This window comes from Vibrio viridaestus (genome assembly GCF_003856525.1).
Lineage (GTDB): Bacteria > Pseudomonadota > Gammaproteobacteria > Enterobacterales > Vibrionaceae > Vibrio > Vibrio viridaestus.
In genome coordinates this window covers 1-57,671 of the sequence record NZ_RJVQ01000011.1, presented here as the reverse complement: position 1 = coordinate 57,671, position 57,671 = coordinate 1, and the positions used below count along the sequence as shown (strand labels likewise).

At 42.3% G+C, this 57,671-nt stretch carries 55 protein-coding genes, 1 tRNA gene and 1 riboswitch (1 of these 57 running past the window's edge); of the genes, 26 read left to right on the top strand and 30 right to left on the bottom strand.

Going from position 1 to position 57,671, the window contains the following annotated elements:
• A protein-coding gene (gene cysC, locus EES38_RS18415) for an adenylyl-sulfate kinase (RefSeq protein ID WP_124938690.1) crosses the window boundary here: on the top strand, positions 1 to 586 show its 3' portion. 26 nt of this gene lie to the left of the window's left edge; the window shows 586 of its 612 coding nt (coding positions 27–612); its start codon lies off the left edge, out of view; it ends in the stop codon at positions 584 to 586.
• Here cysC and EES38_RS18410 read toward each other — a convergent pair.
• The 7 genes from EES38_RS18410 to msrA all read right to left on the bottom strand — a co-directional run bounded on the left by EES38_RS18410 (position 583) and on the right by msrA (position 5,916).
• Entirely contained in the window at positions 583 to 1,470 is an 888-nt protein-coding gene (locus tag EES38_RS18410; protein ID WP_124938689.1) for a TIGR03899 family protein, read from the bottom strand. The two genes, cysC and EES38_RS18410, sit on opposite strands and share 4 nt — an antisense overlap.
• Positions 1,471 to 1,736: 266 nt before the next feature.
• Positions 1,737 to 2,231, bottom strand: coding sequence for a DUF3299 domain-containing protein (locus EES38_RS18405; protein WP_124938688.1), 495 nt, complete (start codon positions 2,229 to 2,231; stop codon positions 1,737 to 1,739).
• Positions 2,232 to 2,239: 8 nt separating this feature from the next.
• Positions 2,240 to 3,499 (bottom strand): ABC transporter permease, encoded by a 1,260-nt coding sequence (locus EES38_RS18400; protein ID WP_124938687.1) that lies wholly within the window; start codon positions 3,497 to 3,499, stop codon positions 2,240 to 2,242.
• Positions 3,496 to 4,212, bottom strand: coding sequence for an ABC transporter ATP-binding protein (locus EES38_RS18395; protein WP_124938686.1), 717 nt, complete (start codon positions 4,210 to 4,212; stop codon positions 3,496 to 3,498). The genes EES38_RS18400 and EES38_RS18395 overlap by 4 nt, the downstream gene beginning before the upstream one ends.
• A gap of 44 nt (positions 4,213 to 4,256) precedes the next feature.
• Entirely contained in the window at positions 4,257 to 4,877 is a 621-nt protein-coding gene (gene zrgA / locus EES38_RS18390) for a zinc uptake protein ZrgA (RefSeq protein WP_124938685.1), read from the bottom strand.
• A 42-nt stretch (positions 4,878 to 4,919) separates the two neighbouring features.
• Complete coding sequence (locus EES38_RS22725) at positions 4,920 to 5,222, bottom strand: DUF2607 family protein (RefSeq protein ID WP_124938684.1); 303 nt, start codon at positions 5,220 to 5,222, stop codon at positions 4,920 to 4,922.
• A gap of 61 nt (positions 5,223 to 5,283) precedes the next feature.
• On the bottom strand, positions 5,284 to 5,916 hold the full coding sequence (gene msrA, locus EES38_RS18380; RefSeq protein ID WP_124938683.1) for a peptide-methionine (S)-S-oxide reductase MsrA: 633 nt from the start codon (positions 5,914 to 5,916) through the stop codon (positions 5,284 to 5,286).
• Positions 5,917 to 6,108: 192 nt separating this feature from the next.
• Between msrA and tamA the strand changes: the two genes are divergently transcribed.
• The 4 genes from tamA (at position 6,109) to EES38_RS18360 (ending at position 12,735) form a co-directional block, all read left to right on the top strand.
• Positions 6,109 to 7,821 (top strand): autotransporter assembly complex protein TamA, encoded by a 1,713-nt coding sequence (gene tamA / locus EES38_RS18375; RefSeq protein WP_124938682.1) that lies wholly within the window; start codon positions 6,109 to 6,111, stop codon positions 7,819 to 7,821.
• On the top strand, positions 7,818 to 11,582 hold the full coding sequence (gene tamB / locus EES38_RS18370) for an autotransporter assembly complex protein TamB (RefSeq protein ID WP_124938681.1): 3,765 nt from the start codon (positions 7,818 to 7,820) through the stop codon (positions 11,580 to 11,582). The genes tamA and tamB overlap by 4 nt, the downstream gene beginning before the upstream one ends.
• Before the next feature lie 10 nt (positions 11,583 to 11,592).
• Complete coding sequence (locus tag EES38_RS18365; protein ID WP_124938680.1) at positions 11,593 to 11,946, top strand: gamma-glutamylcyclotransferase family protein; 354 nt, start codon at positions 11,593 to 11,595, stop codon at positions 11,944 to 11,946.
• 258 nt (positions 11,947 to 12,204) lie between these two features.
• On the top strand, positions 12,205 to 12,735 hold the full coding sequence (locus EES38_RS18360) for an inorganic diphosphatase (RefSeq protein WP_124938679.1): 531 nt from the start codon (positions 12,205 to 12,207) through the stop codon (positions 12,733 to 12,735).
• Between the two features lie 216 nt (positions 12,736 to 12,951).
• Here the strand turns inward: EES38_RS18360 and fbp are convergent, their stop codons facing one another.
• The gene (gene fbp, locus EES38_RS18355; protein WP_124938678.1) at positions 12,952 to 13,971 is read right to left on the bottom strand and encodes a class 1 fructose-bisphosphatase; all 1,020 of its coding nucleotides are present in this window, start codon (positions 13,969 to 13,971) and stop codon (positions 12,952 to 12,954) included.
• 270 nt (positions 13,972 to 14,241) lie between these two features.
• Here fbp and mpl point away from each other — a divergent pair, with 270 nt between their 5' ends.
• The 5 genes from mpl to thiQ all read left to right on the top strand — a co-directional run bounded on the left by mpl (position 14,242) and on the right by thiQ (position 19,727).
• A complete protein-coding gene (gene mpl / locus EES38_RS18350; RefSeq protein ID WP_124938677.1) occupies positions 14,242 to 15,594 on the top strand; it encodes a UDP-N-acetylmuramate:L-alanyl-gamma-D-glutamyl-meso-diaminopimelate ligase in 1,353 nt (450 codons plus the stop codon).
• Complete coding sequence (locus EES38_RS18345) at positions 15,594 to 16,223, top strand: flavin prenyltransferase UbiX (protein WP_124938676.1); 630 nt, start codon at positions 15,594 to 15,596, stop codon at positions 16,221 to 16,223. Before mpl ends, EES38_RS18345 begins: the two co-directional genes overlap by 1 nt.
• Before the next feature lie 34 nt (positions 16,224 to 16,257).
• Positions 16,258 to 16,375, top strand: a riboswitch (TPP riboswitch).
• Between the two features lie 51 nt (positions 16,376 to 16,426).
• The gene (thiB, locus tag EES38_RS18340) at positions 16,427 to 17,422 is read left to right on the top strand and encodes a thiamine ABC transporter substrate binding subunit (protein WP_124938675.1); all 996 of its coding nucleotides are present in this window, start codon (positions 16,427 to 16,429) and stop codon (positions 17,420 to 17,422) included.
• Between the two features lie 9 nt (positions 17,423 to 17,431).
• Entirely contained in the window at positions 17,432 to 19,018 is a 1,587-nt protein-coding gene (gene thiP, locus EES38_RS18335; protein ID WP_124938674.1) for a thiamine/thiamine pyrophosphate ABC transporter permease, read from the top strand.
• A 4-nt stretch (positions 19,019 to 19,022) separates the two neighbouring features.
• The gene (gene thiQ / locus EES38_RS18330) at positions 19,023 to 19,727 is read left to right on the top strand and encodes a thiamine ABC transporter ATP-binding protein (protein ID WP_124938673.1); all 705 of its coding nucleotides are present in this window, start codon (positions 19,023 to 19,025) and stop codon (positions 19,725 to 19,727) included.
• A 44-nt stretch (positions 19,728 to 19,771) separates the two neighbouring features.
• On the opposite strand, the gene yjgA is transcribed toward thiQ, so the two are convergent.
• Positions 19,772 to 20,299, bottom strand: a complete 528-nt coding sequence (gene yjgA, locus EES38_RS18325) for a ribosome biogenesis factor YjgA (RefSeq protein ID WP_166434304.1) — start codon at positions 20,297 to 20,299, stop codon at positions 19,772 to 19,774.
• Between the two features lie 109 nt (positions 20,300 to 20,408).
• On the opposite strand from yjgA, the gene pmbA reads away from it, so the two are divergent.
• Positions 20,409 to 21,752 carry a metalloprotease PmbA gene (gene pmbA / locus EES38_RS18320; RefSeq protein ID WP_124938671.1) on the top strand — a complete coding sequence of 448 codons (1,344 nt, stop codon included), beginning with the start codon at positions 20,409 to 20,411 and terminating at the stop codon, positions 21,750 to 21,752.
• A gap of 50 nt (positions 21,753 to 21,802) precedes the next feature.
• On the opposite strand, the gene mgtE is transcribed toward pmbA, so the two are convergent.
• The 12 genes from mgtE to EES38_RS18260 form a co-directional block, all read right to left on the bottom strand.
• Positions 21,803 to 23,161, bottom strand: a complete 1,359-nt coding sequence (gene mgtE, locus EES38_RS18315; protein ID WP_124938670.1) for a magnesium transporter — start codon at positions 23,159 to 23,161, stop codon at positions 21,803 to 21,805.
• Positions 23,162 to 23,279: 118 nt separating this feature from the next.
• Positions 23,280 to 23,558, bottom strand: a complete 279-nt coding sequence (locus tag EES38_RS18310) for an HPr family phosphocarrier protein (protein WP_124938669.1) — start codon at positions 23,556 to 23,558, stop codon at positions 23,280 to 23,282.
• A gap of 8 nt (positions 23,559 to 23,566) precedes the next feature.
• Positions 23,567 to 24,424 (bottom strand): RNase adapter RapZ, encoded by an 858-nt coding sequence (gene rapZ, locus EES38_RS18305; RefSeq protein WP_124938668.1) that lies wholly within the window; start codon positions 24,422 to 24,424, stop codon positions 23,567 to 23,569.
• A 26-nt stretch (positions 24,425 to 24,450) separates the two neighbouring features.
• A complete protein-coding gene (gene ptsN / locus EES38_RS18300; RefSeq protein ID WP_124938667.1) occupies positions 24,451 to 24,903 on the bottom strand; it encodes a PTS IIA-like nitrogen regulatory protein PtsN in 453 nt (150 codons plus the stop codon).
• A 2-nt stretch (positions 24,904 to 24,905) separates the two neighbouring features.
• Positions 24,906 to 25,193 (bottom strand): ribosome hibernation promoting factor, encoded by a 288-nt coding sequence (gene hpf / locus EES38_RS18295; RefSeq protein WP_124938666.1) that lies wholly within the window; start codon positions 25,191 to 25,193, stop codon positions 24,906 to 24,908.
• A gap of 23 nt (positions 25,194 to 25,216) precedes the next feature.
• Complete coding sequence (locus EES38_RS18290) at positions 25,217 to 26,701, bottom strand: RNA polymerase factor sigma-54 (RefSeq protein WP_124938665.1); 1,485 nt, start codon at positions 26,699 to 26,701, stop codon at positions 25,217 to 25,219.
• Between the two features lie 51 nt (positions 26,702 to 26,752).
• A complete protein-coding gene (gene lptB / locus EES38_RS18285) occupies positions 26,753 to 27,478 on the bottom strand; it encodes an LPS export ABC transporter ATP-binding protein (RefSeq protein WP_124938664.1) in 726 nt (241 codons plus the stop codon).
• A gap of 8 nt (positions 27,479 to 27,486) precedes the next feature.
• Positions 27,487 to 27,984 (bottom strand): lipopolysaccharide transport periplasmic protein LptA, encoded by a 498-nt coding sequence (lptA, locus tag EES38_RS18280; protein ID WP_124938663.1) that lies wholly within the window; start codon positions 27,982 to 27,984, stop codon positions 27,487 to 27,489.
• On the bottom strand, positions 27,965 to 28,528 hold the full coding sequence (gene lptC, locus EES38_RS18275) for an LPS export ABC transporter periplasmic protein LptC (protein WP_124938662.1): 564 nt from the start codon (positions 28,526 to 28,528) through the stop codon (positions 27,965 to 27,967). The genes lptA and lptC overlap by 20 nt, the downstream gene beginning before the upstream one ends.
• On the bottom strand, positions 28,525 to 29,082 hold the full coding sequence (gene kdsC, locus EES38_RS18270) for a 3-deoxy-manno-octulosonate-8-phosphatase KdsC (protein ID WP_124938661.1): 558 nt from the start codon (positions 29,080 to 29,082) through the stop codon (positions 28,525 to 28,527). Before kdsC ends, lptC begins: the two co-directional genes overlap by 4 nt.
• Before the next feature lie 3 nt (positions 29,083 to 29,085).
• Positions 29,086 to 30,063, bottom strand: coding sequence for a KpsF/GutQ family sugar-phosphate isomerase (locus tag EES38_RS18265; protein WP_124938660.1), 978 nt, complete (start codon positions 30,061 to 30,063; stop codon positions 29,086 to 29,088).
• Between the two features lie 15 nt (positions 30,064 to 30,078).
• Positions 30,079 to 31,044, bottom strand: coding sequence for a calcium/sodium antiporter (locus tag EES38_RS18260; protein WP_124938659.1), 966 nt, complete (start codon positions 31,042 to 31,044; stop codon positions 30,079 to 30,081).
• 341 nt (positions 31,045 to 31,385) lie between these two features.
• Here EES38_RS18260 and mlaF point away from each other — a divergent pair, with 341 nt between their 5' ends.
• The 8 genes from mlaF (at position 31,386) to EES38_RS18220 (ending at position 36,786) form a co-directional block, all read left to right on the top strand.
• Positions 31,386 to 32,189, top strand: coding sequence for a phospholipid ABC transporter ATP-binding protein MlaF (mlaF, locus tag EES38_RS18255; RefSeq protein ID WP_124938658.1), 804 nt, complete (start codon positions 31,386 to 31,388; stop codon positions 32,187 to 32,189).
• A complete protein-coding gene (mlaE, locus tag EES38_RS18250) occupies positions 32,179 to 32,970 on the top strand; it encodes a lipid asymmetry maintenance ABC transporter permease subunit MlaE (RefSeq protein WP_124938657.1) in 792 nt (263 codons plus the stop codon). Before mlaF ends, mlaE begins: the two co-directional genes overlap by 11 nt.
• A gap of 2 nt (positions 32,971 to 32,972) precedes the next feature.
• Positions 32,973 to 33,485 (top strand): outer membrane lipid asymmetry maintenance protein MlaD, encoded by a 513-nt coding sequence (mlaD, locus tag EES38_RS18245; RefSeq protein WP_124938656.1) that lies wholly within the window; start codon positions 32,973 to 32,975, stop codon positions 33,483 to 33,485.
• Positions 33,486 to 33,488: 3 nt separating this feature from the next.
• On the top strand, positions 33,489 to 34,124 hold the full coding sequence (mlaC, locus tag EES38_RS18240; protein ID WP_124938655.1) for a phospholipid-binding protein MlaC: 636 nt from the start codon (positions 33,489 to 33,491) through the stop codon (positions 34,122 to 34,124).
• On the top strand, positions 34,124 to 34,438 hold the full coding sequence (locus EES38_RS18235) for an STAS domain-containing protein (protein WP_124938654.1): 315 nt from the start codon (positions 34,124 to 34,126) through the stop codon (positions 34,436 to 34,438). The genes mlaC and EES38_RS18235 overlap by 1 nt, the downstream gene beginning before the upstream one ends.
• 3 nt (positions 34,439 to 34,441) lie before the next feature.
• Positions 34,442 to 34,696, top strand: a complete 255-nt coding sequence (gene ibaG, locus EES38_RS18230; protein ID WP_124938653.1) for a BolA family iron metabolism protein IbaG — start codon at positions 34,442 to 34,444, stop codon at positions 34,694 to 34,696.
• An 11-nt stretch (positions 34,697 to 34,707) separates the two neighbouring features.
• Positions 34,708 to 35,973, top strand: coding sequence for a UDP-N-acetylglucosamine 1-carboxyvinyltransferase (gene murA / locus EES38_RS18225; RefSeq protein WP_124938652.1), 1,266 nt, complete (start codon positions 34,708 to 34,710; stop codon positions 35,971 to 35,973).
• An 87-nt stretch (positions 35,974 to 36,060) separates the two neighbouring features.
• Positions 36,061 to 36,786 carry a 1-acylglycerol-3-phosphate O-acyltransferase gene (locus tag EES38_RS18220; protein WP_124938651.1) on the top strand — a complete coding sequence of 242 codons (726 nt, stop codon included), beginning with the start codon at positions 36,061 to 36,063 and terminating at the stop codon, positions 36,784 to 36,786.
• 57 nt (positions 36,787 to 36,843) lie between these two features.
• Here EES38_RS18220 and EES38_RS18215 read toward each other — a convergent pair whose 3' ends face one another.
• From EES38_RS18215 to EES38_RS18195, 5 genes are all read right to left on the bottom strand, one after another.
• A complete protein-coding gene (locus tag EES38_RS18215) occupies positions 36,844 to 37,233 on the bottom strand; it encodes a RidA family protein (protein WP_124938650.1) in 390 nt (129 codons plus the stop codon).
• Between the two features lie 124 nt (positions 37,234 to 37,357).
• On the bottom strand, positions 37,358 to 37,819 hold the full coding sequence (gene pyrI / locus EES38_RS18210; protein ID WP_124938649.1) for an aspartate carbamoyltransferase regulatory subunit: 462 nt from the start codon (positions 37,817 to 37,819) through the stop codon (positions 37,358 to 37,360).
• A 12-nt stretch (positions 37,820 to 37,831) separates the two neighbouring features.
• Complete coding sequence (gene pyrB, locus EES38_RS18205; protein ID WP_124938648.1) at positions 37,832 to 38,761, bottom strand: aspartate carbamoyltransferase; 930 nt, start codon at positions 38,759 to 38,761, stop codon at positions 37,832 to 37,834.
• Between the two features lie 244 nt (positions 38,762 to 39,005).
• A complete protein-coding gene (locus EES38_RS18200; protein ID WP_124938647.1) occupies positions 39,006 to 40,010 on the bottom strand; it encodes an ornithine carbamoyltransferase in 1,005 nt (334 codons plus the stop codon).
• A 102-nt stretch (positions 40,011 to 40,112) separates the two neighbouring features.
• Entirely contained in the window at positions 40,113 to 41,489 is a 1,377-nt protein-coding gene (locus EES38_RS18195) for a PhoH family protein (RefSeq protein ID WP_124938646.1), read from the bottom strand.
• Between the two features lie 421 nt (positions 41,490 to 41,910).
• Here EES38_RS18195 and rapA point away from each other — a divergent pair, with 421 nt between their 5' ends.
• Positions 41,911 to 44,820 carry an RNA polymerase-associated protein RapA gene (gene rapA / locus EES38_RS18190; protein WP_124938645.1) on the top strand — a complete coding sequence of 970 codons (2,910 nt, stop codon included), beginning with the start codon at positions 41,911 to 41,913 and terminating at the stop codon, positions 44,818 to 44,820.
• 50 nt (positions 44,821 to 44,870) lie between these two features.
• Here rapA and EES38_RS18185 read toward each other — a convergent pair whose 3' ends face one another.
• Positions 44,871 to 46,142, bottom strand: a complete 1,272-nt coding sequence (locus tag EES38_RS18185; protein ID WP_124938644.1) for an Nramp family divalent metal transporter — start codon at positions 46,140 to 46,142, stop codon at positions 44,871 to 44,873.
• A 307-nt stretch (positions 46,143 to 46,449) separates the two neighbouring features.
• On the opposite strand from EES38_RS18185, the gene EES38_RS18180 reads away from it, so the two are divergent.
• Positions 46,450 to 47,187: a pseudouridine synthase gene (locus tag EES38_RS18180; protein ID WP_124938643.1), complete on the top strand. Its 738-nt coding sequence runs from the start codon at positions 46,450 to 46,452 to the stop codon at positions 47,185 to 47,187.
• Between the two features lie 42 nt (positions 47,188 to 47,229).
• Positions 47,230 to 48,192 (top strand): D-2-hydroxyacid dehydrogenase, encoded by a 963-nt coding sequence (locus tag EES38_RS18175; protein WP_124938642.1) that lies wholly within the window; start codon positions 47,230 to 47,232, stop codon positions 48,190 to 48,192.
• 51 nt (positions 48,193 to 48,243) lie between these two features.
• Here EES38_RS18175 and EES38_RS18170 read toward each other — a convergent pair whose 3' ends face one another.
• The 3 genes from EES38_RS18170 to pepA form a co-directional block, all read right to left on the bottom strand.
• Positions 48,244 to 51,105, bottom strand: a complete 2,862-nt coding sequence (locus tag EES38_RS18170) for a valine--tRNA ligase (protein ID WP_124938641.1) — start codon at positions 51,103 to 51,105, stop codon at positions 48,244 to 48,246.
• 86 nt (positions 51,106 to 51,191) lie between these two features.
• Positions 51,192 to 51,644 carry a DNA polymerase III subunit chi gene (locus EES38_RS18165; RefSeq protein WP_124938640.1) on the bottom strand — a complete coding sequence of 151 codons (453 nt, stop codon included), beginning with the start codon at positions 51,642 to 51,644 and terminating at the stop codon, positions 51,192 to 51,194.
• Positions 51,645 to 51,712: 68 nt separating this feature from the next.
• Positions 51,713 to 53,221 (bottom strand): leucyl aminopeptidase, encoded by a 1,509-nt coding sequence (pepA, locus tag EES38_RS18160; RefSeq protein ID WP_124938639.1) that lies wholly within the window; start codon positions 53,219 to 53,221, stop codon positions 51,713 to 51,715.
• A 191-nt stretch (positions 53,222 to 53,412) separates the two neighbouring features.
• On the opposite strand from pepA, the gene lptF reads away from it, so the two are divergent.
• From lptF to EES38_RS18140, 4 genes are all read left to right on the top strand, one after another.
• A complete protein-coding gene (lptF, locus tag EES38_RS18155) occupies positions 53,413 to 54,513 on the top strand; it encodes an LPS export ABC transporter permease LptF (RefSeq protein ID WP_124938638.1) in 1,101 nt (366 codons plus the stop codon).
• Positions 54,514 to 54,516: 3 nt separating this feature from the next.
• Complete coding sequence (gene lptG, locus EES38_RS18150) at positions 54,517 to 55,587, top strand: LPS export ABC transporter permease LptG (protein WP_124938637.1); 1,071 nt, start codon at positions 54,517 to 54,519, stop codon at positions 55,585 to 55,587.
• A 136-nt stretch (positions 55,588 to 55,723) separates the two neighbouring features.
• A tRNA-Leu gene (locus tag EES38_RS18145) sits at positions 55,724 to 55,808 on the top strand.
• Positions 55,809 to 55,998: 190 nt separating this feature from the next.
• Entirely contained in the window at positions 55,999 to 57,264 is a 1,266-nt protein-coding gene (locus EES38_RS18140; protein WP_124938636.1) for an HD-GYP domain-containing protein, read from the top strand.
• Positions 57,265 to 57,671: the final 407 nt, after the last annotated feature.

Here is a 57,671-nt window from a genome sequence, read left to right as displayed (position 1 = left end):
TATCTGGCATCATCATGCGATTGATAAGAACTTTCGTGCTCAGTTGAAACAGCAAAAGCCAGCGGTATTATGGTTTACCGGACTGTCAGGAGCGGGTAAGTCAACGATTGCTGGAGCTTTAGAAACACGACTTGCTCAAATGGGATATCATACCTATCTCCTAGATGGTGATAATGTGCGTCATGGTTTATGTCGTGATCTGGGGTTTTCTGCTCAGGATCGGCGTGAGAATATCCGCCGTGTTGGAGAGTTGGCTAAGCTAATGTCCGATGCGGGTCTGATTGTACTGTCAGCATTCATTTCACCTCACCGTGCTGAGAGACAACTTATTCGTGATTTATTGCCTGAAAAAGAGTTTATGGAAGTGTTTGTGAATACGCCACTGGATATATGTGAACAGCGTGACCCGAAGGGACTTTATCAAAAAACTCGAGCAGGGCAACTGAATAACTTTACCGGAATAGACTCAGAGTATGAGACCCCCCTTAATCCTGAAATTGATTTACCCTCTGGCTCCAAAACAATAGAAGAGCAGGTTGATATTTGTTTAGACGCTCTCATTCAACGAGGCGTTATATCGGCTTAAACCACATGATGGAAGTTATCTGAGCTATCTGAATGTAACGAGAACTTTTGATTCAATAGAGCAATTAGCTGGTCATAATAATCCTGGCTTAACTTATTTCCGAGTAGGCGGCAAAGTTCATTACCAGTCGGTGTGAAACGATAATAAAGAATACGCACGCCTTTGCTACTTGCACTCAGAGATAAATTTTTTCCCTGGTACTGTAAATGTAAAGGAGTCGAGATCTCAATTTCTCCCGATTCCAGCTCAGTAGCATGAAGAAGACCCAGTTCGATAAGTACCATGATGCTTGAATATGGCAATTGAAATGAGCCCAAGTTTAAAGCCATCGTTGTTTCTCTCTTACCTAAGCTAAAAAAGCCGTTCTGACTTCTTAGTCCGATAAACAGTTTCCGTTGAGTGTCTTGACCAAATGAACACGCTAAAGATGCTGCACGTTGTAAAATCTGAGCTTCTCTTGGTGTCATATCTTTTAGAACTTTAAGTGCTTTTAACGAAGTAGAGCCAGGGTTCGTCACTTCTCGCTTGAGCACTTGCGCCCAGAGTTTTTGCATTGAAGAGTTATGTATATCCTGAGCTAACTCAAAAAAACGAAATAGCCAATCTTGATCGGGATCGCCAGCCGTTTCTTCATGGCAAGCGTTAAAACCAAATTGAATGATTCGCTCTAAATTTCGTTGCCGTTGCTCTTTTTGTTTATGTTCGCGTTTGATAGCCCGATCGATAAGATTAATTTTCTTTGTTTCTGAGTTGAGTTGCGCGTCTAGTCCGTGGGATTCAGCAATGGCTTTAATACGGCTACCACTATCTTTTACGTAGGTATTTTTTGATTTCCGATTGGGAGTCTCTTGCTCTACGACAATGGTGGTACTTTTCTCCGACATTACCCGCCCCTTTACTTAAACCTATCAACTACTTACCAATGTAACCTGAAATTAGTAAATCGACCATCATTAAGATCTCGATGTAGTTATCATTTTAAATGAATTAATGTAACTAATATGTTAATATGATGTTTAAATTTAATGCGCAATTAGGAATGGTTGTGAATATTGGAATCAAAAATAAGAAGAAGTACACATTGGGTGTGATACTTCTTCTTTATGTTGTATTACTTGGAGTGCTTTTTCAGCATTCTTTCTAAGTTATCTTATTGATCATCATATGGTTCAATTTTGTCTCCATCAATAATGTAGTCAGATTGAGCAATGTCATTGTTGGTCGTTTCTGTCTTTAATGTACCAACCACATAAATTACATCCCAAAGTTGTTGAATTGGAGCCCCTTGAGGCATCTTGACGTACACAATCTGATTGGGTGGTGGTGGCGGCACATGAATACAAGCACCGAAATAAGGGACTAAGAAAAATTCCGTGACACTTTTGTCATCCCCTTCTAAGGGAATAACGAATCCGGGGATTTTTACTTTAGAACCGTTTAGCTCCCGACGAACCGATCCTATTTTTTGTTGTTTTGCTGCCCCACCGTCATGATTGACTGATGGCATACCTTGGCTATCAAATAATGCTCTCTCTTCCTTAGGGATGAGATCTAGCCAATCTAACGTTAGCGGGGCCTCATTTGCGTTTGTAACACCAGAGAACGCAAACAATATAATTGCAAAAAAGGGTATTTTTATCTTCATACGTCAATTTAAATCCGAATTGTCATACCATCACTAAGTGACTGACGATAAGCGCGAATAGAGGGAATAATACCCACGACCATGCCGGCAAGTTGTACCGCGCCAATTAAAAACCATTCATGTGTAGTCAATGTGGTTAGGGAAATGACAATCCCATAATGACTATGAATAATAGGGGAGATAATGGCTAAAATGGCATAAAGTCCGACAACACCAACCAAAATGCCAGCAAAGGTGAGAGTCGTTGCCTCACTCATTAATAGGGCAAATACGTGTTTGGGTTGAGCACCCATCGCCCTCAATATTGCCATTTCTCTGCGTCTTTCCTGCAAACTGGTCAGTAAGCTACTCAACATACCAAGCAGACCAGCAATCACGACAAAGATTGAAATTGACATTAATGCTTGTTCTGCAACCGACATCATCCCCCACAATTCATGAAGAGCAACGCCAGGCATAATGGCACTCAATGGTTCTTTGCGATAGGTATTTATCTCACGTTGAAGTGCAAATGTTTGTATTCGAGATTTTAGACCGAGTAGAACTGCGGTAATTTGCTTTGGTTGAAATTGATAATGTTCGAGTGTTTGTGCATCTGGAGTTTTACCAATATGAGCTCCTGACTCCCAGCCAACATGAATAGCTTCGATAGCAGCAAGTGATACATGTACTGTTTTATCAACGGGGGTTCCGGTCGGTTTTAGAATTCCGACGACAGTAAAAGGTAAATTGTCGTGACGACTAAAGCCAACATCATTAATCCCGTGAGCGATAATGATCTTACTACCAATTTTATAACCGAGTGATTTTGCCACATCCGAGCCAATGACTGTTTCAAATAACCCGGAAAACGGTTTTCCTGCATTAAATATGAGTGCTTGCTTACGGCCAAATTTATAATATTTGAAGTATTCTTCATTAGTACCCATTACACGAAAACCTTTATGTGAGTCTCCGAGTGAGATAGGGATAGCCCACTTTACAGCTCGATTATTTTGAAGAGCCTCAAAGCTGGTCCAGTCAATATTATTGGTTGCATTACCGATACGGAAAACGGAGTAAAGTAACAGATTAACTTGTCCAGACCTTGCTCCTACGATGAGATCTGTGCCAGATATCGTATTAGCGAAGCTATTTTTTGCTTCAGTTCGAATTTTTTCGACACCAAGTAGGAGAATCACCGAGATAGCAACCGTCAAAATGGTTAAGGTCGCAGTTGCTTTACGGTTTAGAACGCTCTTCCAGGCTAAGTTGACTATGGTTTTCATTTGCTAGCCCTCGCGATATTCAGTTCCGAAAGGTTCAAACTGGTTGTAAACAAGGGTTCTAACGTAGGATCATGACTGACAAATACGAGAGTTGAATTCGAAGCTTTCGCTTCCTCTAACAGTAGCTCTATAAACGATTTTCTATTGTCATAATCGAGCGCCGATGTGGGCTCATCAGCGATAATCAAATCCGGTGCGCCGATTAATGCTCTCGCTGCAGCCACTCTTTGTTGCTGACCAATACTCAGTTCTATTACCGATTTTGCAAGCAGTTCATCAGGGAGCTTTAATCGAGAAAGGAGTTGTTTTGCTTTTTCTTTGAGAGATCCCGATAAGTTGGACATTCGTTTGTGGGAAAATTGGCATGGAAGTACAACATTCTCGATAACTGATAAGTAGGGAAGTAAATTAAATTGTTGAAAAATATAACCGATATTATCTGCTCTAAACCGATCCCTCTGGCTTGATGACAATGAGTTCAGTTTTGTGCCGAGGACGGTAATTTCTCCGGCTTGAGGCGTGTTTATCCCTGTGATAAGGCTAAGTAATGTCGATTTACCGCATCCACTTGGCCCTTTTACAAAAACATGTTCTCCACGTTTAACTCGAAACGTATCAATATTAATTACGGGATCTTGGGTATTCGTCCATTGGAATCGACATTGATTCATCTCTATAACGTAGGGAGTCTCGACGGATTGTTGCTTGTTCATCGGAGGAGTCCTTGTACCCACGCCTAAGCGTGGGCAGATATGGTTTAGAGCTTAACGTGTGTTTTTTCTGCGCTGAGCTTGTCTGATGTTTGAACATGATCGGTGAAAATATTCACTTTGATATCATGAGTGTTCGGAAAATGATTGAACCACTGAGTATCCATCGATGACAACTCAGCTACGTTTGAACAACTATATTGGTATTCAATCGTGAATGAGGAATGCTCTCCGTGCTCGTGCTCGTGCTCGTGCTCGTGCTCTGCTTCATCATGAGCGTGATGATCCTCGTGATCAGAGTCGTCATGATGAACATCATGTTCGTGTTCTTCATGTTCATGCTCTTCATGTCCCATAGAGGCGTGGCTATGAGTGAGCTTACATTTTGCTTCTGAATTCAGAGATATAATTGTATCTGCTTTTTCCAGTTGCACTATCGCGTTATCTAATTTTTGATGTTGTTGCTCATTCTGAGGCATATGCTCAAATCCCAGAATATCCATCCCTGGAGCATTAATTTCAATTAATACATCATTCCCATCTTGGGCAATATCAAGTTCTACTTCACCATGAACATGTGCTTCATGTTGAATGAAGCCTTCTTCTGCATTGGATTGAAAGGCAAAGCAAAGTCCCACTACTGTAGCTAAATAGCGTTTTTTCATCATTCGAGTTATCTCCAAAAAATTATAAGTTGAATAAAGTTAGGTTCAGCTTAAGCGGAGTTGCGGGGGAGAGCGCACGCAATATTTATAGAACGTTCGAGTTACTGTACGTACCTGGTCAATTGGCTCGACGTAATCGTGAGAGACAATGATGGGCAATGTTGCTATGTGAGGTTTTATTGCACAAACAACATGAGCGAACAGGTTACAATCGTGATGAGTATGATGGGCTTTTTCTATGTCAGTTTTATGAAACTCGGCAGCAAAACTAATACTAACAAAAACCACAAGCAGCAGACATGTGAGTGACTTGTAGAACCGTTGTCTGATGGGGTATTCGAGTTTCATATATAAAAGAGTAATAAGTGTTTAAATGTTATAATATAACATTTAAACACAGGGACAAGCTTTATTTTTCTGGAGGGAAGCAAACACCAGTGCCACCTAGACCACAATAACCATTCGGATTTTTGGCCAAATATTGCTGATGATAAGTTTCCGCATAGTAGTAAGGACCTGCAGGCAGAATTTCGGTTGTCACGTCAGGCATACCTTGCTCTCTTAATGCTTTTTGATAGGTATTTTTTGACGCTTCAATAATGTTTTTTTGCTGTTCATTGTAATAATAAATCGTTGAACGATACTGTGTTCCAAGATCATTACCCTGGCGCATCCCTTGAGTAGGATCATGTCTCTCCCAAAATAAGCTGAGCAAGTCTTCCAACTCAATATCTCGTGGATCAAAAATAACGCGCACGACTTCGGCATGTCCTGTTTTTCCTGAACATACCTCCTCATACGTTGGGTTAGGCGTATACCCACCCGAATAGCCGACAGAAGTCGAGATAACCCCTTCTTTTTGCCAGAATAAGCGTTCTGCTCCCCAGAAACATCCCATCCCAAACAGGATCTTTTGCTGTCCATGTTGAGGTTCGGCTGTTATACAGGATTGGTTTACATAATGCGTTTCATCTACCTTCATTGATTCATAACGACCTGGTAGTGCATTATCTGCTGTAACCATCATTTGCTTTTCAAGCATGTAAATTCCTTAGTTGTTGCGCTTAATTGTCTATTTTTATTCTAAGCCAAGACGTTTTATTGCCAAAGATTAGGACATCATCAGTATAATGTAGCCCAGTTTTAACTTTATGCGTACAGACGGATGATGTACAAAATGTTAACGTGTATAGTTATATAGCCTATCACTCTTTTATAAGTCAATTAAGGTCGTATGAGATATCGCTCAATCTTTTTTTCCGTTGTGATGCTTTTTTATGCGGTAAAGGGGCATGCTGAAACATCGCTTGAAATCAAAGGTTTAGATGGAGAACCTCAAAAGAATGTAGAGCAGTACCTCTCTTCCATACCATCATCAGACTATTCGACCAGCTTACGTTTTAAAGCGCGTATTGAAAGTAAAATTGAAAGTGCATTAAATGCGTTGGGATATTACAACCCAGAGATAGAATTTATTTCGTCAGAAAACGCTCTCACAGTCAATATTCAGCTCGGTCCTCCTACTGTTGTCAAAACAGTCGACTTTCAGCTAACTGGTGACGCTGAGAATGACCAAGATTTTTTGAATCTTTTGCAGAAAAGTTCGATCAAAGAGGGAGAGAAACTCAGCCATAGTGCCTATGACAGCCTGAAATCAAATATACAAAATCTTGCGCTGGAAAAAGGTTACTTCAATGGTAAGTTTGTAGCGAACAGGATAGAGGTTTCACCTAAGACAAACCAAGCCAATATCATTCTCCACTATGAGAGTGGCAAACGATATTTGTTCGGAAAAACCATTCTGCAGGGAAGTCAGATAGACAATGACCGAGTCTTGTCACTGAAAGGCTTTGAAGAGGGTGAGCCCTACAGGATGAAGCAAATTAGTGAATTCAGTCAGAACTTATCTTCAACAGATTGGTTCTCTTCCGTCTTGGTGGAACCTGATTTCTCTAACCTCGAAAATAAAACAGAACTGCCGGTTAAAGTGACGCTTGATCCAGCGGCAAAAAATCAATTAGAGACAGGGATTGGTTATTCAACGGATGTAGGTGTAAAAGGCACGCTCACTTGGAATAAGCCTTGGTTGAACTCAGCTGGGCACAGTTTTACGAGCAGTTTCTCTTTGTCTTCTCCTGAGCAGACCATCACCGCAAGTTACAAAATTCCGTTAGAAGATGTCCTGCATGAGTACTATCAAATCCAATATGGATTAAAAAAAGTAGATAATCTGGATACTCAGAGCCTGGAATCGAATTTATCGTTAGAAAGACATTGGCTGGAAGATAATGGTTGGAACAAAACCTTGTTTGTCCGATATCTTGTCGAGAATTATGAGCAAGGGGTTCTCGATGACATTGGCCAGTTTGTTTTGCCCGGAGTGACTTTCTCACGGACTCGAACCCGAACTCGAAACTCACAGCTTATCACTTGGGGCGATAAGCAAACCGTGACTCTAGAGTACGGTAATGAAAACATGTTATCTGAAACGGATATATTGCGTTTACAGGCAAGCACTTCCTGGATTCGTTCTTACGGCGACAATCAGCGAGGTCTGATTCGTCTATCCGGTGGCGCTAATCTGGTGGACGATTTTGACAAAGTATCGCCATCCTTACGATTTTTTGCTGGTGGTGATAATAGTATTCGCGGGTATACATATGAATCGATTTCACCGAAAGACTCAACAGATTCTTTAACGGGAGCAAAATATTTAGCCACATCATCAATAGAGTACCAATACCGCCTGTTTGGTAAGTGGTGGGGGGCTGTATTCTATGATTATGGTGATGCTTTTAATACCGAGCCTGATTTCAAACGGGGTACGGGTTTTGGTATTCGCTGGATTTCTCCTTTGGGACCTCTTCGCCTAGATTTTGCTTGGGGACTGGATTCCGACCCAGGCGATCAGTTTAAAATACACTTCACATTGGGTCCTGAATTATGATCACGCGTTTGTTTACACTGGGAAAGTGGCTCTTTGTTAGTGTTGTTATCTTAATTGTATTGATGGTCGTTTCTGTAACCGCCTTATTGTATTCGACTGCAGGATTGAATATTGCGCTGTGGGGTGCTGAAAAGGCGTTACCGAGCTTATCCGTTGCGAGAAGTGAGGGTACATTAGGTAAATCGTTTACACTGCATAACATCGCTTTTATCGATAAAACAAATCATATCGACTTGTCTGCAGAGTCTCTCTCTATATCTCTCGAGGCAACGTGTCTATTTCGTCCCGCTATATGTATTAATCAAATAAAGGGACAAGGTATCAAGTTTGCAATGCAAACCTCTGAGTCACCAGCGGACTCGAAGGAAGATGCGACAGAGAATTCGCAAGTATCAAGTCCTTTACCCATCGATATTAAATCTGCGCAATTGAATGATATCGACATATCAATCGATGGCACAAAGATTAAATGGCAGTCCTTGTCTACTGGTCTAGCATGGAGAGGGGTGAACTTTCGTTTATCCCCAACCGACTGGCAAGGTATCGACGTAAGTTTACCTGTTACTGAAAAAAATACGCAGGGGCAAGCTGTTTCCGCTAAGTCTTCTGACACTGTGATTGAAGGGGTTAAGTTACCCGATATTACCTTACCGTTAAACATGACATTACCTCGTTTAACCGTTAGCGACTTAGTTATCCAGCAAGGTGAAAGCCAAAATAAGATCAATCGTATTGATTTGAGTGTGAATACTCAAAATAGCTCAGTGAATGTGGATAAGTTATCTGTGGTTACACCGCAAGCAGAAGCCTCATTGAGTGGTAAAGCGAACTTAATTGGCGATTATCCACTTAACTTCGACGTAAGTGCTAAGTATCTCCAAGCCCCAATCAAAGGCCAATCAGCCGATGTTGAAATTTCTGGTAGCTTAGCCGACTTGTTGGTTAAACTCGATGCCAAAGGCGCGTTAGAAACTCAGCTTCAGGCGAGTTTATCATTAGTTAAAGATAATCTTCCGTTCGATATCCAGGCTAAAAATACCCATGGTTCTTGGCCGATTGAAAATCAACCTCAGTACTGGCTTGATGTAAGCCAATTGCAGGCAAGTGGAGATTTAAAAAGCTACAGTTTTTCACTTCAGGCGGATACAAAAGCTCAGGATATGGCGGATTTATCCGCAGTGATGAAAGGGAATGGTACGCTATCATCTGTTTCTATCGAGCAGTTACTGATAAAAACACTCGATGGCAGTATTTCAGGAAAACTGACAGCGAACTGGGAACAGGACGTGAAGGTTAATTCAGAACTTGTCATCGATAAGCTAAAACCTGAAGCATTTGTTAAAAATACCCCAGGGGTGATAAACGGGCAGATAAATACGAATGCAACCATTCTCTCAAGTGGTGCATGGAAAGCGAATGTTACAAAACTTGATGTGACGGGCTCAATCAAGGGATACCCTCTAGTCGCCAAAGGTGAAGTCAGCGCCAACTCGACGACGAAAGGCCTTGGCGTTGAAATATCGACTCCGAAACTTGTTGTTTCTCATGGACCAAACCGAGTTGTACTCGATGGTAAGTTAGCGGAAAAATGGAACCTCAATGCCAATATTAATATTACGGATTTGTCGAAAACATTAGCTCAATCAACAGGTCAAGTGACTGGCAACGTGGTTCTAACGGGTTCTCAGGAAAATCCTAAAGCCAACCTGAAACTGTCTGGTCGCAATATTCGTTGGCAGGATTTATTTAAAGCGGAGAGCGTTTCACTGACGGGTGCAGTTTCTTCTTTGACATCTCCTGCAGGACAAGTTGATCTTACGTTATCGCAAGGCGCATTTCAGGATCAGCGATTTAATTCACTCAACGTCAATGTTGATGGTGGTGTATCAAGCCATCGTTTAACCCTCAATATTGATTCTCCTCAGCTTGATGGAAAGGCTTCACTGCAAGGAAGTTTGGATAAGGCGTATTCAAATTGGAAGGGACAAATAACAGACGTTCAGTTATCCCATGAAAGTAAACAATTATCTCTTCTTAAACCTATTGATATTAAAGCTAATATTTCCAAGGGAAGTGCGAGTATTGGCCCTCATTGCTGGGGGGTGGATGACGCCTCTCTATGTTTGGTTAAACAGGCTCAGGTGTCGGCAAATGAAGTCACCGCATCACTGTCATTAAAAGCGTTATCATTGGACTCCATAACGGGCTGGATACCAGATTCTCCGGTGACTGCGAAAGGGGTGATTAATGGTTCTTCTTCTGTGGTGTGGAAAAAAGGAAAAGATGCCGATATAAACGCGGATTTAACTGTCAGCCAAGGTGAAATAAAAACAGTGGGAGACGGTGCTGTTACCTTAGGTTGGGATGACATTTCTCTGAAAGCGCTACTGAAGAAAGGTAAGTTAGACGCTCAGTTAAATGCCAATTTAACGGATAACGGTGATATTTCTCTTAATACGCTCATTCCAGATGTCAAAGCCGAGAATAAAAAGCTTCAGGGAAACCTCAATCTTTCGAAAATTAATATTGATTTCCTTAAGCCTTTACTGGGCGAGTACAGCCAGGCATCCGCTTTGATTAACAGTGATATAAAGCTTAGTGGTGAGTTATTGCATCCGGAGGCGAATGGTGCCGTGACTATCAGCGATATTCATGCCTCTGGGGAGTTGTTCCCTATTGAAGTCAATAAAGGGGACATCAAGCTTAATCTCATGGGGTATGATGCAAAACTAACTGCTCTAATTAATACGCCTGATGGTGATTTAAGTATTGATGGAGATGCTAATTGGGATGACTTGGCGAATTGGACGGTGAATAGCCATGTGTATGCCGATGGACTCAATGTAGATGTGCCGCCAATGGTCAAAATTCAGGTTATTCCAGATATCAACCTGCACATGAAACCAAGCTTGGCTCAAATTGATGGAACAGTAAAAATTCCGAAAGGTATTATTGAAGTTGAAGAGCTACCTGAATCCGCAGTTGAAGTATCGAAAGATCAGGTGATTGTGGATGCGAAGGGCGATCCTGTTGCTGAGCAGGTGATGCCGTTTAAAGTGGATACCAATATTGAAGTGCAACTTGGTGATGAGTTACGGCTATCGGCGTTTGGTCTCAAAGGACGTCTACAGGGACTGCTGAAAATAGCTCAGAAAGATAATGCTCCATTTGTGACTGGTGACGTTAATATTCTCAATGGTACCTACCGTTCGTTTGGACAAGACCTAGTGATTCAACAGGGTAAAGTTATGATGAATGGTTCGGTGAATAAGCCGTACGTTAATATTACTGCCATCCGTAATCCGGATAATATTGAGGATGATGTTACAGCTGGGATAAAGGTCTCAGGACCCGCTGATAATCCTTCAGTAACGGTTTTCTCGGATCCTTCAATGGCTCAGGCTAACGCACTCTCTTATTTGCTGCGTGGACAAGATTTGGATACCGAGGGTGGAGATAACTCGATGACAACGGCGCTCATTGGCTTAAGCCTTGCTCAAAGCGGCCATATTGTTGGTGAACTTGGTCAAGCTGTTGGTGTTCAGGATCTTCAATTAGATACAACCGGTTCCGGTGATGATTCTCAAGTGACAGTGAGTGGTTATGTCCTTCCTGGCTTGCAAGTTAAGTACGGTGTCGGTATTTTTAACTCTGTTGGTGAGTTTACTCTTCGCTATCGACTGGTTAAGAATTTGTATGTTGAAGCCGTCTCAGGTTTAACGAGTGCAGTTGACCTTCTATACCAATTTGAATTTGATTAAGGAGTAAGTCGTGCAGTTACATTTGGTGTTCGTATATGGCTCTTTACGTAAAGGGGAATCAAACCACTGGTATTTGGAAAGCAGCCAGTTTATCGGAGCATTTGCTACTGAGCCAGAATTCGCCATGTATGATTTAGGACCTTATCCTGGTATTGTCGAGGGCAGCTTTTCGGTACGTGGTGAAGTCTATCAAATTGATGACGATACACTACATCATCTGGATGAACTCGAAGATGTCCCCGTGGAGTACCGCCGTGAAACTATTGAAACACCTTATGGTGAGGCTTGGGTTTACATTTATCAGGATGCCTCAAACTTGAACCAACTCGTCTCTTCGGGGGATTGGTGTGAGCGGCTCATTTAAAATGAAATTAATGAAAGAGGTGTTAGAAACACCTCTTTTTCATATTAGCGTCGAATAGAGCTTGTTTTTCTAGTCGTCAAAGCCCGTAGAGCGATTTGAGTTTGGCGCTAAATAAGTATAGTTTTCGTATTCTTTAGACAGTTTAGTGTTAGGTTGATGTAACTACATGAGTAGTCAGCTGGCCTCTGGTGATTATCGTTACCGCTACTTAACAAAAACTGCTAAAATGCGTCCGAAACATTGATATAGGAAGCTGAAATGGCAGATTTTAATAAAATTTTAACTCCAGGCGATTATGAAAATGGCCTAGTGAACGTAGTTGTGGAAATTCCAACTGGTAGCAACCACAAAATTGAATGGAACCGTGAGCTTGCTGTGTTCGAATTAGATCGCGTTGAACCTCAGATTTTTGCGAAACCAACTAACTATGGTTTTATCCCGCAAACTCTTGATGAAGATGGCGATGAGCTTGATGCACTAATCATTACTAGCGAACCTCTTACAACGGGTATCTTCCTAAAAGCTAAAGTTATCGGTGTAATGAAATTTGTTGATGACGGCGAAGTGGATGACAAAGTTGTTGTTGTTCCTGCTGACGACCGTAGCAACGGTAATGCAATTAACTCTCTGGAAGACCTTCCAGCACAGCTTATCAAGCAAATTGAATTCCACTTCAATCACTACAAAGATCTGAAGAAAGCGGGTACAACAACTGTTGAAAGCTGGGGCGACATCGCTGAAGCAAAAGAAGTGATTGCTGAATCAATCCAACGTTGGAATGATCAATAATTAAATATATTTATCCGTAACATGTACGTTTATCTGTCGGGACATGTTACTGGATAAATTGATAAAAGCCGCTTACATATTAGTGTTAGCGGCTTTTTTATATCTAATACTGCTTATGTCAGCACTCCATTTAGCGATCTCTGATTAGATGAATAGTAGGAGTGCTTCGATATTTGGTACCGAGCATAAAAAAGGCGCCCGATTGGGCGCCTCTTCTTATGATAGATCATCTGGGTAGGTTTCAAGGAACTCCTGAAGCTTTTCAACCATATTCACTGAACCAACGAAGAATGGAACACGTTGGTGTAGCTCAGTGGGTTCGATATCCATGATGCGCTGATGACCATCTGTTGCTAGGCCTCCAGCTTGCTCCATTAGGAAGCCCATTGGATTACATTCGTATAGTAAACGGAGCTTGCCTTGAGGATAGGTTAGGTTGCTTGGATACAGATAAATACCACCTTTCAACAGATTACGGTGGAAATCTGATACTAGCGAGCCAATGTAGCGAGATGTGTACGGACGATTGTCCTCAGGCACATTCTCTTGGCAGTATTTAATGTATTTCTTCACGCCCTGAGGGAAACGAATGTAGTTGCCTTCGTTTATAGAGTAAATACGACCATCTTTAGGGATCATCATATTTTCGTGAGAGAGTAAAAACGTCCCTAGTGAAGGATCGTATGTAAAACCATTTACACCATTACCTGTCGTATAGACGAGCATGGTTGAAGAACCGTAGATGACATAACCAGCAGCTACTTGTTTGTTACCAGGCTGAAGAAAATCTTCTTCTGTTGGAGGCGTACCAATAGGAGAAACGCGACGGTAGATAGAAAAAATGGTACCGACAGATACGTTCACATCAATGTTAGTAGAACCATCTAGTGGATCCATTAATACGACGTATTTAGCGTTTTTGTTGAGCTGTTTTTTGAAGATGACAGCTTGGTCTTCTTCTTCACTGGCAACGCCACAAACTTGATCACGAGCTTCTAGCGCTGACTTAAACTTTTCGTTCGCGTAGATATCAAGTTTCTGTTGTACTTCACCTTGGATGTTCTCTTTGCCTGCTGCGCCAGTGATATCAACCAAACCTGCTTTGTTGATTTCACGATTTACAATTTTAGCCGCGAGACGTATCGAGGAAAGAAGCGAAGAGAGCTCCCCGGATGCATGTGGAAAGTCAGCTTGCTTTTCAACAATAAACTCCCCAAGAGTTTGCATTTTAGACATGTTATTTCCTTTAGCATGAAGTAATCGAATTTAGCATCCGTAAATTTATCTTTGTTATTAAGATGCATAAGCGAAGTTTAAGGAACAGAACTTTTTAATGGTACTGAAGTAAGTGACAGACTTCACGTTTTCCTTTTTAAAACAAATACCGCATTTCATTTTATAAATAGTACAAAAATTTCATGAAGTAAACTCTTTGAATCTGGCTCGCTTTTCTGTTTTTTATGTTGATAATAGGGACAGGCAAAGAGTCGAAAATGAGGCGAATTAATGCATATACATATACTTGGAATTTGTGGCACGTTCATGGGAGGAGTGGCTTTGCTTGCTCGTCAATTAGGTCACAAAGTTACCGGTTCTGATGCTAATGTTTATCCACCAATGAGTACACTGCTAGAGTCTCAAGGTGTTGATATTATTGAAGGATATGACGTTTCTCAGTTCGATGTTGCTCCAGATTTAGTCGTTATCGGTAATGCCATGAGTCGCGGAAATCCGTGTGTAGAATATGTGTTGAATAACAACCTAAGATACACATCGGGCCCTCAATGGTTACAGGATTTTCTACTATTTGATCGTTGGGTTTTAGCGGTTTCTGGTACTCATGGTAAGACGACGACAGCCAGTATGCTGACATGGATTTTAGAAAGTAACGGATATGAGCCTGGATTCCTTGTAGGTGGGGTGCTCGGGAACTTTGGTCTGTCAGCAAAACTGGGTAAAAGTATGTTTTTTGTGGTCGAAGCTGATGAGTATGACAGTGCTTTTTTCGATAAGCGTTCTAAGTTTGTTCACTACCATCCACGCACTCTCATCATGAATAACCTTGAGTTCGATCATGCTGATATCTTCGACGATCTTGAAGCGATAAAGCGACAATTTCACCACTTGGTGAGAACTGTACCCGGTAATGGAAGTATCATAATTCCGAGTGATGATAAGGCTATTAATGATGTCATTTCTCGTGGTTGTTGGAGTGAAATACAAAAAGTAGGTGCAGAGGGTGATTGGCAAGCGAAAAAAATGATTGCAGATGGCTCAAAATTCGATGTTATTCTCAATGGTGAGACGGTTGGACATGTCGATTGGTCCTTGATTGGCGATCATAATGTTAATAATGCGTTGATGGCGATCAGTGCTGCTCGGCACGTTGGTGTTACCCCCGAGCTTTCTTGCCAGGCATTAACGTCTTTCATTAATACCAAGCGCCGTTTGGAATTTAAGGGGCAAATTAATGATATTAGAGTCTATGATGATTTTGCCCATCATCCGACCGCGATTAAACTGACTCTGGAAGGGCTTCGTAACAAAGTAGGAGACTCTCGTATTCTCGCTGTATTGGAACCTCGCTCTGCGACAATGAAGTTAGGAGTACATAAAGAGTCTTTGGCTGAGTCTCTCCAAAGTGCTGATGAAGTTTTTCTGTTTCAGCCTGATAATATTCCATGGTCTGTTGATGATGTTGCTGCACATTGTCATCAACCCAACTTTGTCAGTGAGAATATCGATACATTGGTTGATGCTATTGTATTGAGAGCCCAACCGGGTGATACCGTGTTAGTCATGAGTAATGGTGGTTTCGGTGGTATTCACAGCAAATTGTTGGAGGCTTTGGCACAGTAATGAATATAGCGGTTCATGATAAGTCCATTACTCTAGCGTGGACTGGTGCATCCGGTGCTCCATACGGTTTGCGCCTGCTGCAATGTCTGCTGGCGGAACACTACCACGTCTATTTGCTCATCTCGTCGGCTGCAAGAGTTGTTCTGGCAACCGAACACGGTCTCAAGCTTTCTAGTAATCCAGAGAAAGCAAGAGAACAGCTTATTGAACATTTTGGATGCACTGAAAGTTTACTCACGGTATGTGGTAAGGAAGATTGGTTTTCTCCAGTTGCCTCGGGCTCTGCTGCACCTAAAAAAATGATTGTCTGCCCTTGTTCTGCTGGAAGTGTTGCTGCAATAGCGCATGGGATGTCCGATAACCTTATTGAACGAGCAGCGGATGTCGTCATTAAAGAAAAAGGTCAGTTAGTTCTTGTTGTGAGGGAAACACCATTTTCTTCCATCCACTTGGAAAATATGCTGAAACTCTCTCAAATTGGGGTCACGATTATGCCTGCTGCTCCGGGCTTTTACCATCAGCCTAAGACTATTGAAGAGCTGGTTGACTTTATGGTCGCTAGAATATTGGACCATATTGGTATTCAGCAAACCATAGTACCTCGCTGGGGATACGATCACCGCAGCTAACGGTAGCATCTTATCTGGATAAACAGTAGAATTCACCTGACTCACGGGGAGCTTACCATCGATGTTTGATGGCGCTGAGATCAAGTTTGACTTGGAACCCGCATGGACCTGAACCAGATAATGCTGGCGTAGGAATGAGTGAGGTAACAACTCGTCTGTTTCCTTTCCCAAACCTGTGCCGCTCAATACATGGAGAGCGCTCGGTGAAACCTTCTTTTATTCTTCCTTTGTTTAGTGCTGTTGCTGTGACTTCCGCTTGGGCTGAAGATCTACCAACATTGACTGTCTATACATACGATTCATTTGCTTCTGAATGGGGACCTGGTCCTAAAGTCAAACAGGCATTTGAGAAAGTTTGTGGTTGTGAATTGAATTATGTTGCCTTAGACGACGGTGTTTCGGTTCTTAATCGTCTCAAGATGGAAGGAAAATCAACTAAAGCGGATGTGATTCTTGGGCTTGATGATAGCTTGGTTCAAGAAGCGAAAGCGACAGGATTACTCGCTACAAATACTATTGATACGTCAAAGTTAAACGTTCCGGATGGTTGGTCTGATACGACGTTTGTACCGTTCGACTATGGGTACTTTGCATTTGTTTATAATAAATCGCAACTTAAGAATCCACCGACTAGCCTTAAAGAGTTAGTTGAGAAGCGCACTGATATTTCAGTTGTGTATCAGGATCCGAGAACTTCAACGCCCGGTCAGGGACTGATGTTTTGGATGAATGATGTTTATGGTGATCAGGTTGAATCAGCCTGGAAAGCATTGGCGAAGCATACGGTTACAGTCACAAAAGGTTGGTCTGAAGCATATTCTATGTTCTTAAATGGTGAGGCTGATATGGTACTTTCATACACCACGTCACCTGCTTACCATTTAATCGCGGAAGGCGACAATAATTATGCGACGGCTAATTTTTCTGAGGGCCATTACCTTCAGGTTGAAGTTGCAGCAAAAGTAAAAGGGACTAAACACAATACGTTGGCTGAACAGTTTTTACAGTTTCTAATCAGTGATGATGTGCAATCGCTTATTCCAACAACCAACTGGATGTATCCAGTGAGCAATATTAAGTTGCCTGAGGGATATGAAACACTTTCCGTTCCTGAAAAAGTTCTTCATTCTAGCCCTGATGTTGTAGCGAAAAACAGAAAGCACTGGATCCGAGAATGGCAAAAAGCTCTTACTTTCTAAGGTACCTTTGTGATATCGACTGATAAAGTAGGATGGGGGGCTGCAATCTTGGTTGTAGCCTTTGTTGCGCTTGCTATCTCGACTCTTCTCTCTCATTTCTCCTGGGTATCTTTGACCGAACTTTGGACTGATGCTTATTTACGGCATGTCACTTATTTTAGTTTTTACCAAGCGTTCATTTCAACGTTGTTGAGTGTTGTACCTGCGGTACCCATTGCTGTTACTTTGTATCGAAGACGTTTTCCCGGAAGAGCTATTTTGATTCGACTATGCTCTGTCACCCTAGTGATGCCTGTTCTAATTGGTGTTTTTGGCATTATGGCTATCTATGGGAATAATGGAATTCTTAAGCAGTGGCTTTCTGGTGTCGGTATCGTTGACGCATTTTCCTTATATGGGTTGAGCGGCATTTTGCTCGCGCATGTGTTTTTTAACTTGCCGTATGCAAGTCGGTTAATTTTACAGATTCTTGAAACCATACCGATGGAACAAAATCAGCTGGCATCTCATCTCGGATTCAGTCGCTGGCAGCGTTTTCGTTGGATTGAGTGGCCGCGAATTAAGCAATCTTTACTGCCTGTGTCTGGGTTGGTTTTTATGCTCTGTTTTACCAGTTTTGCTACTGTTATGACACTGGGAGGAGGGCCAAAGTCAACAACGATAGAGCTGGCCATCTATCAGGCGATTAAGTTCGATTTTGACTTAACAACCGGGGCTATCCTAGCCATTGCACAGATGCTATTTTGCTCTGGCTTCTACTTTTTATTCCAAAGAAATACAAAAAGTTTATCTGTTGATATGGAAACGCCAGCTCGTGTTGCGCCAATTCTCAGAACTAGCGCATTGGCCAATGTGCTCGATACCTTGAACGTTCTTATTCTTGCATGGGTGGTTTTACCGCCGATTGCTGCTGTCATTTTCTCCGGTTTGAATGCCAACGTTCTTAAGGTGTTTAGTGAAGTGCAGTTTTGGTCGGCACTTAAACTTTCTTTGTTTATCGCTTTGTGTTCAGGAATGTTTGCAACCGTCATCGGTTACCTTATTGTATTAACCAGTCGACAGTTAAAGTTTACCGGTCATTTTAAGCAAGCAACGGGTGTAGAGTTACTTGGGAGCCTCGTCTTGATTACCCCAAGTCTCGTCATCAGTACGGGGCTATTTCTATTACTGCGTCGTTTTAGTGATATTTATAGTTTCTCTATGTTTATCGTTATTCTCGTAAATGGATTAATGGCGTTGCCTTTTGTTATCAAGGTATTAAGTCAGCCAATGTATCTGATTGAAAAGCAATATTATTTCTTATGTCATAGCTTGGGAATAAAAGGTTGGAACCGCTTCGCACTCATTGACTTTAAAGCGATAAAGACACCAATAGTGTATGCATTTTCACTCAGTTTTCTCCTATCGATGGGCGATCTTACAGCCATATCGATGTTCGGATCTCAGGATTTCCAGACGTTACCGATGTATTTATTCCGTTTATTGGGGAGTTATCAGATGGAGTCTGCGTCAGTCGTGGCGCTTTGTATGATGGTACTCAGTGTGTTGTTCTTTGTGTTCTTTGAACGAATTTCTCAATTCTCAAGTAAGGGATAAAGCCATGTTGGAAATTAACAATATCCGTTATCAGTATGATCATGATTGGTTTCATTTTTCATTGAATGTTGAGCGCGGCGATATTATCTCATTAATAGGGCCAAGTGGTGCTGGGAAATCAACATTATTAAGTTTACTGGCTGGCTTTATCTCTCCAGACTCTGGCTGTATTTGTGTCGATGGGAAGCAAATTGATTTGCTGCCAAGTTATGAGCGGCCTTTTGCCATGTTATTTCAGGAATACAATCTGTTTCCTCATTTATCGGTAAGGCAAAATATTGGCTTGGGTGTTGACCCCGGACTAAGCTTATCATCAAAGCAATGGGACTTGGTCGATGAAGCTGCCAATCAGGTTGGTATTGGTGAATTAATAGAGAAAAAACCTGAACAGTTATCTGGCGGACAGAAACAAAGAGCGGCTCTTGCCCGCTGTTTTGTGCAAAATCGACCATTCTGGCTGTTGGATGAGCCATTCTCCGCGTTAGATCCTATTGTCCGTCAAGATATGTTGGAGTTAGTTAAGACACTAGCTAAACAGCAACAAGTAACCGTTATCATGGTAACTCATCATCTAAACGATGCGAGGAAGATAGCTAATCGCTTTGCATTTATTGCTGACTACTCAGTGGTCGAGACTGGAGATATCGAATTGCTGCAAAATGCGCATTCCAATCCGCTGTTAAGTGCTTTTATTCGCGCAGGGGAATAAAAAAGCCACGTTTGTTGAACGTGGCTTTAAGTCACTACCTTAGATTAGAGTTCTTCACCCGCTAAATCTTTCAATATCTGAAAAATCTCTCGTGCTGCTTTAGGCGGTTTTGAGCCCTGCTTCTCTTTTGCTGCTTGACGAGATAGTTGGCGTAAACGTTGTCTATCTGCTTCTGGGTAAAGCTCAAGAGCATCCTCTACCGCAGTGTCACCTTCTTCAACAATACGGTCGCGCAGCGCTTCCAATTTATGCAGAGCTGCGGTTGCCTGAGAATGTTTGTTGCGTAATTTGTCCAGTGCCGCCTGAATTGGTTCTGGGTCGATATTACGCATCAGTTTCCCAATATATTGTAACTGTCGGCGTCTTGCCTCTTTATTAAAGCGTTGAGCATCCTTGATTGCTGTATACAGATCGTCAGGAAGAGGGAACTTTTCCAGTACGGCTGGTTTTAGTGCCACTAATTCTTCACCTAGTTTCTGTAGTGCAGTCATATCATTCTTCATTTCGGTTTTGCTTACCCAAATGATCTCTTCTTCCTCTTCCCAAGGAGCTTTTTGGTTTTTTCGAGCCATAGTCTCATCTATTTAGTTACCTATTACGCTTATTTTAGCAAGAATGATGGGGAGAAAGCGAAATTCTTGTTATTCTATCTTCATCATTCATTTTCAGATTTAGTATGTTATGGATATAAAAGAGCAAGTCGCGCAACATCGTCAAGAATTAGAATTGGCTGTTGCTAGTGCATTAAAACTCGCGTCCGGTAAATCCGATGCCGCTGAAGTCGCTATTACTAAGAGTACAGGGATCAGTGTTTCAACTCGTCTTTGTGAAGTTGAAAATGTTGAATTCAATAATGATGGTGCTCTTGGCATCACCGTTTATCGAGGCAACAAGAAAGGCAGTGCATCAACGTCTGACCTGAGTCAAAAGGCGATTGAGCAAACAGTTCTTGCTGCGCTAGATATTGCCAAATATACCTCAGAAGATCCATATGCGGGACCAGCAGGTAAAGAATTTTTAGTTAAAGATATTCCAGATCTCGATCTATTCCATCCTGATGAGTTGGATCCAGACAGAGCGGCTGAAATTGCCATCGCGACTGAGAAAAGAGCGTTAGAGTACAGTGACAGGATTAAACAGAGTGATGGTGCGAGTTATGACAGCCATTACGGTATCAAAGTGTATGGTAATAGCCATGGTCTGATCGCCAGTTATCCTTCAAGTCGTCATAGCATCAGTTGTAGCGTTATTGGTGAAGATTCAAAAGGCGGTATGGAACGTGATTACAGTTATACCGTTGCAAGAAGAACCAGTGACTTATGGACGCCTGAGAAGGTTGGAGAACTGGCGGCTAAAAGAACAGTAGAAAGACTTGACCCACAAAAGTTAAAAACCGGTAATTATCCGATTATGTTCTCTCCAGATGTTGCAACTGGATTGATGGGACATTTGGTTATGGCGATAAGCGGCGGAAATCTCTACCGTAAATCGACTTTCTTATTGGATCACTTGGGTAAAAAGATTTTGCCTGACTGGTTTGCTATTGATGAGCGCCCTCATCTTATGCGTGGTCTGGCATCAAGTCCTTTTGATAGTGAAGGGGTTGAGACTGTTGATACGGACATCATTGTTGATGGTGTGCTGAGCACTTATCTGTTGACTAGCTATGCAGCTAGGAAGTTGAACATGTCTCCTACGGGACATGCTGGTGGTATTCACAACTGGTTTGTGAAATCAACCGGACAAAACTTTGAGGCAATGTTGCAGGAGTTAGGTACCGGGTTATTGGTGACTGAAGTTATGGGGCAGGGCGTGAATATCGTTACGGGTGATTACTCTCGTGGTGCATCTGGCTTTTGGGTTGAAAACGGTAAGATTCAATTCCCCGTATCTGAAATTACGATTGCTAGTAATCTCAAGACCATGTTTGAAAATATTGTCGCGGTTGGTAGTGATGTTGAAGAGCGTTCACAGATTCAGACTGGCTCTATCCTTATAGAATCGATGAAAGTTGCGGGCGAATAACGATTGCGTTCACTTAGCAAAAGGGCTTGTTGAACAAGCCCTTTTTATATTTAGTGAATAAGCAAAGTTGCTAAGCCTAAAAAAGCCGATAGGCCTATGACATCGGTTACCGTCGTTAAAGCCATACCACCGGCCAAAGCAGGATCGATCTTGAGCTTTTTGAGCATGACCGGGATCATTACTCCGGCAAAACCTGCGACAATAAGGTTAGTCAGCATGGCGGCAGAAATAATGAAGCCTAGTTGGAAACTGCCTTTCCAAACCACAACAATACTGCCAATAATGGCTGCCCATAGAATACCGTTTAACAAACCGATAGCGGCTTCCTTATAGAGTAGCTCACGTTTGTTACTATCACCGATATGGCCCAGAGCCAACCCGCGTATAACTAGAGCGACAGTCTGGTTACCCGCAACACCGCCCATTGATGGAACTATGGTCATGAGTACCGCAACAGAAGCCATCTGGGCCAGAGTATCTTCAAACATATTAGATACTGAGGCAGCGGCTAGAGCCGCAAGTACATTCGCTCCCAACCAGATACTTCTTTTACGTGCAGATTTAAAGACTGGCGCGAAGGTATCTTCGTCATCGTCCATACCGGCCATGCTCATCATTGAGTGCTCGGCATCTTCTCGAATGACGTCAACTACGTCATCGATGGTAATACGACCGACCAATTGTTCATGTTCATCCACAACAGGAGCAGACACCCAGTTACGACGCTCAAACAGGCTAGCTATGTCAGATACTTTGGTCTCAACGGTGATGGCCTCATCTGCTCCGTCCATAATATCGCTGACTTTGGTCTCTGGTTGAGTCGTCAACAGAGAAGTCAGAGAAAGGTGACCAATGAGCTTATTTTCTCCATCAATAACATAGAGAGCGTCGGTGGCTTGTGGTAGCTCTCCACGCATGCGCAAATAACGAAGAACCACGTCGACACTTACATCGCCACGGATGGTGACTACGTCGGTGCTCATCAAGCCACCGGCGGTATCTTCCGGATACGACAGTGCCATCTCAATGCGCAGACGATCCGCTGCGTCCATTTGAGACAGGACTTCTCTCGATAAGTCGTCCGGTAAACTACGAAGTACGTATGCTACATCGTCAGTATCCATGCCTTCGGTCGCTTCAGCTAAGCGTTCCGGAGCCATTTTAGATACTAACGAGTCTTTAACGTCTTCGTTTAATTCGTCAAGAATTTCACCGTAATCTTCGGGATCTGTCAGTTGCCAGAGAACATCACGACTTTTGCGTGGTGATGCTTCCAGAAGATGAGCAATATCTTCTGGCTCCATATCTTGGAGCTGACGACGGACATGGACAAACTGTCCATTTTCTAAAGCTTCAGTGACTTCTTGGAGGGTTCGATGGGCTTGGTCAAATTCGATTTGATCGGCCATAACATCCTCCTTAAAGTGAGTAATTATTATCTTGTGCTAAATAGTATCTTAATTCTAAGCCTTATTTAATAAGAACTTTTTACAGGAGGGTATTTATTTTTCTAAATTTGCGTAAGAATTATTCGGCTTCGTCGAATTTATCTTCAATTAGATGGCAAACGGCATCTAATGCTTGCTCTGCGTCTGGACCTTCAGCTGAAATAGTAACGTATTGACCTTGTGCTGATTCAAGCATCAGCAGGCCCATAACACCATCCGCGGTGGATTCTTTGTCTTCCTGGTTCTTAATGGTGATAACCGACTCGAAAGATTGAGCCAATTCGACGAGCTTCATAGCGGCTCTGGCGTGTAAACCCAGTCTGTTTTCGATAAGTACCGTTCTGCTTTGTGCGGTCATATACTACCTTACTGATTCTTTTCCAACGACGTATGACGAATCTGTACGTTGTTCCCTAACTGAGAAAAATATTCACCGATTTGTTGTGTTAGATACACGGAGCGATGTTTTCCGCCAGTGCATCCTATAGCAATAGTAAGGTAACTTCTGTTATTTGTTTCAAGCAATGGCAACCAATATTGAACAAATTGCTGAATTTGCTTTTTCATTTCCATTACGTCGGTATGTCCTTCTAAAAAGGATTTCACTGGCGCATCAAGGCCAGAAAATGGACGTAAATTGGGATGCCAGTGAGGATTGGGTAAAAAGCGCACATCGAAAACAAAGTCAGCATCGGTTGGAATACCGTGCTTGTAGCCAAAAGATTGGAAAATCATAATTAGCTGTTTACGCTCTCGGCCATCGATATACGTTCTTACTGTCTCACTCAGTTCATGAATCGATTTTGACGTGCTATCTATGATGAGGTCTGAATGCTCTTTTAAGGATTCAAGCATAGATTTTTCAAGCTTTATCGCCTGAGACAAAGAGAGTGAGCTGTCATTAAGAGACAGAGGATGAATTCGCCTGGTTTCGCTGTAGCGTTTTAATAGAGTGCTCTCATTGGCGTCAAGAAACAGTACATTGACGTCATTAGATTGTTTGAGCGGTTCTAATTTTTCACCGATTAATGAGGGATCTTTAGGCAGATTACGGATATCAATGCTAACAGCAACATTTTGCTTGCTGTCTTGAACCGCTTGAATGAAGGGATCCAATAAATCGACAGGGAGATTATCGACGCAGTAGTAACCTAAATCTTCTAGAACTCGTAGAGCGACACTTTTACCCGCTCCTGATTGACCACTTACGACGATAAGACGCATAAATCAGATTCCCACTCATTAAGCCGCTAAGACGGCTGATTGACCATTATGGAAAACAGCTCTTGGTCTGACTGAGCTTTTCGTAATTGTTTCAATACTTGCTTATCATTTAGGCGTTCTGCCATGCAAGCAAGTGTTTTCAGGTGTTCTTTACATTGAGCTTCTGGGACTAATAAGGCAAATAAAATGTCGACTGGTCGATTGTCGATAGCATCAAATTCGATGGGTTCTTCACATTGAATTAATACAGCGAGTGCTTTGTCACTCTCTGCCATACGTGCATGAGGTATGGCAATACCATTACCAATACCTGTACTGCCCATTTTCTCTCGTGCAAGCATACCAGCAAAAAGCTCTGTCGCTTCTTGACCACAATGCTCGGACGCGATTTCACAAATGATTTCCAGTGCTCTTTTTTTGCTTGAACACGGGACCGCACTCTTAGTGCAGTCCAATGATAGTACTTCGGTTAGTTGCATGATTAATGACTACTTAATTTTTCTTTGTGCTTATTTAGTTGACGAACGAGTTTATCAACTAAACCATCGATAGCCGCATACATATCTTCGTTTTCCGCTTTTGCATGTATCTCTCCCTGGCTAACATGCAGTGTTGCCTCTGCAATTTGCTGAAGTTTCTCTACTCGCAATATCACTTGGACATTACTGATCTGATCAAAAAAGCGTTCAAGTTTATCAAACTTCGAATGAACATAGTCTTGCATTGAATCGGTTAGATCAATGTGATGGCCATTAATATTGATTTGCATAGACTTTCCTTCTCTGTTAGGCCTTATAGTAGGCGTTTACGCTGACTCGAAGGGGCAATGCCCAGAGACTCACGGTATTTCGCTATTGTTCGTCGAGCTACCTGAATCCCTTGGTCAGCAAGTAACGCTGCAATTTTATTATCGCTCAATGGTTTAGCAGGGTTTTCTGCAGCAACCAGTTTTTTAATTAGAGCTCGAATTGCAGTCGATGAACATTCTCCACCACTGTCAGTACTGACGTGACTAGAGAAAAAGTACTTCAGTTCGAAAATTCCCCGAGGGGTATGCATAAATTTTTGTGTGGTTACTCGTGATATTGTTGATTCGTGCATATCCACGGCCAAAGCAACATCGTTGAGAACCATTGGCTTCATAGCTTCTTCGCCATACTCAAAGAAATCGTGTTGATGTTCAACAATACACTTGGCAACTTTGAGCAATGTCTCGTTTCGGCTTTCAAGACTCTTAATTAACCACTTTGCCTCTTGCAAATTCGTACGAATATAATTGCTATCAGCACTATTTCCTCTGCCTAGTTCAGCATATTGCTGATTGACTTTCAAACGAGGAACACTATCAGGATTAATGGATACTTTCCATTTCCCATGTTCTTTCAGTACCGAGACATCCGGAATAACATACTCGGCATGCTCAGTATTAATTTCATTACCAGGACGAGGATTGAGCTCCTGAATTAGTTGTAGAGCTTCTCTTAAATCGTCTTCTTTTAGTTTAGTTTCTTTTAGGATTAGCTTGTAATCCCGATTACCTAATTGATCGATGTAGTCACTTAAAAGAAGTTTGGCTTCAGTAAGGAATGGTGTTTCTTCCGGGTATTTCGCCAGTTGAAGTAGTAAACAATCCTGAAGATTAAGTGAAGCGACACCGAGTGGATCAAACTGTTGAATCCGTTTACGTACAGCCTCAATTTCTTCCACTTCAAGAGGTTCTTCTTCATCAATTTCCTGACTAAGACTTTCAAGTAGATCTTGCGGAGAAAGAGTCAGATAGCCATAGTCGTCAATAGCATCGATAATCGCGAGAGCAATCATGCGATCATTTTCTGAGAATGGAGTTAAATCAAGTTGCCACATTAAGTAGTCTTGCAACGATTGGGTTGTTTCACCTTGATAGACAGGTGTGTCATCGTCCATTGCAATACCCGTGCTGCCAGTATTCGCACTGTAGACATCATCCCAAGTGGTATCCATTTCTAATTCAGAACTGATCTCTGATTTCTCAATCATATCTGAACTGTCAGGAGCATCCGGTTCTGAAGATTCTGATGCATCAGCAGACGGCTCTTTTTCTTCTTTTTCAGCCGATGATGATTCTGCATTGGGCTCTTCATATCCTTCATCCACATCAAGTAGCGGGTTTGACTCCAAAGCTTCCTGAATCTCCTGTTGGAGATCGAGCGTAGACAATTGCAACAAACGAATCGCTTGCTGCAACTGGGGAGTCATTGCTAATTGTTGGCCTAACTTGAGTTGTAATGAAGGTTTCATTCAGTATGGATTACCTTATCGTTCTTGATTGTTATAAATTATCTTGCTTAATCATAGTCGGAATTGTTCACCGAGATAAACCTGTTTTACTTGCTCATTACTGAGCACATCTTGCGGAGTTCCTTCCGCTATCAAGCATCCCTGGCTAACAATATAGGCTTTTTCACAAACATCCAAGGTCTCTCTTACGTTGTGGTCGGTGATTAAAACACCTAGTCCACGATCCCTTAAATGCTCAATAATTTTCTTTATATCAATAACAGAAATAGGATCGACGCCAGCAAACGGTTCGTCCAGAAGAATAAACTTTGGGTTGGCCGCTAATGCCCGTGCAATTTCTACACGGCGACGTTCACCACCCGACAGCGACATACCAGTATTATGCCTTATATGTCCTATATGGAACTCATCAAGCAGATCTTCAAGCTTATCTTGCTTTTCTTCACGAGAAAGTTCTTCGCGAGTTTGCAAAACCGCCATAATATTGTCTTCAACAGAGAGCTTTCTAAATATCGATGCTTCCTGTGGCAAATAACCAATACCCATTTTAGAGCGACTGTGCATCGGAAGTATGCTGATGTCTTCACCATCAATACTAATGGTTCCTTCATCTCTGGCTACTAGGCCGACAATCATATAGAAAGACGTCGTTTTTCCTGCGCCATTCGGGCCTAGCAAGCCAACAATCTGGCCTGAGTTGACTGAGAGGCTGACATCAGAAACGACTTTTCTCTTTTTATAACTTTTTGCTAAATGTTCTGCTTTAAGTTGTGCCATATTGAAACTTATTGATTCGTTGCTTGTGGCTGAAGTACTGTCGACACTCGGCCTTTCGAATTATTACTGTCTGCTATCAATTTTTGCTCTGAAATACGATAACGGATTTGAGTACTTTTTATCACGCTGTCATCTTGGGACAACATGGCTTGACCAGTCATTGTAAGCTGATCCTGAGCCATTTGATAATTTAATTTCTCAGCTTCACCGTAAAGCGTCTTACCATCATCCGTTAACTGGGAGAAAGTAGCAAGATCACCAAATCCCTGGATTTCTTGAATTTTTCCATTTTTTACTTCCCGGACAACGATAAGTTTGTCCGCGTTTATATTGATGCTGCCCTGCTTAAGAGTCACGTTTCCAACAAACGTGACTTTGTTGCTTTTCATATCTAGCTGTTGGCTATCTGAATCAATATAGACCGGTTGCTGGCTGTCAGTTGAGAGAGCCCACGCGCATGGTGCAGCAAGCAAACAAGTCATTAAACTAAGGTGTGAGATTTTCATATCTACCCTGTACGTGGTTGTATAATAAAGCATTTTGGTCAGCAAAATTGCCTTTCAAGGCCTGACCAATAGTGTGAAATAGTGGACCAAGTAACGTTACTTTAGTTTCTGTCCAAAAGTCTCTGCTGACAAGGTCAATACTGAGCTTGGCCGTCTTCATCGAATCAAATGATGAGTCGGAAAGCAAATTGTTCGCAACCACATTATCATACAGGTTAAGGACTTTATTTTTGGTCAAGATACCTTTTTCAGCCGTAATCTTCCATTCCACGATCTTCCCATCTTGATACACTTTTAAGATAGGTTTCTCAAATATGGTATTACCGCTCTTGGCGTAATAGTCGAGATGTTGAGACGTTATTACGTAGCTTCTGACACCGTCAGTATCGTAGGTTGTATTCGATAGAACGTCACCGCTAAACGTTGGTAGTTCTAAATTCGGCGCGACCTGAATATCGGCCTTTCGCTCGTTTTCGAGTAAATAATAGCCACTCCAAGCAGCGACGAAAACCAATAGTATATAAATTACTCGGGAGAGGCTCATATACTCAAACCTTTATGATTCTCTAATTCTCCACGAGCCTGCAATAGCAAGTCGCATACTTCTCTCACCGCACCGTGCCCACCTTGAATCTGGGTGATGTAGTTTGCTCGTTGTCTCAATAGTGGGTGTCCGTCTGCGACGCAAACTTTTAGAGCTACTTTTTCCATCACAGGCCAATCGATCAGATCGTCCCCAATATAAGCAGTTTCATCAGCCGAAATATCAAGTTGACGACAAATATCGTCGTATGCAGCAACTTTGTTGTCTTGTCCTTGATAGATAAGGGAGATACCCAGCGACGTCATACGGGTCTCGACGATTTTAGATTGTCGGCCGGTGATTACAGCGACTTGAATTCCGGCATTCATAATTGATTTGATGCCATATCCATCACGAGTATGGAATGTTTTTAACTCTTCACCATTGTTACCTAAATAGATTAATCCATCTGAAAATACACCATCGACGTCACAGATGAGTAACTTAATATTTTTCGCAATATTCCAAACTTGCTTCGTTGTCTTCCCATAAAGTGTCGTGACCAAATCTGACATGCGTTACATCACTCCCGCTTTCAGCAAATCGTGCATATTAAGAGCACCCACTAACTTGTTTTCTGCATCAACAAGTACCAGACCGTTGATTCGCTTATCCTGCATTAGGTTTAATCCTTCGACCGCAAGAGTCTTAGGTGACGATGTGGTTGGATTATGAGTCATGACATTTTTTATTTGTGAGCTGTGAATATCGATTTTTTTATCTAATATTCGACGAAGATCGCCATCTGTGAACAAACCCAGTAAGTGGTTGTTCTCGTCAACGATAGTCGTCATTCCCAGACCTTTCTGACTAATTTCGAGTAGAGCATCTCTAATCAGTGCATTTGGCGAAACTCGTGGTAGTTCCTGTCCGGTATGCATTATATCTTCAAGTAACAACAAGAGTTTTCTTCCCAGAGCCCCTCCAGGATGTGACATGGCAAAATCTTCTTTGGTAAATCCTCTTGCTTGCAGCAGAGCGATCGCTAATGCATCACCAAGTACCAGTGTTGCTGTCGTACTGCTCGTCGGCGCTAGGCCAAGAGGGCAGGCTTCTTCTGGTACCGTCACTTGTAAGTGAATATCTGACAGCTGTGCCATAGAAGAGGCTGGATTGCCGGTCATGCTGATGACGCGGATAGCACGTCTTTTTAGAATCGGGAAAAGAGATAGGATCTCGCTGGATTCTCCTGAATAGGAGATAGCAATAACAATGTCTTGTTCTTCTATCATTCCGAGATCGCCATGAGAGGCTTCTCCCGGGTGGACAAAAAATGCTGAGCTTCCTGTACTAGCCAGGGTCGCTGCCATCTTTTTACCAATATGGCCTGATTTTCCCATTCCCATAACCACTACTTTACCAAGTGAGTTGCTAAGAATGAGTTCACAGGCACGGGAAAAATCGTCATTGATGAATTTTTCGAGTTCTACTAAACCAGCAATTTCAGTTTTTAGTACTTGTTTTGCTGCTGATTGATAGTCAAATACATCTGACATGACTTACTCCGAAATCTACGCTGCCATATTCATAAACAAGTAAGTTTGATAGGCAATAAAACACAAAAATAGGATCGCACCTTCAATACGATTAATACTGCGAGAACGTCCCAAGGCCATAACAACAAGCAGAAGAGAGACGGCTAGCATGACCCAGTAGTCACGTCCCATGGCGAAACTACTTAGTACAGAGGGGTGTAATATACCCGGTAGTCCCATGACTGCCAAAATATTAAATACATTCGAGCCAATGATATTGCCCACTGCCATATCATCTTCACCCTTCAAAACACCAGCTAAGGATGCAGCGAGCTCCGGTAAGCTGGTACCAATTGCAATGATAGTAAGACCTATCACTAAATCGCTCATGCCGAAAAACTTCGCTATTACAACCGCGTTTTCTACTAAAATATTAGCGGATACAGGTAATAGAATTAAGCCAACGACTAACCAAATGGCTGCTGATTTGTTACTCACACCATCAGGAATTTCAGATTCCTGCTCTTCAATAAGAGTATCGCCTTTATTCTTTTCTGAACGGCTGATCTTAATCATGGCTAAAATAAAAATGGCAAATAGGACGAAAAGCAATACGCCTTCATAAAAGCCAAGATTATTGTCCCACAACAGAACGCCTGTCAGTAGTGTGACTCCAATCATCAAAGGGAGTTCACGTCTTAGTATGGCCGAACTGATTGAAAGAGGTTTAACCAGAGCGGAGATCCCTAATATCAACGCAATGTTTGCGATGTTCGATCCCAAGACGTTGCCGACCGCAGTGTCTGTTTTTCCATTTAAGGCCGCAGTGGCTGACACCATCATTTCAGGAGCCGATGAGCCCATCGCTAATATTGTCATACCAATAATGAGGGGCGAAATTCCAACATTCTTTGCAATGGCGGCAGCACCGTAAACGAGTTTATCTGCACTCCATACGAGTAGAATAAGTCCAACAATAAGTAAGGCAACAGCTGTAAGCATTATATTTCCCAGTGAGCAGTGAAATGATTAACAGTTAATTCTGACGTTTAGACCAACAAAATGGAAGTCGAACTTCGCAAATTATCGATGGATTACCAATGTATAGATTGGTTTTTTGAGTCATTTTATCTATGTTATTTAAGGGCGGTTTGGGTTTTTTATGACAAAAATACCGATTTTGACTGACTCAAAAAAAGGTGAGTATATTATCATCAAACTCAATAAAAAATGCAGAATTTACATTCTGTTGTAAAATGGTCAATCGAACAGTGCTTTTAATTTTGCTTTAATGTGCTTAAGATTGAGTATTCTTTTTAATGATAACAAATGGATAAGTAGACATGTCCGATGACAGTTTGGTCTCCATTAACCAGCTTACATTTACTCGGGGAAAGCGGAAGATCTTTGATGATGTGTCTCTACATGTCCCCAAAGGTAAAGTAACGGCAATCATGGGGCCGTCGGGTATCGGTAAGACCACTCTGTTGCGTCTTATTGGTGGTCAATTGTTACCGGAACAGGGTGAAATTTGGTTCGACGGTGACAATATCCCAGCTTTGTCACGCAGCCGGTTATATCGAGCACGAAAAAAAATGAGCATGCTGTTTCAATCCGGTGCTCTTTTTACCGATCTGAACGTTTTTGATAACGTGGCATTCCCTATTCGTGAACACACAGAACTCAGCGAAGAGCTGATTCGTACAATTGTCCTCCTAAAGCTTGAAGCTGTAGGCTTGAGAGGCGCTGCGGATTTAATGCCGAGTGAATTGTCTGGTGGTATGGCACGCAGAGCCGCTCTGGCCAGAGCGATTGCACTGGATCCTGATTTGATTATGTATGATGAGCCATTCGTTGGGCAGGACCCGATGACAATGGGCGTGTTAGTTAAATTGATCAAATCACTAAACAAAGCACTGGATCTGACCTCAATTGTGGTTTCCCATGATGTACCAGAAGTGATGAGTATCGCTGATTGGGCGTATATTCTTGCCGACGGTAAAGTGATTGCTCATGGTACTCCGGAGGAGTTAATCAGCCATCCTGATGCCAGAGTACAGCAATTTTTATTAGGGCAGGCGGATGGTCCGGTGCCGTTTCGCTATCCGGCGCAACCGATGAATGAGGACCTATTCCATGCTGGATAATTTTACTCAGTTTGTGTCCTCTGTTGGTCAGAAAACGCTATCTCTTTGTGAAGCATTTGGTCGTGCGACTTTCATGTTGTTTGGTGCCATCGTTAGTCGTCCTCAGCCTGTCAAAAATTTCCCTCTTTTAGTTAAACAACTTTATAGTACAGGTGTTTTATCTTTGGCCATTATCGTTGTCTCTGGGTTATTTATCGGTATGGTTTTGAGTCTTCAGGGATACGTTATCTTGGTTGATTATGGTGCTGAAGGTAGTCTGGGGCAGATGGTTGCACTCTCTTTGTTGCGAGAACTGGGCCCAGTCGTAACCGCATTGCTTTTTGCGGGGCGAGCTGGTTCGGCATTAACTGCTGAAATAGGCTTAATGAAAGCAACAGAACAGCTATCCAGCTTGGAGATGATGGCCATCGATCCTCTTAAGAGAGTAATTGCTCCCCGTTTTTGGGCTGGAATTATATCGATGCCACTGCTTGCCATGATCTTTATGGCAGTCGGTATATGGGGCGGACAACTAGTTGGTGTCGACTGGAAGGGTATTGACCATGGTAGTTTCTGGTCTGCAATGCAATCCTCTGTTGAACTGGGGTACGACATAGGAAATAGTGCTATCAAGTGTGTCGTCTTTGCGATTACCGTGACTTGGATAGCATTGTTCAATGGTTATGATGCGATTCCAACTTCAGAGGGAATCAGCCGGGCAACGACTAAGACCGTTGTTCATTCATCTCTAGCTGTTCTAGGGCTAGATTTTATTCTGACAGCATTGATGTTTGGGAATTAATCATGCGACAAACACGTAAAGTTGAATTTTGGGTCGGTGGCTTTGTAATTGCTGGAATTTGCGCAATTCTGGTAATGATTTTTCAAGTCGCTGATGTTAAGGGGCTCGGTTCAGGCAATACTTATGCGCTGAACGCAGAGTTTGATAATATAGGTAGTTTAAAAGTTCGCTCGCCAGTTAAAGTGGGGGGCGTCGTTGTAGGAAGAGTTTCTGCAATAGACTTGGACAAAAAGACGTTAAGACCGATTGTCACCATGCAAATAGATGACCGTTACAATGAGTTTCCGGATACTTCGAGCTTGGAAATTCTTACGTCAGGCTTAATTGGTGAGCAGTACATCGGTCTGACCCCCGGATTTGTCTGGGGAGACGAGGGTGAAATGTTGAAAAATGGTGACCGAATCGAAGATACTAAGTCGGCACTCGTTTTAGAAAACTTGATTGGTCAGTTCCTCTACCGTGTGGGCGGCGATGATAGTAAAGATAAAGATACGGCGAAAGACGCTCAGGAGTAAATTATGTTTAAGCGCTATTGTATTGCGTTAGTTGTATTCATGTTTTCATTTGCGGCCGGAGCTCAGCAAATAGACATGACCAACCCTTATACGATGATGAAGCAGGTTTCTGAGCAAACATTTTCGCGACTGAAATCAGAGCAAAAGAAAATTCATCAGAATCCAAATTATCTAAAAAAGATCGTTAAAGATGAATTGATGCCTTATGTTAATGAGCAATACGCAGCATTAAAGCTTCTTGGTCCAAATTTGAAAGGGGCGAAGAAAGAAGATGTTGAAGCCTTTATTGATGCTTTTCGTGGTTACTTAATCACTAACTATGCTCAGGTTCTGACACAATATACAGATCAAAAAATTGAGTTTGGCCCAGAGCCGACGATTGAAGACAACACCCGTATTGCAGCAATCGATGTCAATATCGTTGATGCGCCAAACCCCAACATTCGTCTAGAATTTAAATTAAGACGTTCACGTTCTGGCGAATGGCAAGCATATGACATGATTGCTGAAGGGGTAAGCTTACTTTCGAGCAAACAGTCTGAATGGAGCGGAAAAATCCGTCAGGATGGTATTTTAGCCGTGGCAAAAGAACTGCAATCATTGGCTGATACTCCGATTAAATTTGAGAGTAAGAAGTAATGCACAGTCAGTGGAGCCAGATATCGTCAACTGATTATGAATTAACGGGTGCTTTGGATCGTGATGAAGTGCCACAACTCTGGGCTGCTTTGAAACAATGGCAGCCCAAAGAAAATACAATAACAATATCTCTAGCTGCTGTTGAGCGGGTGGATTCGGCCGGTATGGCTATGTTGATTCATCTAATTGAGAATGCAAAAAATCAAAACTGTCATATAATGTACAGCTTTGTGCCAGAACAATTGCTGACACTTTTTAAACTGAGTAACGTAGGTTCACTCGTCTCAGAACATTTAGACATCAAACAGGGGTAAATTTTGGATAGTGCACAAGTACAACAGATTTTAAATGAAGCACTGAATCTAGAGGAAATTCACGTTAAAGGTGAAGGAAGCCATTACGAAGTAATTGCTGTGGATGCCTGTTTTGACGGTATGAGTCGAGTAAAAAAACAGCAGCTGATCTATTCTCCTTTAATGGAATATATTCAGCGCAATGATATTCATGCTGTTTCTATCAAAGCGTACACCCCACAAGATTGGGCACGTGATAAAAAATTGATGTCACTATAATAGGTTGAGTCATGGATAAGTTTCGAGTTACTGGCTCAGATAAGCCTCTAAGTGGTGATGTGAATATTTCAGGCGCAAAAAACGCCGCGTTGCCAATTCTGTTTGCGTCGATCTTGGCTGAAGAGCCGGTTGAGGTTGCTAACGTTCCCCACCTTCGTGATATTGACACCACCATGGAACTGCTCAAGCGTTTAGGAGCGAAAGTACATCGTAATGGTTCTGTTCATGTGGATGCGAGTAGCATCAATGAATATTGTGCACCTTATGACTTGGTTAAAACGATGAGAGCGTCAATATGGGCTTTGGGACCGTTGGTCGCTCGTTTTGGTCGAGGCCAGGTTTCATTACCTGGAGGGTGTGCTATTGGAGCGAGACCCGTTGATTTGCATATTCATGGTCTAGAGCAACTTGGTGCCAAAATTACCCTTGAAGATGGTTATGTTAAAGCGGAAGTTGTCGAGCGCTTAAAAGGTGCTCATATTGTAATGGATAAAGTCAGCGTTGGAGCGACTATTACCGTTATGTGTGCAGCGACTTTGGCTGAAGGTGTTACCACTTTAGATAATGCAGCAAGAGAGCCTGAAATCGTTGATACAGCTGATTTCCTCAATGAAATTGGTGCAAAGATCTCTGGTGCCGGCACTGATACGATTCGTATCGAAGGGGTTAAAAAACTGGGTGGTGGTAAACACTCTGTTGTCCCTGATCGAATTGAAACGGGGACTTTTTTGGTGGCAGCGGCTGTCTCTAAAGGTAAAATCACTTGTCACAATACCCGTCCTAGTTTACTCGAAGCTGTTTTGTCTAAGTTAGAAGAAGCAGGAGCGCTAGTTGATACAGGGGATGACTGGATATCCTTGGATATGACAGGTCGTGAATTGAAAGCTGTTTCAATAAGAACGGCTCCGCATCCGGGCTTCCCAACGGATATGCAGGCTCAGTTTACTTTGCTTAATATGATGGCTAAAGGTAATGGTGTGATAACCGAAACGATTTTTGAAAATCGTTTTATGCATGTACCAGAACTAATGCGGATGGGAGCCAAAGCAGAAATTGAAGGTAATACGGTGATTTGTCATAACACAGACTACCTCAGTGGTGCGCAGGTGATGGCAACGGATCTGCGTGCTTCAGCAAGTCTTGTTATTGCTGGTTGTATTGCCCGTGGTATTACCGTTGTTGACCGTATTTATCATATCGATCGTGGATACGAACATATAGAAGATAAACTAAGAGGCCTTGGTGTTAACATTGAGAGATTTAACGAACCAAGTTAGTATTAGGTCTCTTTCTAAGCCGAAACCAGAGTTTCGGCTTTTTTATAAGTGGGATGCGTTTCTCGATTGAGTTCCCTGGAGTACAAAATGATTGCACTTTTACGTGTACTGATTATCGCGGTAGTTGCCGTATTCTTATTTATCTTTGGTTGTGGCTATTGTTTATTAAGCCCGAGAAATCCTAAACACGTTTATACTTTTGGCCGTATGTTCGCCAGATTGTCGCCTATTTTTGGTATCAAACTTGAGTTTAGACTAACTGAAAATGCGCTAAACCAAGGGCAAAATATCTATATTGCTAACCATCAGAGCAACTGGGATATGTTTACTCTAGCGGGAGCGGTAACGCCTAAAGTTGTGACCGTTGGCAAGAAGAGCTTAGCGTGGTTACCTTTATTCGGGCAACTTTATTGGTTAAGCGGCAATATACTGATTGATCGAGCGAACAAGTCAAAAGCCAAAGGTACTATCGACCAAGTTGTGAAAAGCATTAAAGAGTCGGATGTCTCTGTTTGGATGTTTCCTGAAGGGACTCGCTCTCGTGGCCGTGGTTTATTGCCATTTAAAACAGGCGCATTTCACGCGGCTGTTGGTGCTGGTGTTCCCGTTGTGCCGATTATCTGCAGTTCTACTGATCACTTAAAACTGAATCGTTGGAACAATGGTGTCATTATTGTTGAGATGCTAGAGCCAGTGAGTACTGAGGGATATAGTAAAGAAAATGTTCGTCAACTTGCTACTCATTGCCGCGAGCTTATGAAAGCAAAACTGGCAGAGTTGGATGCCGAAGTCAAAGAGCGCAATAAACGATAATTGTTTAATTTACACATTCTAGAAAAAAGGCCGCTTCTTCTGAAGCGGCCTTTTTAATTATTTGCGTACTGCGATTGCTTCTATTTCGATACCAACATCTTTTGGTAAACGAGCAACTTCAACACAAGAACGTGCAGGGTAGTTAGCCACTTTGTGCTCATCGAAGAATTTACCGTAGACTTCGTTTACAGTACCAAAATCATTCAGATCTTTAACAAAAACAGTCATCTTTACGATGTCGGATACGGTAAGGCCTGAAGACTCAACAACAGCCTTAACATTATCAAGTGATTGGCGAGCTTGCGCTGCGATATCTGCTGGCACTTCACCAGTGGCTGGATTTACAGGGATCTGACCTGATGTCATTACCATGTTACCTAAATCGATACCCTGAATATATGGGCCAATAGCCGCTGGTGCGGATTCCGTATGAAGTACTTTTGTCATTACTGTTTGTCCATTTTATTTTTGACGTTAAGAGGAATCAGTTTGCCCTGATTCCTCTTGTTGGTAAAGAGCCAAACACTCTGTTTGTTCTGGCATTTTGTCCTAGCAGCAGAATAATTTTCTATTAACGCTCTGTTACCACATCGCGGGAGAATACTTTTTCACAGTACTTACATTTAAGACGAATATCGCCGTTCTTTTGCGAAATAGCGAAGCTGGTTTCAACCGGCTCGTTATGAGTGATACAGTTACTATTTGGACAAGCAAATACGTTGTTTATGCGATTCGGTAGCTCTAAGGCTAGCTTTTTCACTACTTCGTAGTTTTCAATCTGATTAACGGTCGCATTCGGTGCATATAGCGCCAGTTTGCTTGCCTGATCTTCATTAATAAAGACATTTTCAATCTTGAGCAGATCTTTAAGGCCCAAAGCGGACGAGGGTAAATTAAGACCAATAGTTACTTTTTGAGAAGAATTGTGCATATCAAATAGGCGTAATACTTTGATGCCTATTTGTGATGGGATATGATCGATTACAGTGCCGTTTTTAATGGCCTCTACCTGCATTTTAGTTTCTTTAGCCATGGTAATTCCTCCTTAGATTGTTTCGTTTAAAACAAGAGCCAATAAGGCTTCTCGGGCGTAAACGCCATTACCTGCCTGTTCGAAATAATAGGCGTGCTGAGTTTTATCAACATCGGTTGTTATTTCATCTACACGAGGTAGCGGATGGAGGATTTTCATATTTGAACGAGCATTTTTAAGATGTGCCGCATTTAGGATATAGGCCGATTTGATGTGGACATACTCTGATTCATCAAAACGCTCGCGTTGCACTCGAGTCATATAGAGGATATCGATATCAGGAATGACACTCTCAATCTCATTGTGCAGGCTGTATTCGATTCCGGATTCGTCTAGCTCTTCCAGAATATAATCAGGCATCGCTAGGGCATCGGGCGCAATGAAGAAGAAGCGGTTATTTTTAAACTTCGCCAAAGCCTGAGTCAGGGAATGTACAGTTCGACCGTATTTAAGGTCACCAACGAAAGCGATATTAACGTTATCTAACTTGCCTTGAGTCTCGGAGATAGTAAACAGGTCTAGTAACGTTTGAGTTGGATGTTGGTTTGCACCGTCGCCTGCATTGATAACAGGGACGCCATTCGAGAATTCTGAAGCAAGTCGTGCAGCACCTTCTTGGGGATGACGCATGACAAAGGCATCGACATAGTTTGAAATAACCTGAACAGAGTCAGAGAGTGTCTCACCTTTTTTCGCTAAAGAAGTGTTACCACCATTATCGAAACCAATGACGCTACCACCAATTCTTTGAATGGCTGTTTCGAACGACAATCGGGTACGGGTAGATGGTTCAAAAAAGCAGCTTGCAACGACTTTGTTTTTTATTAAATCTGGCTTTTGTTCAGCTTTTAGCTCACCAGCTGTTTTGACAATAAGCTCCAGTTCCTCTCGGGATAGTTCTGGAATAGAAATGATATGCTTTTTATAAAGCGTGTTAGCCATGCTCATCTTCCCTACTTTATGACAGACATAAAAAAGCCCCCCTTAACGGGAGGCTTTGGATTCTAGTAAAAGGGAAATGAAGACTCGAGATAAGTAATATTGCTTACCTTGAAACCATTGAGCTGATGCTGCAATTGAGCCAGTCATTTCATCCCCCTTAGACAAATTGCTCGGAATTATACGCTTAAGATAATTCAGTGCAAGCGATTACATGATAAAAATCGCAGCTGATTTCATCTCGTGGCTATGACCCCAGAGTTGCTACCATGATAGCTTTGATTGTATGCATTCTATTTTCTGCTTCATCAAAAACAATAGAATAATCAGACTCAAAAACGTCTTCCGTTACTTCAAGCCCATTCATGCCGTATTTTGCAGCAACCTCTTTTCCAACTGTCGTTTCGTCGTTATGGAATGCGGGTAGGCAGTGCATGAATTTTACGTATGGGTTACCGGTTTTCTTAATCACATCCATGTTAATCTGATAGGGCTTCATTACAGCCACTCTTTCGTCCCAAGCTTCTGCTGGTTCACCCATAGAAACCCAAACGTCGGTGTAAAGAAAATCACAGCCTTTTACGCCATCAGCAACACTTTCGGTTAACGTAATTCTTGCACCAGTGCTATCTGCTATAGCCAGACAATCCTGCACCAATTGTTCTTCTGGCCAGTAGGCTTTAGGAGCAACCAGACGAATATCCATTCCCATTTTAGCGGCGCCAACCATTAAAGAGTTACCCATGTTGTTACGAGCATCACCTAGGTAAGCAAATTTAATTTGGTGAAGGTGCTTGCCGCGACTGTGCTCTTGCATGGTTAAAAAGTCGGCTAAGATCTGGGTTGGGTGGAACTCATCAGTCAGGCCGTTCCATACAGGAACGCCGGCATAAGCCCCAAGCTCTTCAACAATATCCTGACCATAACCACGGTACTGAATGCCATCGTACATACGACCAAGCACACGGGCAGTATCTTTCATTGATTCTTTATGGCCAATCTGTGAACCAGATGGTCCGATATACGTCACTTGAGCACCTTGATCGAAAGCGGCAACTTCAAAAGCACAACGAGTTCGAGTAGATGACTTCTCAAAAATTAACGCAACATTCTTACCTGCCAGACGCTTTTGCTCTGTGCCAGTATATTTTGCTTTTTTAAGATCTGCTGCGAGATCAAGTAAAAACTGGATTTCAGTGGTAGTGAAATCCAGTAATTTGAGAAAATTACGGTTACGTAAGTTGAAAGCCATATCTCAGTCCTAAACAAACATCTCAGATATGGCTAGTTAAACATATAATGATGGTGGATGTGAATAATTATTTTATAAAAATGATGATATATTCACATTGACTTATAAGTTTTCCTCCGCAAACTCGGCCAATCGACTGCGCACAACACCATTTAAGTGGATATTGGCACTGCCCTCAAAGTTTTTGAAACGTTCGACCATATACGTTAGGCCTGATGTTACTGGTGTTAAGTAATGAGAGTCGATCTGCGCAAGGTTACCTGAGCAAACAATTTTGGTTCCCTCACCACAACGTGTAATGATGGTTTTTATCTGTGAGGCGGTCAGGTTCTGACATTCATCCAAGAGAACAAACGCATCCTGAATTGATCGCCCACGCATAAAGTTAATCGACTTGAACTGAATGTTGGCCTTATCGCAAATATATCGCATCGATCCTTCAGCACAGTGATCATTTTTATGCAGTGCCTCAAGTGTGTCGGTTACTGCTGCAAGCCAAGGCATCATTTTCTCTTCCTCAGTACCAGGTAAGAAACCGATTGATTCTCCTATGTCGGGCGTATTACGTGTAACTATGATTTTATCGAACATCTTACGCTCTACGGTTTGTTCAAGTGCTGCTGCCATTGCAAGGAGTGTCTTACCACTACCTGCTGCACCAGTGAGAATGACCAAATCAATATCAGGATCCAGCAGTGCATCCATTGCCATTGCCTGATACATGTTTTTAGGCGTGATGTCCCAAGCTCTTCGGTGCATCATTCGTTCACGGCTCATATCTTTAAGCGTAATTGTTTCTGCATCGATAGCTGCGACTCTTGCTGCAAAGTCACTTTCTTCATCAATCACATATTGATTGATGTAGGTAGGTTCAAAAGGCTCTCGGTTGAGGGTGTGGTAGGTTTTTCCATTGAGGCTATGACTTTCGACTTCTGAGACTGTGCTCCAAAAATCACCAGGACGTTGCTGAAAGCCCTTGGTTAAATATTGAACATCATCGATGAGCTGGTCCGTTCGATAATCCTCAACATAGAGCACGCCTGCACCTTTTGCGCGCAAGCGCATGTTAATGTCTTTCGTCACTAACACAACAGAGCGGGGGGCTTTTTTCTTTTGTAGGAAGAGCACTGCATTTAAAATGCGGTTATCTCCAGCTTTATCGGCGAATGCCTTTACGGTCTCCTGTAACTCAAAATCGGCAAGAATGGATATCGTTCCTTTAGAACTTTCTTCTTTAGAAATTGGTATGCCCTCTGATATCTGTTCAGGTGTGGCATCGTGGAACATATCTTCAAGAGCACGAATAGCAACACGTGCATCGCGCGCTACATCTCGTTTACTGTCTTTGATTCGGTCGAGTTCTTCGAGGACCGTCATGGGAATGACGACGTCGTGTTCTTGGAAGGAGAATATTGCGTGAGGTTCATGCAATAGGATATTAGTGTCCAGTACAAACAGTTTCCGTTCGGTTTCGCCCATAAGCGTCTCCTTGCCTTCAATGGCTTGATAGGAATCATTGTTTGCATCAGAGGTCAAATGTAGAGTTCAGACCTGTAAGTTTGGTCGTGAAGCTCCTCTTCGACGTACTGCAAACCCGTATGATACTCGATAAACCTAGCATTCTTTATGCCAAAACGTCACATAAATACGCTCTGGTTCAATACAAGTATAGCAATTAGTTTCTATAGCAATGACACGAATTTTTTACGTTTTTATTTCTGATCCTATTTCTGGAAATATTGATTCAATTGCACGTGACCTGCATCACACCATCGAGTAATATTAGCGACCTTTTCTTATGACAGAATAAAATCTTAACTGGGTTCAATTCCGTTTCAAAAAGAGTAGTCTGTTGAACAGGCTTTCTAATTCAAAAATAGAGCAATGAGGTGGTCAATTCATGACATTTGCAGTGGGGCAACGCTGGATTAGCGACACAGAAAATGATCTTGGTTTAGGAACAGTGGTCGCAGTTGAAGCGCGCACAATAACCCTGATGTTCGCTGCATCAGAAGAAAATCGAGTCTATTCACGTAATGATGCCCCGGTCACAAGAGTTATGTTTAATGAAGGTGACGTCGTCGACTGTCAGGAAGGTTGGTCGTTAAAAGTGGAATCGGTAAGGGAAGACAATGAGTTAATCACTTACGTTGGCACACGTCTCGATACTGAAGAGAGTGATGTTGAGTTACGTGAAATATTTCTTAGTAACCAAATTCGCTTTAATAAGCCACAAGACAAATTATTTGCCGGACAAATTGATCGCATGGATCATTTTGTGTTGCGATACAGAGCGCTACAGAATCAACATCAACAGCATAAGAGTCCTGTGCGTGGTCTGTGTGGGATGCGTGCAGGACTGATCCCTCATCAGTTATATATTGCTCATGAAGTTGGTCGCCGACACGCACCTCGGGTTCTATTAGCCGATGAGGTTGGTCTGGGCAAAACGATTGAAGCGGGGATGATCATCCATCAGCAACTGATTTCCGGGCGCGCAGAACGTGTGTTAATTATCGTACCGGAAACGTTGCAGCATCAATGGCTGGTTGAAATGATGCGTCGTTTCAATTTGCACTTTTCAATTTTCGACGAAGAGCGTTGTGTTGAAGCTTTTGCTGAAGCCGATAACCCGTTTGATACGCAGCAGTTAGTTTTATGTTCTCTCGATTTCTTACGCAAAAGTCGTCGCCGTTTTGAACAGGCTCTCGAAGCTGAATGGGACCTTATGGTGGTTGATGAAGCTCATCATCTCGAATGGAGTGAAGAAGCACCAAGCCGCAATTATCAAATCGTTGAAGCCTTGGCTGAGCAAACTGCGGGAGTCCTGTTACTGACCGCGACACCTGAACAATTGGGTCGAGAAAGTCATTTTGCCCGCCTTCGTCTGCTCGACTCAGATCGTTTCTATGATTACAGCGCTTTTGTTGAAGAAGAAAAATCATACGCACCCGTTGCGGATGCTGTATCACAGTTATTGGAAGACAAACCACTCACGAATGACGCTAAAAACAGTATTACGGAACTGCTCTCTGAACAAGATAGTGAACCTGCGTTTAAAGTCCTAGAAAGTTCGGCTAGTGATGATGAAAAAAGTCAGGCACGTCAAGAGCTGATTGATCATCTTACAGATAGGCATGGAACGGGGCGTGTACTGTTTCGTAATACTCGTTCTGCTATTAAAGGTTTTCCAGAGCGCAACGCCAATTTGTTACCTATGGAAGTCCCCTCTCAATACGCGACCTCAATGAAAGTTGCAGGCATGCTGGGTGGCAAGATCGCACCAGAAGCACGCGCTGTTAAAAATCTTTATCCGGAAGAGATCTTTCAGGAATTTGAGGGTGAGGATACCTCATGGTGGCAGTTTGATCCCCGAGTTAACTGGTTGATCGAGAAAACGAAAGAAAAGCGCAGCGAAAAAATCCTGGTTATTGCGGCTCGTGCGAGTACGGCGCTACAACTGGAACAGGCACTGCGTGAAAGAGAAGGTATCAGAGCAACGGTTTTCCATGAAGGTATGTCAATTATCGAACGAGACAAAGCAGCGGCCTACTTTGCTCAGGAAGAAGGTGGTGCTCAGGTATTAATCTGTAGTGAGATTGGTTCAGAAGGACGCAATTTCCAATTTGCTAGTCAGCTTGTCATGTTTGATTTACCAATGAACCCTGACCTTTTAGAGCAGCGTATCGGTCGTCTGGATCGCATAGGACAATTACGCGATATTGATATTCACGTCCCATATCTGCAGGGAACTTCTCAGGAGATTCTGGCTCGTTGGTATCACGAGGGATTGAACGCATTTGGTGAAACCTGTCCAACAGGTAGAACGGTATTTGATCAGTGTGTTGATGAATTAGTCGAAATGCTGGCTCAAGTTTCATTCGATGGCTTAGATGAGTTAATCGAAAGCTCACATAAGTTAAATAGCTCCCTAAAATTAGAGTTAGAAAAAGGTCGCGACCGACTCTTAGAGATTCACTCTAATGGTGGGGATAAAGCAACGGCGATAGCAGAAAGTATTGCGGCCACTGATGGTGATACGAACCTAGTCTCCTTCGCTTTAAGTCTCTTTGATACGATTGGTTTACATCAGGAAGACAAGGGTGAAAACTCGATTATTGTCACGCCGTCTGAACACATGATGGTTCCTAGCTATCCAGGACTCCCTTATGAAGGTGCGACGGTTACGTTTGAACGAGAGACCGCATTATCAAGAGAAGATATCCACTTTATCAGCTGGGAACACCCGATGATCCAAGGTGGTATTGATCTTTTGATGAGCGAAGGGGTAGGTACTAATGCGGTATCTATTCTAAAGAACAAAGCGTTACCTGCGGGAACGTTACTGGTTGAACTGGTTTATGTTGTGGATGCTCAGGCACCGAAAAGCAGTGGTATAGGTCGTTTTCTACCTAAGACTCCGATTCGTTTAATGTTGGATTCTCGCGGTAACAATTTATCATCTCAGGTTGAATTTGAAGGGTTTAACCGTCAGCTCAGCCCTATAAACCGTCATCTTGCGAGTAAGTTGGTGACATCGGTACAGAAAGATGTACACCATCTAATAGAGAAAAGTGAGGAATTTGCGATTGAGCAGGTTCAACTTATTCGAGATGAAGCAAAACAAGATATGTATCGTATTTTGAACGGTGAGCTGGAGCGATTACAGGCGCTTAAGGCTGTAAACCCTAATATTCGTGAAGATGAGCTTGTTGCGTTAGAGCAGCAGATATCGGCCTTGGATGGTTACATCAGTCAGGCTCAGTATCAGCTTGACTCATTGAGACTGATAGTCGTCTCTCATAATTAGTTGTTCAACCAATAAAGTAAAAAGCCTCGCATATGCGAGGCTTTTTGTCATTACATGAACCACTTCCACCATATAAATAGCGCGAGGAAGCCAAACAGATAAACCAAGCCAACAATCGATAGGGCTTTTAGTTTTGGTCCAACAGACAATTCTTTAGGTAGTGCGGTTTTACTCACTAGAACGAAATTTAACAGCGCGAAAACCGGAGTTGTCATAAAGGCCATGACCATAGCGAAATTGAGCATAGGGATCAAAGCTGACTTAAAGAACACCAGAATGGCCATTGCACAGCCTGTTGTAATGATCATCCAAACATTAAGCGTCGCTTTTTTATCTTCTTCTTTTCTTTGCAGTAGACGCTGTGATTCAGCAACAACACGCGAATAGCCATCGATTACTGTAATCGTACTACCGAATATACAGAAGAATGCAATGATAGCGATAAGGTAACGTGACCATTCTCCAATAGTCGATGCGTACAAACCAACGAGCTGATGAGAAAAACCAACACCAGATTGTGATAGTTCAACGCCTGTACCGTGCAAAACTAGCGCTCCAAGGGAAAGGAATACGATAGCCAGAATTGCCGTTCCTATATAACCTACATTAAAATCGAATAACGCAGATTTCGGTGTGACTCGTTGCTGTTTACACTGACTTTTCAGCCACACTGATGTCAAACTAGAAATTTCGATTGGTGCTGGCATCCATCCCATAGTGATAACAAGGAATCCAATTGCAGCTAACGTCCATGGTGATGGCTCTGGTGCGTTCGGGATTGTCTCAGCAGGATTTGCGAAGGCGATCGAAACAGCTAGAAGTGTCGCGATAGTTAATACTGCCATTATGATTTTTGACAGGGAGTCCAAAGCCTTATATTGACCAGCAAATAGAATGAGCAAACAGGTACAAAGCACTATTGCTGATAGAGCGGTTCCTGAAAGTTCTACTGGTAAAAAATACCCCAACAGACTGGCACTAAATAGAGTCAGTGCAGCGGTATTTATGACGCCTGAAACGGCTGAGAGGATAGTAAAAATCCATAAATAAGGACGACCCAATCGGCTGTATCCCTCAACCAGAGATTGGCCTGTTCCCATTGTGTATTGAACGCCGGCCAGGAAAAAAGGGTACTTAAAGAAGTTAACCAGCAAAATCAATATTGCTAACTGCCATCCATAGATAGCACCAGCTTTTGTCGAAGCCACTAGGTGAGATCCACCAACAGCTGCCGCTGCCATCATGATTCCGGGACCTAATGATTTCACTAAATTGGATAAGGGCGATCCTTTCTCCGAAGGATAGGAGGCGGCATTTTCCATTATTATTCCTTACATCTTTCGATGCGATGTTATGTTGTGTTTCTCCCACATAAAGCAAAGCTTTTATGGTTTTATTTTTGTCAAGAATGGGTATGAATATCATATTTAATTTATCTGTCAAACATTATTTACAGGTGTGGAAATAAAAGCTTGCGGTAGGTTTCATATAGGCTTATGAAAGTATTCATGAATCACTTATGAAGGGCTTTATTAGCGATTTTTTTATTGAAAAGTAAAGTAAGAGCAATCCCACAATTTTTGGACATTTGTGTATAATTAGCTCCACTATAAATTGAGATTTTTTCACATGGTAATGACTGTTTATACGCCACCTGTTGATCCTTGGGTGGATATTATATTTGAAGACGATTATGTCATTGCGACAAACAAGCCATCTGGGCTTTTATCGGTACCTGGCAGAGAACCTCAGCATCATGACAGTATGTCGAGCCGCTTGGTGGAAATGAATTCATCCATTCAGGTGGTTCACCGACTCGATATGTCAACGTCTGGTTTGATGCTGTTTGCTAAGGATAAGCATGTTGAAAGTGCGCTAAAAAAGCAGTTTCAATATCGTCTTACTCATAAAGTCTATTATGCTCGCGTCTGGGGGCATGTTGAGCAAGATGAAGGGGAAGTGGATTTACCTTTAATTTGTGACTGGCCTAACCGACCAAGACAGAAAGTCTGCCATGAAACAGGAAAGCCATCTAAAACATTGTACGAAGTTGTGGAAAGAGAAGAGAAAACGACACTAGTTCGTCTTTTTCCGGTAACTGGTCGCTCGCACCAATTACGTGTACATATGCTAGCAATAGGACATCCGATTGTTGGCGATGACTTTTATGCTACAGGGGAGCCGAATACCTTTTCTGAACGACTTCAGTTACACGCTGCAGAGCTGAGTTTTTACCATCCAAGAACTCAATGGTTAAAGCGCCTTTTTGTACCATGTGATTTTTATGCAGGACTTGAACCTGTCATCTTTGAACATTTTGATCCAGAACGAAAACTTCCCGATTATAAAAAACTTCCTAGGCCATAATTTAGTGGTAGCGGAAGGTGTTAGGGAAAGGGAGAATCCTAAATGCCATTACCTAAAGTAGTCTTTGTTGATCGAGCCACCATTCCAGAACAGATCGTTTTTCCAGAGCTTGGCTTTGAACATGATTGGGTTGAGTATGATTATACTCAACCAGAGCAGACCTATGAGCGCGTTGTAGATGCGGATATTGTCATTACCAATAAAGTTGTTTTTGATCGAAGTTTATTGGCGCGATTGCCTAAACTAAAATTAATAGCGGTTGCGGCAACTGGGGTCAATAACGTTGATATTTCAACGTGCAAAGAGCGTAACATTGCGGTGACTAATGTTCAGGGGTATTCAACCCGCTCGGTTCCGGAGCATGTTCTGGGAATGATTTATGCTCTGAAGCGAAATTTACTCGGCTACCATCAAGATATTGCTGATGGTGTTTGGCAAAAGGATAATCAATTCTGTTTTTTTACTCATCCTATTGGAGATGTTGCTGATAGTACTCTTGCCATTATTGGTGGTGGAGCACTTGGTCAGGCCGTGGCGATATTAGCCCAGGCAGTGGGGATGAAGGTTGTTTTCGCAGAGAGAAAAAATGCAACGACATGTCGAGATGGATATGTTCCATTTGAACAAGCCATTCGCGAAGCGGATATCGTCACCTTACATTGTCCTTTGAATGATGAAACGAGAAATCTGATTTCTAAGTCAGAATTAATAGCGATGAAATCGAGTGCAATATTGATTAACACGGGGCGTGGGGGATTGGTCGATGAAGTTGCTTTGGTCGAGGCTCTAAAACAAAGCGCGATTGCTGGTGCCGGTGTAGATGTTTTTACTCAGGAACCGGCTGATAAATCCAATCCGCTTATTGCTAATATGGCTATGCCGAATTTGCTGTTAACACCTCATGTCGCTTGGGGGAGTGATTCTGCGATTACAAAATTAGTGTCTATCTTATTTAGTAATATCGAACAGTTTATCCAAGGTAATCAGCAAAATAGAGTGGTATAGATGAAAAAAAGGGACGTTTTAAACGCCCCTTTTCCTTAAGTGATTACTCTGCTATAAGTTCGCAATCGTAACTTTTTGCTCTTCAAGCTTCACTAGTGTTTCTTTATAGCCTTCTAGTTTTTCGCGTTCTTTCGCAACAACGGCTTCAGGTGCTTTAGCAACGAAACCTTCGTTACCTAGTTTACCGTCGATACGTTTGATTTCGCCTTGGATCTTGGTGATTTCTTTTGCCAGACGATCAAGTTCTGCATCTTTATCAATCAGTCCTGCCATTGGAATCATTAATTCAGATTTTCCAACCAGCGCAGTTGCACAAGCAGGTGTTGCTTCATCTGTACCAAGAACTCGCACGCTTTCCAGTTTCGCCAAAGACACAAGCACCTGCTCATTTGTTGCCAAGCGTTGAGCATCAGTATCTGAAGCTGCTTTTAGCATCACTTCCAGAGGTTTACCTGGGTTGATATCGTACTCAGCGCGCAGGTTACGGATGCTGGTGATGAACGACTTAACCCACTCAATATCATCCAGAGCTTCTTGGTGGAAGTTCGCTTCATCATACTGAGGTAGTGCCTGAAGCATGATAGTGTCGCCTTCAACACCATCAACAAGTGGCTTGATGCTCTTCCAAATCGTTTCCGTGATGTAAGGAATTACTGGGTGAGCCAGACGCAACGTTTTCTCTAGTACTGTAATCAAAGTACGACGAGTAGCGCGCTGCTGTGCTTCTGTACCTTTCCATAGAATAGGTTTAGTCAGTTCTAGGTACCAGTCACAGAATTGGTTCCAGATGAATTCGTAGAGTGTGTTTGCTGCCATATCCAAGCGGAAGTTATCAATGTGTTCATTGAAGGCTTTTGCAGCTAATTCGAACTGAGATTCAATCCATTTGTCAGCTAGAGAATACTCAAGCTCCGTACCAGCAGCGAAACCACAATCTTGTTCTTCAGTATTCATCAGAACATAACGGCTAGCATTCCATAATTTATTACAGAAGTTACGGTAACCTTCCAGACGCTTCATATCCCAGTTGATATCACGACCAGTAGATGCCATTGCAGCAAGAGTGAAACGTAGAGCATCTGTCCCGTATGGTTCAATACCATTTTCGAACGTCTTGCGTGTATCTTTTTCTATTTTTGCTGCCAGTTTTGGCTGCATCATGTTACCAGTACGTTTAGCAACCAATGACTCAAGGTCAATACCGTCAATCATATCGATAGGATCGAGTACGTTACCTTTCGATTTTGACATTTTATCGCCGTTTTCGTCACGGATAAGTCCCGTTACGTAAACCGTTTTGAATGGAACTTGTGGTTTGCCGTTTTCATCTTTCATGAAGTGCATGGTCATCATGATCATGCGAGCAACCCAGAAGAAGATAATATCAAAACCCGTTACCAATACATCTGATGGGTGGTACATGTCCAGTTCAGGTGTTTTTTCTGGCCAGCCGAGTGTTCCAAAAGTCCAAAGACCTGATGAGAACCACGTATCGAGAACGTCTTCATCCTGAGTTAATGTGACGTCTGCAGCTAACCCATTCTTCTCGCGAATTTCAGCTTCGTTATGGCCAACGTAGACCTTGCCTTGTTCATCATACCAAGCTGGAATGCGGTGACCCCACCAAAGCTGGCGAGAAATACACCAGTCTTGAATATCACGCATCCATGAGAAGTACATATTCTCATATTGTTTTGGCACAAACTGTATATCGCCATCTTCAACGGCTTTTGTTGCAACTTCAGCCAGTGGTGCAGTGCGAACGTACCATTGGTCAGTCAGCATCGGTTCGATAACCACACCACCGCGGTCACCGTAAGGAATAGTAAGATCGTGATCTTTTACTTCTTCTAAAAGACCCAGTTCGTCAAAGTCAGCAACAATGGCTTTACGAGCAGCAAAGCGTTCCATTCCACAATATTTTTCTGGAATTTCAGATGAATAAACATCACTTGCTTCACCTTTAGTGGTGAATACTTCCGCTGCATCACGGATGTTGGCATCGAACGTGAAAATATTAATCATTGGCAGGTTGTGACGCTTACCAACTTCATAGTCGTTAAAATCGTGTGCTGGAGTTATTTTCACACAACCCGTGCCTTTTTCCATATCCGCGTGCTCATCAGCAACAATTGGAATACGACGATTAACGATAGGAAGCAGAACATCTTTACCAATCAGATCTTTGTAGCGAGGATCTTCTGGGTTAACAGCGACACCAGTATCGCCCAACATGGTTTCAGGACGTGTTGTGGCAACGATAATATAATCTTTTCCTTCAGCCGTTTTTGCACCATCAGCTAATGGATAACGGAAGTGCCACATATGACCTTTTTTATCTTTATTTTCAACTTCAAGGTCAGAAATTGCGGTGTGAAGTTTTGGATCCCAGTTAACCAGACGTTTACCACGATAGATTAAATCGTCGTTGTACAGATTGATAAAGACTTCTTGAACCGCTTTGTAAAAGCCATCGTCCATAGTGAAGCGTTCACGATCCCAGTCAACAGATGCGCCTAATCGACGTAGCTGTCTGGTGATGTTACCGCCGGATTCGCCTTTCCACTCCCAGATTTTGTCGATAAATGCTTCTCGACCGTAATCTTGTTTGGTTTTGCCTTCTTCTGCAGCGATCTTGCGTTCAACAACCATCTGAGTCGCGATACCTGCGTGATCAGTACCAACCTGCCATAGGGTGTTTTTCCCTTTCATACGTTGGCAGCGAATCAGCGTATCCATAATGGTATCTTGGAATGCATGACCCATATGCAGGCTACCCGTAACGTTCGGTGGTGGGATCATGATGCTGTATGATTCTTTTGATGTATCACCGTTTGGCTTAAAGTAGCCTTTTTCTTCCCAGGCCTGATAAAGTGCCTGTTCGATTGATGTTGGGTTATATGTCTTTTCCATAGTGCTCTTTTACGGATACTGTCTGGTAATTGATTGTTAAAACATTATAAGTGAGGTCTCTTTTGGAGAAGCCTTAACTATAGTGTTTATCGTGGATATTCAGCATTCAATGTCTGCAGATTAAAGCCTGCCTGACGATAAAGTTTATAACGTTCTCTCGCGAGTTGTTTAGTTTTTTCTTCGCAAGGGACGAAGTCTACCACCTCTGAGAAGCGTTGCGCAAAGGTTGAATTACAATCAGATAAATTAATGACAATCTGCCGATTTAGATTCGGTTTGACTGCCGAGTAACCAATTTCAACCGGAGTTGAATACTTAGGCCCTTCTCCGACTAAGTTGTGTGCAATGAAGTCATCAACAGGTACTTGCCACAAGAGCTCTGCAATTTGCTCTGCTTCAGCTTTATTTTGACCATTGATGTAAATCTTAGCTCCTTGTTTCGCAAAATGTTGGACAAGAAAGACCACGTATTTGAGGAGTCCGGATCGTTTTGATTCGGGACTGCTTTCTCCAATTATATAAAAAGTGGCATTTTTCATCTTTTCACAAACGATTAAGAGGGCTAACGCCCTCTTATTAATTAAATATACCTAACCGGTACAAGCGATTATTCTTCGCTAATTAACCCACCACGGTTCAATAAGAACTGAACCAATAATGGCACTGGTCGGCCGGTTGAGCCTTTATTGCTGCCAGAACGCCAAGCGGTCCCTGCAATATCTAAGTGAGCCCAGTTATAACGCTTAGCAAAGCGAGATAGGAAGCATGCCGCAGTGATAGTACCTGCAGGGCGGCCACCGATATTAGCCATATCAGCGAACGGACTTTTCAGTTGCTCCTGATATTCATCCGTAATGGGTAAGCGCCAAGCACGGTCACTTGCAAGTTCTGACGCACCAACCAACTCATGAGCCAATGGGTTATGATTCGACATAATTCCACTGGTTTGGTGACCTAGAGCAATAATACATGCGCCAGTTAACGTTGCGATATCAACAACGCATTCTGGTTCAAATCGTTCAACGTATGTAAGAGCATCACATAGTACCAAACGACCTTCAGCATCCGTGTTGAGGACTTCTACCGTCTGACCTGACATTGTCGTCAGAATATCGCCCGGACGATACGCGTGTCCGCCTGGCATATTCTCACATCCGGCAAGAATACCGATGACGTTCAATGGAACATTTAGCTTCGCTATTGCTTTCATGGTACCAAAAACAGATGCGGCACCACACATATCGTATTTCATTTCATCCATGCCTGCGCCTGGTTTCAACGAGATACCACCGGAATCAAACGTCAATCCTTTGCCCACTAAAACAATGGGTTTTGCTTCTGGATCCGCGTGACCTTTATATTCGATCACTGACATCATTGATTCGTTGCGAGAACCGCGACCTACCGCAAGATATGAACTCATACCAAGCTTTTCCATTTCTTCTTCACCAATAATTTTGGTCGAAATGGTTTCGTAGTCGTCAGCAAGGCGACGGGCTTGAGAGGCCAAATACGCTGGGTTAGCAATATTAGGTGGCATATTGCCTAAGTCTTTACATGCTTTCACACCAGACGCAATTGCCAGACCATGAGCAATCGCTTTTTCGCCAAGACTTAGTTCTCGTCGAGTTGGAACGTTAAACACCAGTTTTCTCAGAGGACGACGAGTCTCTGGCTTTACACTTTTGAACTGATCGAATGTGTACAGACCATCTTCTGTTGCTTCAACAGCTTGACGAACTTTCCAATAGGTATCTCTACCTTTTACATGCAACTCAGTTAAAAAGCATACCGCTTCCATTGAGCCTGTTTCGTTTAATGTGCTGATGGTTTTTTGGATAATTTCTTTGTACTGACGTTCACCTAGCTCACGTTCTTTACCACAACCAACCAAAAGAACTCGCTCAGACAGTACTCCAGGTACTTGATGCAGAAGCAGCACTTGCCCCGGCTTCCCTTCTAGATCACCGCGTCGTAATAATGAGCTAATATAGCCATCGCTGATTTTATCCAGCTGTTCAGCTACTGGAGAAAGTCGACGTGGTTCAAAGACTCCGACAACGATACACGCGCTTCGTTGCTTTTCCGGACTCCCACTTTTTACACTGAACTCCATGCGTACTCCTACATCGTGAAGACAAATAGAACTAAATCGTAGATAATGCACTCTTAATGAGTTGAACCTTAGTATATAGATTAGAAATGACAGCGCCTATAAGTCGCATCAAAATTTCATAAAATAAACGGTTCAACGAGAAATTATAGCGATTCAACTAAAAATACAAGTTTTGCATAGGTAAATTGAGAGTGATTATCGTAAGGTATCTGATTCGCGAGACATTAAAGAGTCAATTGGCGATCTTTTTCGTCCTCTTTCTTGTTTTTTTAAGCCAAAGATTTATTCGGGTTTTGGCGGATGCATCTGATGGAGAAATACCAGCAAGAATGATTTTATCAATTGTCGGTTTGAATATGCCAGCAATGGGGCTTTTGATGCTGCCTCTCAGTTTGTACATTGGTATTTTGATTACCTTTGGGCGTCTTTATGCCGAAAGTGAAATTACCGTGATGAACGCGACGGGGATCGGTAACAAATTTCTGGTGCGGGCTGCATTGTACCTTGCCATTATTACATCAGGGATTGCTGCCTTTAACGCATTTTGGCTCTCACCATGGAGTCAGGACAAAGAAGCTCAGTTAATGGAGCAATTGGCCGCTGAGAATAGCGTTGATCTCCTGCAAAAAGGGCATTTCCAGAGTACGCCCGATGGTTCTTCTGTCGTTTTCATTGATGACATAGAAAATAAAAAGCTTAAAAATGTATTTATTGCTCAGACGACGCCTCGTGATTCCGTATTACCGAGTGTGATGTTCTCCGATAATGGTGACGTGAAAGAACTCAGTGATGGCCGACAAATCATCGCGCTTCACGATGGCACCCGTTACGAGGGTGTTCCCACACAAGTTAATTATATGATCACTAAGTTTGATCAATACGAAGGCCTTATCGGGCAACGAAAAGTTGAGAACAAAGGTCGTGATTGGGAAGCCATTCCGACAATCGAGTTAGCAAAAAATCCTAATCGAAGCGCAAAAGCTGAATTACAATGGCGCATTTCATTGGTCGTTTGTATCCCATTGCTAACGATGTTGGTGGTTCCTCTATCAGCAGTAAACCCGAGACAAGGACGATTTGCCAAAATGGGTCCCGCTATCCTAATTTACTTAACCTATTTTATGGCCATAAGTGCAACTAAATCAGCAATAGAAGAAGGGTCGATTCCTGGAGCCGTCGGGTTATGGCCAATCAATGCGGCGTTACTGATCGCTGCGTTAGTGGTGAATAGTCTTGATAGTGTTGCTGTAAGGCGTTTGAAAGATAAATTCAGAAAGAGAAAGGTGGCTTAAGTCGTGTTTAAGATTTTCGATTTATATATAGGACGAACCATCGTTGCAACGAGTTCAATTGTTCTTATTACCTTCGTTGGACTTTCTGGCATTATCAAATATGTTGAGCAGCTGCGTAAGGTTGGGCAGGGGAGCTATGACTTACTTAAGGCGCTCTTATTCGTTGTTCTGAGTATTCCTCGAGACATTGAAATGTTTTTTCCAATGGCAGCATTGTTAGGCGCTTTGATTGGTCTCGGCACCTTAGCGGCCAGTTCTGAATTGGTTGTGATGCAGGCTGCTGGTTTCTCTAAGCTTAAAATCGGTGGATCAGTTCTAAAAACGGCTGTGCCATTAATGATCTTGGTGACATTACTAGGTGAATGGGGCGCACCTCAAGCGCAAAAAATGGCGCGTGATTTAAGAACACTTTCTCTATCTGGTGGTAACCTTTTATCTGTGCGTACCGGTGTTTGGGCAAGAGATGCCAATGATTTTATTTTCCTGGGTAAAGTCAATGATGATAAAATTTATGGCATGAATATGTGGCGATTTAATGCGGACAAAAAACTTGAGGAAGTTGTGTTTGCCGAACGCGCCGATTATGAGGGTGACAATGTATGGAAATTGAAAAAAGTCCATATTACTCATATGGAAAATGACGTACAGATCAGTAAAGAAGAGTTACCCAGCTACGAGTGGAAAACGTCTTTGGCTCCGGATAAGCTAGCTGTTGTGACGGTGAAGCCTGAAGAACTATCGCTGACAGGGCTTTATAGTTATGTCCATTATTTAAAAGAGTCTGAACAAGATGCTACTCGTTATGAGTTGGCTTTTTGGCGAAAGATAACACAACCTTTTTCTATCGCGGTCATGATGTTAATGGCACTATCTTTTATATTTGGACCACTGCGTAGTGTCACCATGGGGGCTCGTATTCTAACTGGGGTTGTCGCTGGTTTTACGTTCTATATTTCCAGTGAGTTCTTTGGTCCCATGAGCTTGGTTTATGGTTTCCCTCCAGTGATTGGTGCGGTCGCTCCGAGTATCGTGTTTCTAACCGTTGCTGTATTACTACTGCGCCGGAAATTGTAGGTAACCTTTTACTCAGGTTTGAATTATGTTTGCTGGTGGCTAAATTATCGGCAAACAGTTGAAAACTGTATTTTTGTTATTGCGCCGCATTATTTCTTACGTATAATGCACAGCATCAAAAGCGTACACGCTTTGTGCCGATGTGGTGAAATTGGTAGACACGACGGATTCAAAATCCGTTTCCTTCGGGAGTGGCGGTTCAAGTCCGCCCATCGGTACCATTAATCTTGTGAAAAGGCCTAACTAATCGTTAGGCCTTTTCACGTTATGATGCCCATCAAATATTTTTCACTTCACACACTCTTTCTTAGCAAAATCTTTTTATATATTTTTATCACTAGTCCATACTCTAGTGAACAGTCTTTGAGTCTGTTAATTATGTCTTTCATTTTTTAAGAGTTTATTTTCATTGTGGCGAGTATAAAAATTACAGTAGATAGGCTTCAGCCAGGACTCCATATCAGACTTCCAGTTAAATGGAATGATCACCCATTTCTGTTAAACAGCTTTAAGATAAAGAATCAGGAACAGATCGAGATCATTAAGCATCTCGGAATACAGCATGTTTACCTTAACCCCAATCAAAGTGATACCAAACCGCTGCCTGCGAATGAAGATACGCTGAACGCAAAAGAAGCGAATGAAGATCAAAATCAAAAGCTTGATGAAGAAGCAGAAAAACTTTGGCAGGAAAAACAAAACCGCATTGAAAAACTTAATGCATATCGGCGTAAAGTTGTAAAATGTGAAAAAGAGTTTGAGCGTTCTTTATCGCGCATGAGAGCGGTTATGAATAAGATCAGGAATCGACCTCAAGATGCAGTGGAAGAAGCTGAACAGCTTATCTCCGATATCGTTGATACATTATTAAGTGAAAGTAGCGTTACATTACACTTGATGAACAACAAAAGTGAGTTTGAGGATATCTATTTTCACTCGCTTAACGTAGCTATCATCGCGATGATGATTGCGAAAGTAAAAAAGTATGATGCAGCTAAGATAAAAGAACTGTCATTCGCCGCGCTATTCCATGATATGGGAAAAATTAAAATTCCTAAAGCGATATTAAGAAAGCAAACTCCGTTAACCGAACCTGAAAATAACTATCTTAAGCAACATACTAAGTATGGTCTGGATATCGCGGGTAACATAGAGGCATTTCCTGAGAGTACCAAAGTTGTTATTGCTCAACATCATGAGTTGATTGATGGCTCTGGATATCCTGATGGACTTAAAGGGGATGAAATTGATGATTTGGCGAAAATAATTGCCGTAGCAAATGCCTTTGACAATCTATGTCACCCGGCCAATCCAAAGGATCAAAAAATACCCTATATCGCGTTGTCACATCTATTTAAGAACTGCAAGCATCAATATGATGAAGAGAACCTTGGTATTCTGGTTAAATTTATGGGTGTATTCCCTCCGGGTACCGTTGTGCAACTTTCTAATGAAATGGTTGGATTGGTTATCTCGATTAACAATGCCAGTCTACTTTATCCAAATGTTCTTATTTACGATCCTTCAGTTCCCAGAACCCAAGCGCCGATTATCGATTTAGCTGATAGGGATTTGTCGATCGTGAGCGCTATCTTGCCAAATAAACTACCAGATAAGATTCGCGAGTATCTGAATCCAAGATCAAGGATCTCCTACTTTATCGATAGCGATGATTAGTTATGCACAGGAAAATGTGCATAACATGTGTTTATCCTGCCTTTAAAATATGAATAAAACTAACTCTGGTTGAAGTTTATCCAAACGATTCATTTTAGATAAAAAAAGCGATTTTTATGCTTGCCAGAGTTAAGTAACTCTATATAATGCCGCCTCACTGAACGGGGCAATGCTCGCAGTTCAAAGTGCAGAGAAAAAAGTGTTTGACACTGGCAATTATCTCGTTAAAATGCACGTCCTCTTCTGAGTAAAGACAACGAAGAGAAGCTCTTTAACAATATAAACCTATCAATCTGTGTGGGCACTCGTCGGATAAACATCCAAAAGATTTTATCAATGATACGAGTGACCAAATCGAATAAGATTTCTTTTTAAGAAAGATTATTTGGCACAGTCAATTCAACATT

What these genes read in the sequence shown, in the direction of transcription:
- EES38_RS18410 (WP_124938689.1), bottom strand. Translation starts at nt 1,470, where the DNA reads ATGTCGGAGAAAAGTACCACCATTGTCGTAGAGCAAGAGACTCCCAAT.
- EES38_RS18405 (WP_124938688.1), bottom strand. Translation starts at nt 2,231, where the DNA reads ATGAAGATAAAAATACCCTTTTTTGCAATTATATTGTTTGCGTTCTCT.
- EES38_RS18400 (WP_124938687.1), bottom strand. Translation starts at nt 3,499, where the DNA reads ATGAAAACCATAGTCAACTTAGCCTGGAAGAGCGTTCTAAACCGTAAA.
- EES38_RS18395 (WP_124938686.1), bottom strand. Translation starts at nt 4,212, where the DNA reads ATGAACAAGCAACAATCCGTCGAGACTCCCTACGTTATAGAGATGAAT.
- zrgA (WP_124938685.1), bottom strand. Translation starts at nt 4,877, where the DNA reads ATGATGAAAAAACGCTATTTAGCTACAGTAGTGGGACTTTGCTTTGCC.
- EES38_RS22725 (WP_124938684.1), bottom strand. Translation starts at nt 5,222, where the DNA reads ATGAAACTCGAATACCCCATCAGACAACGGTTCTACAAGTCACTCACA.
- msrA (WP_124938683.1), bottom strand. Translation starts at nt 5,916, where the DNA reads ATGCTTGAAAAGCAAATGATGGTTACAGCAGATAATGCACTACCAGGT.
- tamA (WP_124938682.1), top strand. Translation starts at nt 6,109, where the DNA reads ATGAGATATCGCTCAATCTTTTTTTCCGTTGTGATGCTTTTTTATGCG.
- tamB (WP_124938681.1), top strand. Translation starts at nt 7,818, where the DNA reads ATGATCACGCGTTTGTTTACACTGGGAAAGTGGCTCTTTGTTAGTGTT.
- EES38_RS18360 (WP_124938679.1), top strand. Translation starts at nt 12,205, where the DNA reads ATGGCAGATTTTAATAAAATTTTAACTCCAGGCGATTATGAAAATGGC.
- fbp (WP_124938678.1), bottom strand. Translation starts at nt 13,971, where the DNA reads ATGTCTAAAATGCAAACTCTTGGGGAGTTTATTGTTGAAAAGCAAGCT.
- mpl (WP_124938677.1), top strand. Translation starts at nt 14,242, where the DNA reads ATGCATATACATATACTTGGAATTTGTGGCACGTTCATGGGAGGAGTG.
- EES38_RS18345 (WP_124938676.1), top strand. Translation starts at nt 15,594, where the DNA reads ATGAATATAGCGGTTCATGATAAGTCCATTACTCTAGCGTGGACTGGT.
- thiQ (WP_124938673.1), top strand. Translation starts at nt 19,023, where the DNA reads ATGTTGGAAATTAACAATATCCGTTATCAGTATGATCATGATTGGTTT.
- yjgA (WP_166434304.1), bottom strand. Translation starts at nt 20,299, where the DNA reads ATGGCTCGAAAAAACCAAAAAGCTCCTTGGGAAGAGGAAGAAGAGATC.
- pmbA (WP_124938671.1), top strand. Translation starts at nt 20,409, where the DNA reads ATGGATATAAAAGAGCAAGTCGCGCAACATCGTCAAGAATTAGAATTG.
- mgtE (WP_124938670.1), bottom strand. Translation starts at nt 23,161, where the DNA reads ATGGCCGATCAAATCGAATTTGACCAAGCCCATCGAACCCTCCAAGAA.
- EES38_RS18310 (WP_124938669.1), bottom strand. Translation starts at nt 23,558, where the DNA reads ATGACCGCACAAAGCAGAACGGTACTTATCGAAAACAGACTGGGTTTA.
- rapZ (WP_124938668.1), bottom strand. Translation starts at nt 24,424, where the DNA reads ATGCGTCTTATCGTCGTAAGTGGTCAATCAGGAGCGGGTAAAAGTGTC.
- ptsN (WP_124938667.1), bottom strand. Translation starts at nt 24,903, where the DNA reads ATGCAACTAACCGAAGTACTATCATTGGACTGCACTAAGAGTGCGGTC.
- hpf (WP_124938666.1), bottom strand. Translation starts at nt 25,193, where the DNA reads ATGCAAATCAATATTAATGGCCATCACATTGATCTAACCGATTCAATG.
- EES38_RS18290 (WP_124938665.1), bottom strand. Translation starts at nt 26,701, where the DNA reads ATGAAACCTTCATTACAACTCAAGTTAGGCCAACAATTAGCAATGACT.
- lptB (WP_124938664.1), bottom strand. Translation starts at nt 27,478, where the DNA reads ATGGCACAACTTAAAGCAGAACATTTAGCAAAAAGTTATAAAAAGAGA.
- lptA (WP_124938663.1), bottom strand. Translation starts at nt 27,984, where the DNA reads ATGAAAATCTCACACCTTAGTTTAATGACTTGTTTGCTTGCTGCACCA.
- lptC (WP_124938662.1), bottom strand. Translation starts at nt 28,528, where the DNA reads ATGAGCCTCTCCCGAGTAATTTATATACTATTGGTTTTCGTCGCTGCT.
- kdsC (WP_124938661.1), bottom strand. Translation starts at nt 29,082, where the DNA reads ATGTCAGATTTGGTCACGACACTTTATGGGAAGACAACGAAGCAAGTT.
- EES38_RS18265 (WP_124938660.1), bottom strand. Translation starts at nt 30,063, where the DNA reads ATGTCAGATGTATTTGACTATCAATCAGCAGCAAAACAAGTACTAAAA.
- EES38_RS18260 (WP_124938659.1), bottom strand. Translation starts at nt 31,044, where the DNA reads ATGCTTACAGCTGTTGCCTTACTTATTGTTGGACTTATTCTACTCGTA.
- mlaF (WP_124938658.1), top strand. Translation starts at nt 31,386, where the DNA reads ATGTCCGATGACAGTTTGGTCTCCATTAACCAGCTTACATTTACTCGG.
- mlaE (WP_124938657.1), top strand. Translation starts at nt 32,179, where the DNA reads ATGCTGGATAATTTTACTCAGTTTGTGTCCTCTGTTGGTCAGAAAACG.
- mlaD (WP_124938656.1), top strand. Translation starts at nt 32,973, where the DNA reads ATGCGACAAACACGTAAAGTTGAATTTTGGGTCGGTGGCTTTGTAATT.
- mlaC (WP_124938655.1), top strand. Translation starts at nt 33,489, where the DNA reads ATGTTTAAGCGCTATTGTATTGCGTTAGTTGTATTCATGTTTTCATTT.
- EES38_RS18235 (WP_124938654.1), top strand. Translation starts at nt 34,124, where the DNA reads ATGCACAGTCAGTGGAGCCAGATATCGTCAACTGATTATGAATTAACG.
- murA (WP_124938652.1), top strand. Translation starts at nt 34,708, where the DNA reads ATGGATAAGTTTCGAGTTACTGGCTCAGATAAGCCTCTAAGTGGTGAT.
- EES38_RS18220 (WP_124938651.1), top strand. Translation starts at nt 36,061, where the DNA reads ATGATTGCACTTTTACGTGTACTGATTATCGCGGTAGTTGCCGTATTC.
- EES38_RS18215 (WP_124938650.1), bottom strand. Translation starts at nt 37,233, where the DNA reads ATGACAAAAGTACTTCATACGGAATCCGCACCAGCGGCTATTGGCCCA.
- pyrI (WP_124938649.1), bottom strand. Translation starts at nt 37,819, where the DNA reads ATGGCTAAAGAAACTAAAATGCAGGTAGAGGCCATTAAAAACGGCACT.
- pyrB (WP_124938648.1), bottom strand. Translation starts at nt 38,761, where the DNA reads ATGGCTAACACGCTTTATAAAAAGCATATCATTTCTATTCCAGAACTA.
- EES38_RS18200 (WP_124938647.1), bottom strand. Translation starts at nt 40,010, where the DNA reads ATGGCTTTCAACTTACGTAACCGTAATTTTCTCAAATTACTGGATTTC.
- EES38_RS18195 (WP_124938646.1), bottom strand. Translation starts at nt 41,489, where the DNA reads ATGGGCGAAACCGAACGGAAACTGTTTGTACTGGACACTAATATCCTA.
- rapA (WP_124938645.1), top strand. Translation starts at nt 41,911, where the DNA reads ATGACATTTGCAGTGGGGCAACGCTGGATTAGCGACACAGAAAATGAT.
- EES38_RS18185 (WP_124938644.1), bottom strand. Translation starts at nt 46,142, where the DNA reads ATGGAAAATGCCGCCTCCTATCCTTCGGAGAAAGGATCGCCCTTATCC.
- EES38_RS18180 (WP_124938643.1), top strand. Translation starts at nt 46,450, where the DNA reads ATGGTAATGACTGTTTATACGCCACCTGTTGATCCTTGGGTGGATATT.
- EES38_RS18175 (WP_124938642.1), top strand. Translation starts at nt 47,230, where the DNA reads ATGCCATTACCTAAAGTAGTCTTTGTTGATCGAGCCACCATTCCAGAA.
- EES38_RS18170 (WP_124938641.1), bottom strand. Translation starts at nt 51,105, where the DNA reads ATGGAAAAGACATATAACCCAACATCAATCGAACAGGCACTTTATCAG.
- EES38_RS18165 (WP_124938640.1), bottom strand. Translation starts at nt 51,644, where the DNA reads ATGAAAAATGCCACTTTTTATATAATTGGAGAAAGCAGTCCCGAATCA.
- pepA (WP_124938639.1), bottom strand. Translation starts at nt 53,221, where the DNA reads ATGGAGTTCAGTGTAAAAAGTGGGAGTCCGGAAAAGCAACGAAGCGCG.